Source organism: Streptococcus sp. LPB0220 (genome assembly GCF_008727815.1).
Lineage (GTDB): Bacteria > Bacillota > Bacilli > Lactobacillales > Streptococcaceae > Streptococcus.
The window spans coordinates 1,552,392-1,610,062 of sequence record NZ_CP044230.1 but is presented as its reverse complement, the minus strand read 5'-3'; the positions used below and the strand labels follow the sequence as shown (position 1 = coordinate 1,610,062).

56 protein-coding genes and 1 riboswitch (1 of these 57 only partly in view) are annotated in these 57,671 nt (G+C 42.5%); of the genes, 50 read left to right on the top strand and 6 right to left on the bottom strand.

Going from position 1 to position 57,671, the window contains the following annotated elements; translation table 11 throughout:
- From LPB220_RS08340 to LPB220_RS08315, 6 genes are all read left to right on the top strand, one after another.
- Window positions 1-409, top strand: partial view of an AI-2E family transporter gene (locus LPB220_RS08340; protein WP_118227906.1) — the final stretch only. It extends 719 nt beyond the left edge of the window; only the last 409 of its 1,128 coding nucleotides appear in the window; its start codon lies off the left edge, out of view; its stop codon occupies window positions 407-409.
- 135 nt (window positions 410-544) lie between these two features.
- Window positions 545-2,026, top strand: a complete 1,482-nt coding sequence (locus LPB220_RS08335; protein ID WP_049471761.1) for a M protein trans-acting positive regulator PRD domain-containing protein — start codon at window positions 545-547, stop codon at window positions 2,024-2,026.
- A 531-nt stretch (window positions 2,027-2,557) separates the two neighbouring features.
- Window positions 2,558-3,907 carry a hemolysin family protein gene (locus tag LPB220_RS08330; RefSeq protein WP_118227907.1) on the top strand — a complete coding sequence of 450 codons (1,350 nt, stop codon included), beginning with the start codon at window positions 2,558-2,560 and terminating at the stop codon, window positions 3,905-3,907.
- Window positions 3,908-4,313: 406 nt separating this feature from the next.
- Window positions 4,314-5,291, top strand: a complete 978-nt coding sequence (locus tag LPB220_RS08325) for an ABC transporter substrate-binding protein (protein WP_070588756.1) — start codon at window positions 4,314-4,316, stop codon at window positions 5,289-5,291.
- Between the two features lie 10 nt (window positions 5,292-5,301).
- Entirely contained in the window at window positions 5,302-6,195 is an 894-nt protein-coding gene (locus LPB220_RS08320) for an ABC transporter permease (protein WP_003005682.1), read from the top strand.
- 9 nt (window positions 6,196-6,204) lie between these two features.
- Window positions 6,205-7,008: an ABC transporter ATP-binding protein gene (locus tag LPB220_RS08315; protein ID WP_014713718.1), complete on the top strand. Its 804-nt coding sequence runs from the start codon at window positions 6,205-6,207 to the stop codon at window positions 7,006-7,008.
- 180 nt (window positions 7,009-7,188) lie between these two features.
- Here the strand turns inward: LPB220_RS08315 and treR are convergent, their stop codons facing one another.
- Complete coding sequence (gene treR / locus LPB220_RS08305; RefSeq protein WP_049514292.1) at window positions 7,189-7,899, bottom strand: trehalose operon repressor; 711 nt, start codon at window positions 7,897-7,899, stop codon at window positions 7,189-7,191.
- A gap of 111 nt (window positions 7,900-8,010) precedes the next feature.
- Between treR and LPB220_RS08300 the strand changes: the two genes are divergently transcribed.
- The 7 genes from LPB220_RS08300 to LPB220_RS08270 all read left to right on the top strand — a co-directional run bounded on the left by LPB220_RS08300 (window position 8,011) and on the right by LPB220_RS08270 (window position 15,359).
- Window positions 8,011-10,323, top strand: coding sequence for an endonuclease/exonuclease/phosphatase family protein (locus LPB220_RS08300; RefSeq protein ID WP_049514286.1), 2,313 nt, complete (start codon window positions 8,011-8,013; stop codon window positions 10,321-10,323).
- 214 nt (window positions 10,324-10,537) lie between these two features.
- Entirely contained in the window at window positions 10,538-11,332 is a 795-nt protein-coding gene (gene pflA, locus LPB220_RS08295; RefSeq protein ID WP_003005017.1) for a pyruvate formate-lyase-activating protein, read from the top strand.
- Window positions 11,333-11,456: 124 nt separating this feature from the next.
- Window positions 11,457-12,392, top strand: a complete 936-nt coding sequence (locus LPB220_RS08290) for a manganese-dependent inorganic pyrophosphatase (RefSeq protein WP_003005572.1) — start codon at window positions 11,457-11,459, stop codon at window positions 12,390-12,392.
- 63 nt (window positions 12,393-12,455) lie between these two features.
- The gene (locus LPB220_RS08285; protein ID WP_049472483.1) at window positions 12,456-12,968 is read left to right on the top strand and encodes a YiiX/YebB-like N1pC/P60 family cysteine hydrolase; all 513 of its coding nucleotides are present in this window, start codon (window positions 12,456-12,458) and stop codon (window positions 12,966-12,968) included.
- A 270-nt stretch (window positions 12,969-13,238) separates the two neighbouring features.
- On the top strand, window positions 13,239-13,940 hold the full coding sequence (locus LPB220_RS08280; RefSeq protein WP_049472484.1) for an MBL fold metallo-hydrolase: 702 nt from the start codon (window positions 13,239-13,241) through the stop codon (window positions 13,938-13,940).
- Window positions 13,940-14,518: a TetR/AcrR family transcriptional regulator gene (locus tag LPB220_RS08275; protein ID WP_049472485.1), complete on the top strand. Its 579-nt coding sequence runs from the start codon at window positions 13,940-13,942 to the stop codon at window positions 14,516-14,518. Before LPB220_RS08280 ends, LPB220_RS08275 begins: the two co-directional genes overlap by 1 nt.
- Before the next feature lie 190 nt (window positions 14,519-14,708).
- Window positions 14,709-15,359, top strand: a complete 651-nt coding sequence (locus LPB220_RS08270; RefSeq protein ID WP_150906419.1) for a DUF1803 domain-containing protein — start codon at window positions 14,709-14,711, stop codon at window positions 15,357-15,359.
- Window positions 15,360-15,397: 38 nt separating this feature from the next.
- Here the strand turns inward: LPB220_RS08270 and LPB220_RS08265 are convergent, their stop codons facing one another.
- A complete protein-coding gene (locus LPB220_RS08265; protein WP_150906418.1) occupies window positions 15,398-16,843 on the bottom strand; it encodes a UDP-N-acetylmuramoyl-L-alanyl-D-glutamate--L-lysine ligase in 1,446 nt (481 codons plus the stop codon).
- An 87-nt stretch (window positions 16,844-16,930) separates the two neighbouring features.
- Between LPB220_RS08265 and LPB220_RS08260 the strand changes: the two genes are divergently transcribed.
- From LPB220_RS08260 to LPB220_RS08190, 13 genes are all read left to right on the top strand, one after another.
- Window positions 16,931-18,559: a polysaccharide biosynthesis protein gene (locus LPB220_RS08260; protein ID WP_031574286.1), complete on the top strand. Its 1,629-nt coding sequence runs from the start codon at window positions 16,931-16,933 to the stop codon at window positions 18,557-18,559.
- 288 nt (window positions 18,560-18,847) lie between these two features.
- Complete coding sequence (locus LPB220_RS08250; protein WP_150906417.1) at window positions 18,848-19,945, top strand: cystathionine gamma-synthase; 1,098 nt, start codon at window positions 18,848-18,850, stop codon at window positions 19,943-19,945.
- A 1-nt stretch (window position 19,946) separates the two neighbouring features.
- Window positions 19,947-21,110: a MalY/PatB family protein gene (locus LPB220_RS08245; RefSeq protein WP_031576001.1), complete on the top strand. Its 1,164-nt coding sequence runs from the start codon at window positions 19,947-19,949 to the stop codon at window positions 21,108-21,110.
- A 35-nt stretch (window positions 21,111-21,145) separates the two neighbouring features.
- Window positions 21,146-21,303: riboswitch (M-box (ykoK) riboswitch) on the top strand.
- A 207-nt stretch (window positions 21,304-21,510) separates the two neighbouring features.
- Window positions 21,511-24,171, top strand: a complete 2,661-nt coding sequence (mgtA, locus tag LPB220_RS08240) for a magnesium-translocating P-type ATPase (RefSeq protein ID WP_150906416.1) — start codon at window positions 21,511-21,513, stop codon at window positions 24,169-24,171.
- Between the two features lie 219 nt (window positions 24,172-24,390).
- Entirely contained in the window at window positions 24,391-25,020 is a 630-nt protein-coding gene (gene upp, locus LPB220_RS08235; protein ID WP_003005574.1) for a uracil phosphoribosyltransferase, read from the top strand.
- 128 nt (window positions 25,021-25,148) lie between these two features.
- Complete coding sequence (locus tag LPB220_RS08230; RefSeq protein WP_003008286.1) at window positions 25,149-25,739, top strand: ATP-dependent Clp protease proteolytic subunit; 591 nt, start codon at window positions 25,149-25,151, stop codon at window positions 25,737-25,739.
- Window positions 25,740-26,017: 278 nt separating this feature from the next.
- The gene (locus tag LPB220_RS08220) at window positions 26,018-26,296 is read left to right on the top strand and encodes a DUF2129 domain-containing protein (protein WP_003013098.1); all 279 of its coding nucleotides are present in this window, start codon (window positions 26,018-26,020) and stop codon (window positions 26,294-26,296) included.
- A 108-nt stretch (window positions 26,297-26,404) separates the two neighbouring features.
- Complete coding sequence (locus LPB220_RS08215; protein ID WP_003008282.1) at window positions 26,405-27,562, top strand: ABC transporter substrate-binding protein; 1,158 nt, start codon at window positions 26,405-26,407, stop codon at window positions 27,560-27,562.
- Between the two features lie 81 nt (window positions 27,563-27,643).
- The gene (locus LPB220_RS08210) at window positions 27,644-28,513 is read left to right on the top strand and encodes a branched-chain amino acid ABC transporter permease (RefSeq protein ID WP_021153669.1); all 870 of its coding nucleotides are present in this window, start codon (window positions 27,644-27,646) and stop codon (window positions 28,511-28,513) included.
- 3 nt (window positions 28,514-28,516) lie between these two features.
- On the top strand, window positions 28,517-29,464 hold the full coding sequence (locus LPB220_RS08205; protein WP_003008278.1) for a branched-chain amino acid ABC transporter permease: 948 nt from the start codon (window positions 28,517-28,519) through the stop codon (window positions 29,462-29,464).
- Window positions 29,464-30,228 carry an ABC transporter ATP-binding protein gene (locus LPB220_RS08200; protein WP_003005595.1) on the top strand — a complete coding sequence of 255 codons (765 nt, stop codon included), beginning with the start codon at window positions 29,464-29,466 and terminating at the stop codon, window positions 30,226-30,228. The genes LPB220_RS08205 and LPB220_RS08200 overlap by 1 nt, the downstream gene beginning before the upstream one ends.
- Window positions 30,228-30,938, top strand: a complete 711-nt coding sequence (locus LPB220_RS08195; RefSeq protein WP_003005434.1) for an ABC transporter ATP-binding protein — start codon at window positions 30,228-30,230, stop codon at window positions 30,936-30,938. The genes LPB220_RS08200 and LPB220_RS08195 overlap by 1 nt, the downstream gene beginning before the upstream one ends.
- A 174-nt stretch (window positions 30,939-31,112) precedes the next feature.
- A complete protein-coding gene (locus LPB220_RS08190; RefSeq protein WP_003005183.1) occupies window positions 31,113-31,769 on the top strand; it encodes a CBS domain-containing protein in 657 nt (218 codons plus the stop codon).
- 42 nt (window positions 31,770-31,811) lie between these two features.
- Here the strand turns inward: LPB220_RS08190 and LPB220_RS08185 are convergent, their stop codons facing one another.
- Window positions 31,812-32,699 (bottom strand): YitT family protein, encoded by an 888-nt coding sequence (locus tag LPB220_RS08185; protein WP_150906415.1) that lies wholly within the window; start codon window positions 32,697-32,699, stop codon window positions 31,812-31,814.
- A gap of 149 nt (window positions 32,700-32,848) precedes the next feature.
- Between LPB220_RS08185 and tmk the strand changes: the two genes are divergently transcribed.
- The 8 genes from tmk to LPB220_RS08145 all read left to right on the top strand — a co-directional run bounded on the left by tmk (window position 32,849) and on the right by LPB220_RS08145 (window position 38,905).
- Window positions 32,849-33,487, top strand: a complete 639-nt coding sequence (gene tmk, locus LPB220_RS08180; protein WP_003008266.1) for a dTMP kinase — start codon at window positions 32,849-32,851, stop codon at window positions 33,485-33,487.
- A complete protein-coding gene (locus LPB220_RS08175; protein ID WP_150906414.1) occupies window positions 33,484-34,377 on the top strand; it encodes a DNA polymerase III subunit delta' in 894 nt (297 codons plus the stop codon). The genes tmk and LPB220_RS08175 overlap by 4 nt, the downstream gene beginning before the upstream one ends.
- A gap of 9 nt (window positions 34,378-34,386) precedes the next feature.
- The gene (yabA, locus tag LPB220_RS08170; protein ID WP_003005416.1) at window positions 34,387-34,707 is read left to right on the top strand and encodes a DNA replication initiation control protein YabA; all 321 of its coding nucleotides are present in this window, start codon (window positions 34,387-34,389) and stop codon (window positions 34,705-34,707) included.
- Between the two features lie 2 nt (window positions 34,708-34,709).
- The gene (rsmI, locus tag LPB220_RS08165; protein WP_003008262.1) at window positions 34,710-35,567 is read left to right on the top strand and encodes a 16S rRNA (cytidine(1402)-2'-O)-methyltransferase; all 858 of its coding nucleotides are present in this window, start codon (window positions 34,710-34,712) and stop codon (window positions 35,565-35,567) included.
- A 17-nt stretch (window positions 35,568-35,584) separates the two neighbouring features.
- On the top strand, window positions 35,585-36,166 hold the full coding sequence (locus LPB220_RS08160; protein WP_150906413.1) for a GNAT family N-acetyltransferase: 582 nt from the start codon (window positions 35,585-35,587) through the stop codon (window positions 36,164-36,166).
- Complete coding sequence (locus LPB220_RS08155; RefSeq protein WP_070466364.1) at window positions 36,150-36,641, top strand: methylated-DNA--[protein]-cysteine S-methyltransferase; 492 nt, start codon at window positions 36,150-36,152, stop codon at window positions 36,639-36,641. The genes LPB220_RS08160 and LPB220_RS08155 overlap by 17 nt, the downstream gene beginning before the upstream one ends.
- 5 nt (window positions 36,642-36,646) lie before the next feature.
- Entirely contained in the window at window positions 36,647-37,000 is a 354-nt protein-coding gene (locus tag LPB220_RS08150) for an arsenate reductase family protein (RefSeq protein ID WP_003013024.1), read from the top strand.
- A 363-nt stretch (window positions 37,001-37,363) separates the two neighbouring features.
- Window positions 37,364-38,905, top strand: coding sequence for an ABC-F family ATP-binding cassette domain-containing protein (locus tag LPB220_RS08145; protein ID WP_003005197.1), 1,542 nt, complete (start codon window positions 37,364-37,366; stop codon window positions 38,903-38,905).
- A 33-nt stretch (window positions 38,906-38,938) separates the two neighbouring features.
- On the opposite strand, the gene LPB220_RS08140 is transcribed toward LPB220_RS08145, so the two are convergent.
- Window positions 38,939-39,784: a peptidylprolyl isomerase gene (locus LPB220_RS08140; protein ID WP_024054832.1), complete on the bottom strand. Its 846-nt coding sequence runs from the start codon at window positions 39,782-39,784 to the stop codon at window positions 38,939-38,941.
- 174 nt (window positions 39,785-39,958) lie between these two features.
- Between LPB220_RS08140 and LPB220_RS08135 the strand changes: the two genes are divergently transcribed.
- The 9 genes from LPB220_RS08135 to LPB220_RS08095 all read left to right on the top strand — a co-directional run bounded on the left by LPB220_RS08135 (window position 39,959) and on the right by LPB220_RS08095 (window position 50,448).
- Window positions 39,959-40,879: a multidrug resistance efflux transporter family protein gene (locus tag LPB220_RS08135; protein ID WP_150906412.1), complete on the top strand. Its 921-nt coding sequence runs from the start codon at window positions 39,959-39,961 to the stop codon at window positions 40,877-40,879.
- 166 nt (window positions 40,880-41,045) lie between these two features.
- Window positions 41,046-42,308, top strand: coding sequence for a hypothetical protein (locus tag LPB220_RS08130; protein WP_150906411.1), 1,263 nt, complete (start codon window positions 41,046-41,048; stop codon window positions 42,306-42,308).
- Window positions 42,309-42,354: 46 nt separating this feature from the next.
- Window positions 42,355-43,287 (top strand): hypothetical protein, encoded by a 933-nt coding sequence (locus LPB220_RS08125; RefSeq protein ID WP_225305909.1) that lies wholly within the window; start codon window positions 42,355-42,357, stop codon window positions 43,285-43,287.
- Window positions 43,280-43,762 carry a hypothetical protein gene (locus tag LPB220_RS08120; protein ID WP_150906410.1) on the top strand — a complete coding sequence of 161 codons (483 nt, stop codon included), beginning with the start codon at window positions 43,280-43,282 and terminating at the stop codon, window positions 43,760-43,762. The genes LPB220_RS08125 and LPB220_RS08120 overlap by 8 nt, the downstream gene beginning before the upstream one ends.
- A 32-nt stretch (window positions 43,763-43,794) precedes the next feature.
- The gene (locus LPB220_RS08115; RefSeq protein ID WP_150906409.1) at window positions 43,795-44,544 is read left to right on the top strand and encodes a hypothetical protein; all 750 of its coding nucleotides are present in this window, start codon (window positions 43,795-43,797) and stop codon (window positions 44,542-44,544) included.
- 124 nt (window positions 44,545-44,668) lie between these two features.
- Complete coding sequence (locus LPB220_RS08110) at window positions 44,669-45,211, top strand: hypothetical protein (RefSeq protein WP_150906408.1); 543 nt, start codon at window positions 44,669-44,671, stop codon at window positions 45,209-45,211.
- A 98-nt stretch (window positions 45,212-45,309) separates the two neighbouring features.
- On the top strand, window positions 45,310-47,667 hold the full coding sequence (locus LPB220_RS08105) for a DNA translocase FtsK (protein ID WP_150906407.1): 2,358 nt from the start codon (window positions 45,310-45,312) through the stop codon (window positions 47,665-47,667).
- A 67-nt stretch (window positions 47,668-47,734) separates the two neighbouring features.
- A complete protein-coding gene (locus LPB220_RS08100; protein WP_150906406.1) occupies window positions 47,735-48,121 on the top strand; it encodes a VOC family protein in 387 nt (128 codons plus the stop codon).
- 8 nt (window positions 48,122-48,129) lie between these two features.
- Window positions 48,130-50,448, top strand: a complete 2,319-nt coding sequence (locus tag LPB220_RS08095) for an HAD-IC family P-type ATPase (protein WP_150906405.1) — start codon at window positions 48,130-48,132, stop codon at window positions 50,446-50,448.
- A 189-nt stretch (window positions 50,449-50,637) separates the two neighbouring features.
- Here the strand turns inward: LPB220_RS08095 and LPB220_RS08085 are convergent, their stop codons facing one another.
- Window positions 50,638-50,982, bottom strand: a complete 345-nt coding sequence (locus LPB220_RS08085) for a DUF3397 family protein (protein ID WP_049474322.1) — start codon at window positions 50,980-50,982, stop codon at window positions 50,638-50,640.
- Between the two features lie 160 nt (window positions 50,983-51,142).
- Here LPB220_RS08085 and rplK point away from each other — a divergent pair, with 160 nt between their 5' ends.
- From rplK to LPB220_RS08050, 7 genes are all read left to right on the top strand, one after another.
- Window positions 51,143-51,568, top strand: coding sequence for a 50S ribosomal protein L11 (rplK, locus tag LPB220_RS08080; protein WP_003005369.1), 426 nt, complete (start codon window positions 51,143-51,145; stop codon window positions 51,566-51,568).
- Between the two features lie 97 nt (window positions 51,569-51,665).
- Window positions 51,666-52,355 (top strand): 50S ribosomal protein L1, encoded by a 690-nt coding sequence (rplA, locus tag LPB220_RS08075; RefSeq protein WP_003005355.1) that lies wholly within the window; start codon window positions 51,666-51,668, stop codon window positions 52,353-52,355.
- A gap of 163 nt (window positions 52,356-52,518) precedes the next feature.
- Window positions 52,519-53,250: a UMP kinase gene (gene pyrH / locus LPB220_RS08070; RefSeq protein WP_003005706.1), complete on the top strand. Its 732-nt coding sequence runs from the start codon at window positions 52,519-52,521 to the stop codon at window positions 53,248-53,250.
- Window positions 53,251-53,269: 19 nt separating this feature from the next.
- Complete coding sequence (frr, locus tag LPB220_RS08065; protein ID WP_003005165.1) at window positions 53,270-53,827, top strand: ribosome recycling factor; 558 nt, start codon at window positions 53,270-53,272, stop codon at window positions 53,825-53,827.
- Window positions 53,828-53,926: 99 nt separating this feature from the next.
- A complete protein-coding gene (gene cvfB, locus LPB220_RS08060) occupies window positions 53,927-54,781 on the top strand; it encodes an RNA-binding virulence regulatory protein CvfB (RefSeq protein ID WP_003005366.1) in 855 nt (284 codons plus the stop codon).
- Window positions 54,782-54,791: 10 nt separating this feature from the next.
- Window positions 54,792-55,007, top strand: coding sequence for a YozE family protein (locus LPB220_RS08055; RefSeq protein ID WP_003005127.1), 216 nt, complete (start codon window positions 54,792-54,794; stop codon window positions 55,005-55,007).
- A 79-nt stretch (window positions 55,008-55,086) separates the two neighbouring features.
- Entirely contained in the window at window positions 55,087-56,082 is a 996-nt protein-coding gene (locus LPB220_RS08050; RefSeq protein ID WP_150906404.1) for a PhoH family protein, read from the top strand.
- A gap of 285 nt (window positions 56,083-56,367) precedes the next feature.
- Here the strand turns inward: LPB220_RS08050 and ald are convergent, their stop codons facing one another.
- Complete coding sequence (gene ald / locus LPB220_RS08045) at window positions 56,368-57,480, bottom strand: alanine dehydrogenase (protein ID WP_045759723.1); 1,113 nt, start codon at window positions 57,478-57,480, stop codon at window positions 56,368-56,370.
- Between the last annotated feature and the right edge of the window lie 191 nt (window positions 57,481-57,671).

Here is a 57,671-nt window from a genome sequence, read left to right as displayed (position 1 = left end):
TATTGGATTGAAGTACGCTTTGGTCTTTGCCATTTTTTCTGGATTAGCCAACCTCATTCCATATGTAGGACCAACCATCGGCTTGATTCCGATGATCATCACCTATGCCTTCACAGATATGGATATGATGATCAAAGCAGTCGTTTACATGTTGATTATCCAGCAGATCGATGGGAATATTCTTTATCCGCGTATCGTTGGAGGCGTGATGAAGGTTCACCCGATTACCATTATGGTTCTCTTATTGCTCTCAAGTAATATTTACGGCATTATCGGGATGGTCGTTGCGATTCCAGTCTATTCGATTGGAAAAGAAATTGTAAAATTCTTGGTGAATCTTTATGATAACCACCGTGCTGCTAAGGAACAGAAGAAAAAAGAAGAATTTGGTATCATTAATAAATCATAGACTCTAGCGCCTATATGGGCCTTAGAGTCTTTTTTGTACATTTTTTTGAAAAATGCTGGAAAAAAGTCAACAAGTGCTATGAAATGTGTTAAAATATAAGTGATTTTGAAAGAAAATATGAAAAGGTAGGAAAAGATGAGACTGCTCTTATCGAAAAAACAGAGACGCCAATTGCAATTGTTGGAAATCCTGATTAAGGAAAAAAGATGGTTCCACTTGAAAGAGTTGGCCAAGCGTTTGGATTGTACAGAACGTTCGTTAAAAGAAGATTTGTCTAATCTTCGTAGTACATTTGATGACTTTTTAATTGAATCCTCTACCAATGGGATCAAGATCAGTTATGAGGATTCGGTTGGGCTTGAGGTGATTTACCATCACTTTTTTAAAGAATCACAAGCCTTTGCTTTGATTGAATATCTCTTTTTCAACAAGGATGTTTCCAATGAATATATTTGCAGAAAGTTTGATTTGAGTTACCAATCTTTCTACCGCTTGATTCGGACGATTAATCAGAAGCTTCAAACCAAATACAATGTAAAGATTGATTTGAAACCCTTGAATCTTGTCGGGGATGAGATTGACGTTCGTTTCTTTTATGCCCAATATTTTGCGGAACGTTATTACTACATGGAGTGGCCTTTCCCAGAATTTAAGGAAGAGGCGGTGACCGATTTGATCACCTTCTTCTTCAAGCTCTATGGCTATCCATTGACCTTCTCTGTCCTCAGGTCTTATAAAGTTCTCTTGACAGTCTACTTGTCACGGATTAAGCAAGGTTACTTCATCGACATGCCAACGAACTATGATGTGTATAAGGACCAGTATCAAGGGGTGACCAATGTCGAGGAGATGTTGCGCTACTTTAGCTTGCAGTTGGGTGTCGAGTTGAATGAAAAAGTGCTGGAACAGTTCTTTATTATCTTTATTCAAGAGAATTTCTATTTCAGTCCAGAAAGCTTGATCGAAGCTGCAGAAACGGATCCTTATGCCAAAGAATCGACTAGACTCATCAAAGATATGTTCAAGGATCTATGCTATACCTATGATTTAGACATTGAAAATCTTGATGAGATGTTGATGCATGTCCATAACACGTCTCATCTCGATCGGAAGGAATTATTCTCTGAGTTTCTCTTGTTTGATACCAAGACCAATACCAACGAAGATTTCATGAGCATCTTCCCAGCCTTCTATGATGATTTGAAGGAGCATATCATCACTTATATGAAGACCATGAAGCATGATCTGAATGATGAGATCATCAAGCACATGATCTATACGGTCTATACTCACTGGGAACGTCTCTTACCGCAGTTATTGCGCCGTCGGAAGTCCATTAAGGTCTTGATTATCAGTCGTTTTGACGATCACCATGCCAAATCCATGATCGATTTCCTTGATTTCTACTGTACGGATAACTTTGAATTTACGCAGATGATCAAGTACAATCTGACAGTAGATGATATTGAAGCTTCGGATGCAGATGTGGTGGTGGCCAACTTTATGATGCCTGAATTAAAGAAAAAACCATTTATTTGTACAAGTAGTCTCTCATCGCTTGAGCTGGTTGAAAAACTCAATGCCTTCTTTTATGATTTTACCAGTGCAGAACACTAAAGACAAAGCCTTCTTAGAAACTTTCCTTAGGTGAGTACGGACGTCAGCGAACTTCGAAGAAGTTCCATGACTAATTAAGATACAAAGGGCGTTCGCGGATAAAGTCAAAATAGGAAGTTTGACGCAGAATCTTTAGATTCTAGGAAAACTTATCTTTTTGACACGATCCGTAGCCCGTGTTCAATTCATTTTGGACCCCTTCGCTTTTTAATTTTTTAGGCTCAGGCTAAAACAGTTTCCCAAACTGTTTTACTCCCAAAACTCCCGAGTGCTAGAAACAATCGTGTTTCTAGCACTTTTCTCACGGCGAAAAGTTTCAGTGTAGGTTTGAATGAAACTGATTATATAGATTGTTTTAAGTTTTCAGCGTCACTTAGGTTATTTTATGTGAAAAAAACAATATGTTTACATTCTAAAATCAGGACTTGTTCCTGATTTTTTGATGGTAAAAAAAGAAAATTTTATAGAAGAATGCAGGCTCTCCTATTTTGTGGTATAATATACAATATTATATACTGGAGGAAATTATCCATGGAAGACCCTGGCAGTCAGGAAATTTTACTGGAAGTTATTTTATTGATTGTTTTGACATTATTGAACGCCTTTTTCTCGGCGACTGAAATGTCAATGGTATCGTTGAATCGCTCTCGTGTAGTGCAAAAAGCTGAAGAAGGAGATAAAAAATACATTCGTCTTCTTAGCGTATTGGAACAACCGAACCATTTCTTATCCACTATTCAGGTGGGGATCACCTTGATTACCATCTTATCTGGGGCGAGTCTTGCAGAAAGTCTCGGTCATGTCATTGCTGGATGGATGGGCAATACTAAAACGGCTCTTGCAACTGGAAGCTTTTTATCTCTAGCATTTTTGACTTATATTTCGATCGTATTTGGTGAACTCTATCCGAAACGAATCGCTATGAACTTGAAAGATGAGTTGGCTGTTCGAACAGCTCCGATTGTGATTCTATTAGGAAAAATTGTCAGCCCCTTTGTTTGGTTGCTTTCAGCATCGACCAACCTTTTGAGCCGTATCACGCCAATGGAATTCGATGATCCGGATGAAAAGATGACGCGGGATGAAATCGAGTATATGCTGACCAATAGTGAAGCAACACTAGATGCGGACGAGATTGAGATGCTCCAAGGGATCTTTTCATTAGATGAAATGGTAGCGCGTGAAGTCATGGTGCCACGGACAGATGCCTTCATGGTTGATATCAATGATGATACCAAAGAAATTATTGAAAGTATCCTTAAGCAAAACTTTTCACGGATTCCTGTCTATGATGATGACAAGGACAATGTCATCGGCCTCATCCATACCAAACGTCTCTTGAACGAAGGATTTATCAATGGCTTTGATAATATTGTCTTAAGAAAGATTTTACAAGAACCTTTGTTTGTTCCAGAAACCATTTTTGTGGATGATCTTTTGAAGGAATTGCGTAATACGCAAAATCAAATGGCCATTCTACTCGATGAATATGGTGGGATGTCTGGATTGGTTACCCTCGAAGACTTGTTGGAAGAAATCGTCGGTGAAATTGACGATGAGACTGACAAAGCTGAAATTGATGTTTTTGAAATTGGGGATAATACTTATGTCGTGCAAGGAGCTATGTCACTAAACGACTTTAATGAATACTTTGGCGTTGAGTTGGAAAGTGATGATGTGGATACTATTGCAGGGTATTATTTGACTGAAGTTGGGCGGATTCCATCCTTGAAAGAACGCCTCAGCTGTGAAGTCGATAGTCAAAAGAAACACTTGATCTTGACGAATGACAAGGTGAAAAACGGTCGTGTGACCAAGGTGAAGGTTGAAATTTCTGAAATCGTCGAAGAAGATGAAGAAACCAAATCAAAAGAAGATTAGAAAATAGAGGCCTGGACGTGTTCTAGCCTCTGTTTTTTTCTTGTCAGGGCTAGTTGAATTTTCAAAAAATTTGAAAAATTTCTGAAATAATCTTGACAGCCAAAAAAAATTAAGGTAAGATAATACCCATAAATAAAGAAAGCAGAAAATAAACATGAAGCAACAAGCTATTTCAACTCAAAAATTTTACTTTGGCTACTTTAGATAGTGTTTGTAGACATGATCTCATGGATGCAAACAACCCAAGCAATTTGTTTGTATCTATGTGGCTAAGATTTTTGATGATGGTCCATAGAGCTAGTATCTAAATGGACCGAGGTTTTGTAACTTGTTGGAGAATTTCAGCATCCGTTTAGAGAATAATCTAAGCGGATTTTTTGTTTATTTTGCAGAAAAGGAGTTTTAAATGAAAGTAGTCAAAAAATTACTGGCACCAGTTTTGGTCGTAGGCCTTTTGTTAACATCATTGGTGACCTTACACCATCTGAAGGATGCAAAAAAAGACAATGTCTTTCGGATTGGGATTTCCCAGTACATCACCCATAAGTCACTCGATGCGACACGGAAAGGCTTTATCGATGAGTTGAAGAAAGAGGGATATGTGGATGGGAAAAATATCCAGATTGATTTCCAAAATGCTCAAGGAGAGCAACGAAATCTGAAAAACATTTCCAAACAATTGGCGGAGAAAAGTGATCTAGTCTTTGCGATTGCAACCCCTTCGGCTCAAAGTTTGGCTAATACGACGAAAACAACGCCGGTTGTCTTCTCAGCTGTGACCGATCCATTGGCAGCGAAATTGGTGAAAAACTTGAAAGAGCCTGGTGGCAATATCACAGGGACAAGTGACCAGTCAGAAGATGCGATCTCTACACAGGTAGACATGATTAAGCAAGTGCTTCCAACGGCGAAAACAGTTGGGATCCTCTATACGCAAAGTGAGCCTAACTCCGTCGTCCAAAAAGATAATGCGAAGAAGATCCTTGAAGCTAAAGGCTATCAAGTGGTTGAAAAAACAATTCTCGATAGTAACAATGTGAAAGCTGCAGCAGACAGTATCATGTCAGAAGCAGATATCGTCTTTGTTCCGACAGACAATATTATCTCTTCTACAATGGAAACTGTAAAACAGGTATCGATTAGTCATAAGGTGCCAGTTTTTGGAGGTTCTGCTGAAATGGTGGCTACTGGTGGCTTGTACAACTTTGGTACTGATTATGAGGAATTGGGAAGACAAGCTGCTCGGATGGCCATTCGCATCATGAAGGGTGAGAAACCCGGCAAAGTCGCAGTTGAAACACCTGAAAAATTAGAATTGCACACCAATAAAGAGATGGCTAAAGAGCTTGGAATTGATATTAGCTCGTTGAAGGTAGAAAAATAGGAGGTTTGAGATGAATTTTGTTTTATCAAGTTTATCAGAAGGTTTATTGTGGTCGATCATGGCGATCGGTGTTTACTTAACATTTCGAATTTTAGATATTGCTGATATGACGGCAGAAGGAGCCTTTCCACTTGGGGCAGCAGTTGTAGCATCCCAAATTCAAGCCGGAAGAAATCCTTGGCTTGCAACCTTGTTGGGCTTTCTGGCAGGAATGATCGCAGGATTGGTTTCTGGGATTCTCCATACAAAAATGAAAATTCCAGCCCTCTTGACAGGGATTGTCACTTTGACCGGTCTCTACTCTATCAATATTAAAATCATGGGGGGAGTACCCAACCTCTCTATTGGCGATGCCAGTACCATTTTCAAAAGTGTCATGAAATTGGGCTTGTCCAATGAAGAAGCAGTCTTTTTGATTAGTATTTCTTGCTTGATCATCGTCTGTATCTTATTGACCCTCTTAATGAAGACGCAACTTGGCTTGGTTTTGCGCTCGACTGGTGATAACATTCCAATGAGTGAGGCCAATGGGGTCAATGTAGATAACATGAAGATGTTGGGCTACATGATTTCCAATGGCTTGATTGCCCTTTGTGGAGCCATGTTTGCACAAAATGATGGTTTCTCAGATGTGACTTCTGGTACAGGGACGATCGTAGTCGGCTTGAGTGCTGTGATTATCGCTGAAGTTTTAATCCACGAATTGACCATTGGTTGGCGCTTGCTTTCCATCGGGGTTGGAGCCATTGTTTACCGTTTGATTATCTTAAATATTTATGAGATCCCAAATCTCGATCAAAATATGGTTCGTCTCTTCAATGCGATCTTGCTCGCGATTGTCTTGTTCGCTCCTGAGGCGCAAAAACGTCTTCGTGTTCGCGGATTGAAGTTAGGAAATAAGTAGGAGAAAAGTATGGCAACATTATTATCAATTGAAGGCATTCATAAGACATTTGAAGCAGGAACGGTTAATGAAAACCATGTCTTAAAAGGCTTGGATCTCCAAGTAGAAGAAGGGGATTTCATTTCGGTTATCGGTGGAAATGGAGCTGGGAAATCAACCTTGATGAACATCTTGGCAGGAAATCTAGTCGTGGATGAAGGGGATATCTTGCTAGAAGGTAACTCCATTAAAAATACGAGTGTTCGGAAGCGTGCGAAAGATATTGCGCGTGTCTTCCAAGATCCTAAGATGGGGACGGCTTCTCGTTTGACCATTGAAGAAAATATGGCCATTGCCCAACGTCGGGGGAAATCTCGTGGTTTGAGCTGGGGAGTTCGGGAGAAAGATCGCGAATTGTTCCGTGAAGCCTTGAAGGAACTGAATATCGGTTTAGAGAATCGTCTCAAGGTAGATACCCAATATTTGTCTGGTGGGCAACGTCAAGCTTTGACCTTGGTCATGGCAGCTTTGGTTAGACCAAAACTCTTGCTTCTGGATGAACATACCGCAGCGCTCGATCCAAAGACTAGTGAAATGGTCATGGAATTGACCCAAAAGATCGTGGAAAGCCATGATTTGACAACCTTGATGATTACGCATGATATGAACCATGCGATTGAATACGGCAACCGCTTGATCATGCTCTACCAAGGCAAGGTCGTGGTCGACGTCAAAGGAGAAGAAAAGAAAAACCTAACGGTTGAAGATTTGATGCGCCTCTTCCAACAAAACAGTGGTGAAACCCTGGTGAGTGATGAATTGGTATTAGGATAAAATGAGAGTGGGACAGAAATCGGTAATTCGTTAGAATTCGATTTCGTCGTCCCACCTCCGCACAGTTGAGTAGGGCTGTAAAAGCTGATGAAATCAGCGTAGTAGAGCCCACTCAACCACTGCGTCTTGCTCGACAATCCAAAAATAATTGAGAGGCTAGGACTTTTGTCCCAGCCTCCTTTATTTTCTCCGCTCTGCATAGTCGACAAAATGAAACTTGTCTAATTTGTGTCGGCTTTCGGTGAACTGGAATTGCCGACCGTCTGCTAGGTGAACTTGGGAGCGGACCGTCACCACGTGTTGGTCTTTTCCAAGATCCAGTAAGATTTTATCGCGATTATCGATTGGTGAAATCAAGATTTCTTTCTTAGCATAGCCAATCTGCAATTTCAAGTCTTCTTCTATATAGTGGTAGATAGAGTGCTGGGCAATTTCCTTAGTAAGGCCAGGGGTGAGCTCTCTATCTAGGTAATCAATATCTAAGACTGAAGCGACGCCATCCACCACCCGTTGCCGGGTTACTTTCCAAACCAAACGGTGAAGGGGAAAACCTGTCTTTTTAGCTCCTTTTTCATCGATACTGATTTTTTCCAAACGAATGACATTGGTTTCTGAGTGAAGACCAGAAGCTTTGACGATTTCTTGATAGCTGGTTAATTGGGAAACGGGGAAGTCAAAGTGAGCTTGTCTAGAAACTTGCGACCCCATTCCTTGAACAGTCTCGATAAAGCCTTCTTCCTGCAAGAGCTTGAGGGCTTTACGGATGGTATCGCGACTGACCTGGTAGTGCTCTTTTAAGTCGTTCTCACTAGGCAGAAAATCCCCGACTAGATATTTTTCTTCTAGTATTTGCTCTTTTAAAATTTGGTAGATTTGTTGGTATTTTTTCATGATTTGGACTCGCTTGTCTGTTTTTTTGAATAACATTTTTGAAAGCGCTTGAAAATGCAAAGTCATTCCCTTATAATAAAAGAGGAAAAATTTTTAGGGATGGAGAAACGCATGAGAAAAAACGGTAAAAAGATTCGCCTACTGGGAGTAGCCGCCTTATTGGCTAGTCAGTTGGGGGTCTTTAGCAGTGCCCTCACGGTAGTTGCAGACGAGACCACAGCTTCGACTTCAGAGTCAGCGCTTGTGACGAACACTAGCAGCGAGGAAAGCTCGACAAATCATTCGACTTCTGCTACAACAACAACTACAGAAGCTACGACGAGAGCTTCGAGTGATAAAGAAGAGACATCTAGCAGTTCCTCAGACGCTACTGAGGAGAAAACGGTTAAGGTCGGGGACATTCAAGGGGAATCGCAACGCTCTCCACTGGAAGGCCAAAAGGTAGCCATCAAAAATGCAGTGGTGACTAAGACAGACCGCTATGGTTTTTATGCCCAAGATATTGAGTCGGATGGGAATAGCCGTACTTCAGATGGGATTTATGTTGTTTCCAAATACAAGGTGAAAGTCGGTGACAAGGTGAAAATCACTGGTACCGTCAAGGAAGGCTATATGGAAGAGGTTACCTTGGGAGCTGGGAAAACCTTTAAGGAACCAACGAATAGTTTAACGGTGACCATGCTGGTCGATGCTTGGATCACAAAAGATGGGACAGCCCCTCTTCCAGAAGCTGTGAATATCACTGCAGGCATGCCAGCAGATGTGAAGCCTAATCCGACTGCTTATGCTCCAGAAACCGATGCCCTCGATTATTGGGAAAGCCTGGAAGGAATGCTCACAGTGGTGAAGAAACCGCATGTCCTTGGTCCCCAGTACAAAGGAGATATCTATGTATTGGGAGAAGATTTCACAGGCCTTCCTTTAAACAATATTGGGGGTCTGAATCTACGACCACATGCGCAAAATACAGCGACGATCCCGATTTATGTTGGGAATCAGTTTGTCGCAAAAGCCAAGGATTACTTTACAGAAGATGTGACAGGAGTGGTAACGTATCGAAATAGCTTCTATAAATTAGAGCCCACTCAACAGTTGACGGTCCAAGATGGTGGCTTGCAGCGTCAAGCAGCTCAAACGCAACCAAGTGAGGACAAGCTGACCATCGCTTCCTACAATATTGAAAATTTCTCGGCCAACAATGCCAAAAATGAAACCCCAGAGGATAAGGTGACGCTGATTGCCAATTCCTTTATCCATGAAATTCACAATCCAGACATCATCACTTTGATCGAAGTGCAGGACAATAATGGTAGTGTGGATGACGGAACGACCAGTGGTGTTGAAAGTGGACGCAAACTAGCCAATCGGATCAAGGAATTGGGTGGCAAGAGCTATGAGTATACGGAGGTTGCTCCAGTAGATGGCGCTGACGGAGGAAAGCCTGGTTCCAATATTCGTTTGGGAATCCTCTACAATCCAGAACGCGTAACCTTAGCCAAAAAAGAGGCAGCAACTAGCAACGAGGCAGCACAATTTGACAAGGGACACCTGGTTAAAAATCCAGCTCGGATTGCCCCTAATGACCCATCGTTTGATCATACTCGCAAGTCCCTAGCCGTTGAATTTGAATTCAAAGGTCAACCAGTTGTGGTGATTGCCAATCACTTGAAATCAAAAATCGGAGATGATGCTATTTATGGTGCAAGTCAACCAGCAGTGGAACATACCTTGCCAACTCGTGAAGCACAAGCCAGTGTCATCCATCAATTCGTTCAAGAAGGCTTGAAGCAAAATCCGAAGACCACCTTTGTTTTGACGGGTGATTTTAATGACTACGATTTCTCAACCACAGCACAGATCCTTGCGGGCAACGAACTGACCAACTTAATGGCCCAACATGATGCAGGGGATCGCTATTCTTATTTCTACCGTGGAAGCAATCAAGTTTTGGATAACATTTTTATCTCAAACAACATGGCAGCCAAAGCAAGGTTTGAACCAGTCCATATCAATGCTTCCTTTATGAAGGAACACGGTCGTGCATCAGACCATGATCCTGTCTTGGTCCAAATCGACTTTAGTGGAGCACAAACTCCAGGAACGCCGACGGATGATCAACAAGGGAATACAGGACAACCAACGGATCAAACCAGCCCTTCCTCATCGAATACAGGATCTCAACTAGTCCCTCATCAGGCTCAAGCCAATGAACAAAAGAGTTCACCATCTGAAAGCAAAGAGAAGGGCAAGAACGAAGATGAGAAACAAGACGACAAGGAAGAGGTCGCAACAGAAACGAAGACACCAGGCAAACGGAAAATCCTTCCATCTACTGGACAAGAAACAAGCTATCTAGCTCTTTCTGGAGTGGCAGTAGCTACGATGAGTCTTGTCTTGTATAAAAAGAGAAAGACTACTCACTAACGTGTTTTATAAGAAAGATCTAAAAAAGGAGTCGCTGGCTCCTTTTTTTATCCTAAAATACAGGACAGATAGTCCCATATTGGAAACTGTACTAGGACAATGAAAAACACTGAAAAGAACAGTTTCTTTTCAAAAAGAAGCTTAAACTCTTTAAAATAGATGGAATCGTGTTATAATAAAATCATAAAACGTTTTCAAGAGAAGAGGTTCCTCAATGGAAAATGAAACAGTTGACTATGGAAAAGTAACAGGAATGGTACACTCAACAGAAAGTTTTGGTGCAGTAGACGGGCCTGGGATCCGCTTTATTGTCTTCCTTCAAGGGTGTCAAATGCGGTGTCAATACTGCCACAATCCAGATACTTGGGCAATGGAAACCAACAAGTCCCGTGAACGGACAGTGGATGATGTTCTAGAAGAAGCCCTCCGTTATCGTGGATTTTGGGGCGAAAAAGGGGGAATCACTGTCAGTGGAGGAGAAGCCCTCTTGCAGATTGACTTTTTGATTGCCCTCTTCACCAAGGCTCAAGAGTTGGGCATTCATTGTACCTTGGATACCTGTGCCCTTCCTTTCCGGAATACACCTCGTTATTTGGAAAAATTCGACCGCTTGATGGCGGTGACAGACTTGGTGCTTCTGGATATCAAGGAAATCAATGATGAACGACACAAAATTGTGACCAGCCATACCAATAAAACGATTTTAGCTTGTGCCAAGTACTTATCTGATATTGGAAAACCAGTCTGGATTCGTCACGTTTTAGTCCCAGGTTTGACAGACCGAGATGATGATTTGATCGAGCTTGGAAAATTTGTTAAAACCCTTAAAAATGTTGATAAATTTGAGATCCTTCCTTACCATACTATGGGGGAATTCAAATGGCGTGAATTGGGCATTCCGTACAAATTGGAGGGTGTGAAACCACCGACAAAAGAACGGGTCCAAAATGCAAAAGATTTGATGGAAACAGAAAGTTACCAAGATTACCTGAAACGGGTCAAAGGATAAAAAGTATAGACAGTTGGGCCTTCCAGCTGTCTTTTCTATTGAAATGCACAACTATTCCCTTTCTTTAAATGGCAAAACGTGCTAAAATAGAGTGAATCTATAAATGAAATAAAGAGGTAGAAACATGTCAAAAATTCTCGTTTTTGGTCACCAAAATCCTGACTCAGATGCTATCGGCTCATCTGTAGCTTTTGCTTATCTTGCAAAAGAAGCTTATGGTTTGGATACAGAAGCAGTGGCTCTTGGAACTCCAAATGAAGAAACAGCTTTCGTATTGGACTATTTTGGTGTGGAAGCACCACGCGTCATCACATCAGCTAAAGCAGAAGGTGCAGAGCAAGTCATCTTGACAGACCACAACGAATTCCAACAATCTGTTTCAGATATCGCTGAAGTAGAAGTTTACGGTGTAGTGGATCACCACCGTGTGGCTAACTTTGAAACTGCCAGCCCACTTTACATGCGTTTGGAACCAGTAGGATCAGCATCTTCTATCGTTTACCGCATGTTCAAAGAACACGGTGTAGCAGTGCCAAAAGAATTGGCAGGTTTGATGCTTTCAGGTTTGATTTCAGATACCCTTCTTTTGAAATCTCCAACAACACACCCATCTGATAAAGTGATTGCGCCAGAATTGGCTGAATTGGCTGGTGTCAACTTGGAAGAATATGGTCTTGCAATGCTCAAGGCTGGTACTAACTTGGCAAGCAAATCAGCAGAAGAATTGATCGACATCGATGCTAAGACTTTTGAATTGAACGGAAATAACGTTCGTGTGGCTCAAGTGAACACAGTTGATATTGCGGAAGTTTTGGAACGCCAAGCTGAAATCGAAGCAGCTATCCAAGCTGCCAATGCAGCTAACGGCTACTCTGACTTTGTTTTGATGATTACAGACATCGTCAACTCAAACTCAGAAATCTTGGCTCTTGGTGCCAACATGGACAAGGTAGAAGCAGCCTTCAACTTCAAACTTGAAAACAATCATGCTTTCCTTCCAGGTGCCGTTTCACGTAAGAAACAAGTGGTTCCTCAATTGACTGAAAGCTTTAATGCATAATGATAAATGGGGAAACCCATTATTAAAAAGGAGTTTCGGCTCCTTTTTTTCTAGGAGAGAAATATGCTAGAAAATGGTGATTTAATCTTTGTGAAAGATGATTCGGATATAGGGCAGGCCATCCAGGCATCAACTGGCAACTATAGCCATGTGGCCATCTTTTTGGACGGATTCATTTATCATGCCACGGTAGAAGGTGGCGTCCTTTCCCAGTCCCCTGAAGATTTCTTTGAAGCTGAGAAAGTATATGACCTTTATCGCTGTGCGGAGATTGATTGTCCAGAGGTCAAAAAGCGAGCAGAGAGTCTTTTAGGGGCTCCCTACAATGCGTCCTTTTATCAGGATGGAGATGGTTATTACTGTTCCCAGTTCATTGCTGAACTACTTCCTATTTTTGAAACCATTCCCATGAAGTTTGGAGATGAGGAAGAGGAGATTAGTCCGTTCTGGCTGGATTACTACAAGGAGCTCGGTCTAGCCGTTCCTCTAGATCAGCCCGGGACCAACCCGAGTCAGTTAGCCCAATCTCCACTGCTACATTTTAAAGAAAGGTATTTGGATGATTTGGATTCATGAAATAACAATCTGAAACTTTGATACAGTTTATAAGAGTTACATCAAACTAAAGAAAAATAATTTTTTAATCCTTTCCTCACAGCGGAAAGTCTCGATATATTATTTCCTGATTTTAAAAATATGTTCTACCTTAGAATACAACTTGTAAAAGTTGTATTTTTTATTTTAATATCCTCTGGATGTTTCTTGTATAGACAGATAAAATATGATATACTGCAGCAAAAACTAACCACTGGTTAGTTTTTCTGGAAATTAAAGGAGGAAGTAAATATGTCTTTCTTGTATCGTTTATTAACACGTACAAAACAAATCAGTCCACATATAAATAAGTTTGAGTTCGAATTGGGCATTTTTGTTGTCAGCATATGGCTAGTTGAATCATCTGGTCGCTTTTATGTGATTGATACGGGAATGCGAGGAATGGAGAAGTACGCTGCCCAGTTTTTACTCCCACAAAAAATTGAAGCAATTTTTCTGACCCATGGACATCCAGATCATATCAAAGGTTTGCTCTATCTTAGACAGCACTTTGGGAACATCCCGACTTTAATCAGTGAGAAGGAATTCCCCTATATTTCAGGCAAAGAACCTTTTCCTAATAGAAAAGAGACGGAAAAAGTGATTTTTGATCCGGCTACTTTTATAACTGTTGAAAGTCAAGAAGGTCAAGACTTGATAAGTAGTGCAGGACTAAAACCCCTATTTTCTCCTGGGCATTCCCCTGGTCATGTTGTTTATTACCATGAAGAGGATCAAGTTTTAATCGCTGGAGATCTTTTCACAGCTACGAGAGGTGGAAAGTTGCGTCCACCAATGAAAGGATATACAGCAGATATGAGACAAGCTTTAGCTAGTGGTGAAAGAATTCTCAATAGTTATCCGCAGGCACTTGTTAGTGTTTGTCATGGTAGTGAGGTAAAAGATGCAGTACGAGATTTTGAGGCATTGAATGGGTTTAAAGGGAGTTTGTAATGGCAAAGGATACAAGGTCCAGAATTATCAGAGTAGCAGAGGAAATTTTCCGAAAAGAACCTTACCAGAAGGTGGGAATTAGGCAGATTGCTCAAGCTGCAGGATGTTCACATACAGCTATTTATCAGTATTTTAAAAAGAAAGAGGATATTTTATATGCAGTAGCGGAAAAACCGTTAACTCATCTCTATCATACTTGCTTAGAAATCAGCCATTCCAAGCAGACTGATAAAGAACGTCTGCTCCAAATCTGTCAAACATATGTGGATTTTGGGTTTAGAGAACGAAGTTTTTATGAATTATTGATTTTTTACCGTGGAGAGCATGAAGATCCAGGCGATTGTTCGCAACCGTTGATGCAATTGAGAATGAAAAGTTATCGTTTATTGGAAGAAGCTATTGATGTCTTTTTACCGAAAGACTTATCTGATGCAGAAGTGCTAAATATTCGTAGTGGAATCTTTATTTTTTTACATGGCCTAGTGAGTATCTACAGTAGGGACAATGAAGAATGTCCAGAACGCATTAAGCAACTACTGACTGATTTTATTTCTTTTAAAATAATAGAAATGAAATGAGTTGGAATAACTTATGGGGCTTCTACAGTAAACTTGGATTGAAAAAACTAAGTTCTTTTATTGCCTTATTTTCCCCTCTTGCCTGCCTATCTATAAATTGAAGATTTTGTCCTTTGGTATTGATTTCGCTTAAACTAATTTTTATGTTACAATAAGAACGAACCGATAAAACAGTAAACGAGACCTATTCATGATTACAATCATTAATCCCATACGTTTGACACGTCAGCCATTTTTCAAGGACTTGATCAACTATTTGGACCAGCACGACGATGTGATCCTGCGGCAAATTAAGGCCCAATTTCCGGATCAACCAGTGGATAAGCTGATGGAGGAGTATATCAAAGCGGGCTTCATCCTTCGAGAAAATAAACGCTACACTCTCAATTTGCCTTTCTTAGAGTCAACTGATCGAGTTGAACTGGATCAAGAGGTCTTTGTTCGAGAGGACAGTGCAGTTTATCAAGAATTAAAAGCCAAGGTCTTCCAAACAGAACTCCGCAACACGACTAATGCAGCAATTCTCATAGAGGAGACGGACTTTGCGCGACATGCACAGACCCTTTCCAATTACTTCTACAAGGTTGCTCACCAATATCCATTGACAGAGGATCAAGAAAAGCTCTATGCTATTTTGGGCGATGTCAATCCCGAGTATGCTCTCAAGTATATGACCAGCTTTTTGCTCAAGTTCCTCAAAAAAGAAGAAGTCCAGCAAAAGCGCAAGGACATTTTTGTCGATAGTTTAGAAGTCTTAGGTTATATCCACAAAAATGATGAAGGCAAATATGAATTAGCAGTGGACTTGGACAAGGAAAGACTGATGTTTATCAAACAATAAACAAGGCTAGGAAAACTTCCTAGCCTTGTTTTTTTTGATCATAGATAACGTTCAGCGATGGCGGCGTCACCTGGATACTCTTCTTTTACGCCATTGACGATTTGGTAGCAGTCTGCTCCTTTTCCAGCGATAATAACAGCATCTTCAGGCTTGCTGGTTGTCGCCATAGCCAGTTGAATGGCTTGCTCGCGATCTGCGATTTTCTCGACAGGGCGCGTGATAAAACTGCTAATCTCTTCTGCGATGGCCAAAGGATCTTCATAGTTAGGGTCATCCGCTGTGAGGAAGACTTGGATCTCAGGATGGTCTTCTAAGAGCAAGCCAAAGTCCTTGCGGCGGCTCTCTCCTTTATTACCGGTTGATCCAAGGACCAGCGAAATGGTTCCGGTTTGATGGGTTTCGACAACTGAGAGCAGTTTTTTCAAGCTATCTCCATTATGGGCATAGTCGATGAAGACCTTGGCCCCATTCTTTTGAGTCAAGACTTCCATTCGGCCAGGAACGCGCGTCTTGGAAATTCCTTTTTGGATGTCTTCGAGACTCGCCCCTAGACGAAGGCAGGCGAGACCTGCAGCCACAGCATTTTCTTGGTTGAAGCGACCAATGAGTTGGATATCATAGTCTCCAGCTAATTTACCAGTAGCTGAGAAGCTGAAAGCTTTGGAGTTTTCAATTTGATTCTCAGACTGGCTACCATAGAAGTCGTGCTCCTGGCCCTCGACTTGTTCTTTCAAGACAGAGAAATGATCCATATCGCTATTGATGACAACAGCTTGGCTATTCTTCATGAGGAGACGTTTGTGGTAGAAATAATCCTCAAAAGTTGGATGTTCAATCGGTCCAATATGGTCAGGGCTGATGTTGAGGAAAACACCAACATCAAAAGTAAGACCGTAAACCCGTTTCACCAGATAAGCTTGACTGGAAACTTCCATAATGAGGTGGGTCCGATCATTCGCTACTGCCTGAGCCATCATAGCAAAAAGATCCAAACTCTCTGGTGTTGTCAGGGCTGATTTAAAGAAGTTTTTACCATCCAGTGTCGTATTCATGGTAGACAGCATAGCTGGTCGGTAGCTTTGTTCCAAAATATGGTAAGCAAAGTAGGCCGCTGTTGTCTTTCCCTTGGTCCCTGTGAAAGCTAATAATTTTAATTGTTTCTCAGGGTGCCCATAAAACTCCATGGCAATTAAGCTCATGGCTTGCTTGATATCATTGACAAGAATGGCAGGGATACCAACTTCATAATCTTTTTCAGAGACATAAAAGCCGAGCCCATTAGAAATAGCCTGTTCCAGGTATTCTTTTTTGAAATTGGCCCCTTTGACAAAAAAGAGGGTGCTAGCAGACACCTTACGGCTATCATAGCTAATGGCATCAAAACTTGTTCCTTCTAGATGGTAATGGTATTCACCATTCATTAGAACTTCTCGGAAATTTTGGTCATGTTTTAAAATGTTGAGGGTTTGTTCAATTGTAATCATAAAACTATTGTAAACCGAAAGTCTGAATTTTACAAGTAACATGGAAAAGTTTATAATGAAGAGAAGAAGAAACGAAAGAGGACGTTTATGAGTCACGAACAAAATGACCAGCAAGCCCAGATGCTACGCGGGACTGCCTGGATGACAGCCAGCAATTTTATCAGCCGTTTGCTAGGAGCCGCTTATATTATTCCTTGGTATATTTGGATGGGAAAATATGGGCCACAAGCCAATGGTCTTTTTACAATGGGATACAATATCTATGCTTGGTTTCTCTTGATTTCGACAGCTGGAGTGCCCGTAGCTGTTGCCAAGCAAGTAGCCAAATACAATACCCGGGACCAAGCGGATCATAGCTTTGCTTTGATTCGGGGCTTCTTGAAATTTATGGGAATTCTAGGCCTTGGATTTGCCATTCTCATGTATCTTTTGTCTCCTGTCTTTGCAAGTCTTTCAGGTGGGGGAAAAGAGTTGATTCCGATCATGCAGAGCCTTTCTTGGGCTGTCTTGATCTTTCCTTCGATGAGTGTCATTCGGGGATTTTTCCAAGGTTTTAACAACATGAAGCCTTACGCCATTAGCCAGATCGCTGAACAAGTCATTCGGGTCATCTGGATGTTGCTCACGACCTTCTTCATTATGAAGATTGGCTCAGGTGATTACGTGCAGGCTGTGACGCAGTCGACCTTTGCAGCCTTTATTGGTATGGGAGCGAGCCTTCTAGTGCTCTTTTATTACCTTGCAAAGACAGGCTTGCTCTCTTCTATTTTTAGAAAGCAAGAGGGAAGTGAAGGGATTGACACTCGGGCTCTCTTGATCGATACGATTCGGGAAGCCATTCCTTTCATCATCACAGGTTCCGCGATTCAGCTCTTCCAAATTGTTGACCAGATGACCTTTATCAATGTCATGTCTTGGTTCACAGATTATAGTCAAAAGCAGCTCTTGGTCATGTTTAGTTATTTCTCTGCTAATCCAAACAAAATCACCATGATCTTGATTGCGGTAGCGACTTCGATTGGGGGAGTTGGGATTCCTCTGTTGACAGAGAATTATGTGAAGGGGGACCTAAAAGCAGCTGGGAAGCTCGTACAGGATAACTTGACCATGTTGCTCGCTTTCTTGCTTCCAGCCACCTTTGGTGCAGTAGCAGTCGCAAAACCACTTTATACGGTATTTTATGGGCAACCCGATGGCTTGGCCTTAGGACTCTTTATCGTAGCGATGTTGCAGACCGTAATTCTCGGTCTTTACACGGTCTTATCGCCAATGATTCAAGCCCTCTTTCAAAATCGCAAGGCCATTCGATACTTCCTCTATGGGGTAGTGGTGAAATTGGTCCTCCAAATTCCATTTATTTTGGTCTTTCGTTCTTATGGTCCGCTTTTGTCAACGACCATTGCGTTAATGGTGCCAATCGTCCTCATGTATCGGGAGATCCAAACCATTACTCAGTTTAATCGCACCATCGTCTTCAAGCGGACCTTACTTGGTTCTATCCTGACTGTGGTGATGCTACTTGGAGTCTTGATCGCCGGCTTGATTTTGGGCTGGATTTTCCCACCAAATGGCCGTGTATCGAGCATGATTTATATCATCGTCATTGGCGGATTAGGGGTTGTTATCTATGGAGCCTTAGGATTATGGCTACGGTATTTTGACCGCTTTATCGGAGGGCAAGCAGCACGTCTCAGACAAAAATTCCGGATTAAATAAATTAGAGGTTGGGACAAAAGTCCTAGCCTCTTCTTGTTTTTGGATTGTCGAGCAAGAAGCAGTGGTTGAGTGGGCTCTACTACGCTGATTTCATCAGCTTTTACAGCCCTACTCAACTGTGCAGAGGTGGGACGACGAAATCAAATTCTAACGAATTACCGATTTCTGTCCCACTCTCTTTTCTTATAGTTTGAAACTATAGCTGGGTCTTGAAAATGGGAAAACCACTCTCCTCATAATAGTGATAAAATAGTAAGCAGTTAGATTAATTGATTATCGGAGGGCAATATGAGTAAAAAACGCAATATCAATACGATTTTGGCACAGGCAGGAATCAAGTCAGATCAAGCGACGGGAGCTTTGACGACTCCGTTGCATTTTTCAACAACTTACCAACACCCAGAATTTGGTCAGTCTACAGGTTTTGACTATACCCGTACAAAAAATCCAACACGCGCAACAGCTGAGAAGACTTTGGCAGCTATCGAAAGTGCAGACTATGCTTTGGCGACAAGTTCTGGAATGTCAGCTATTGTGCTTGCTTTTAGCATTTTCCCAGTTGGTACAAAAGTCTTAGCCGTTCGTGACCTTTATGGAGGCTCTTTCCGCTGGTTTAACCAACAAGAGCAAGAAGGCCGCTTCTCTTTCACCTATGCCAATACGGAAGAAGAACTGATCCACCATCTAGATCATGATCCGGTGGATGTCCTCTATATTGAAACACCAACCAATCCATTGATGTTGGAATTTGATATTGCTCATTTAGCCAAATTGGCCCATGCAAAAGGTGCCAAAGTCGTGGTGGACAATACTTTCTATAGCCCAATCTATCAACGTCCGATTGAAGAGGGAGCAGATATTGTCCTACATTCAGCAACCAAGTACCTGGCTGGTCACAACGATGTCTTGGCTGGTGTTGTCGTGACAAATGATGCAGATCTGTATGACAAACTCTTTTACAATTTGAACACGACAGGTGCTGTTCTTTCCCCATTTGACAGCTATCTGTTGATCCGTGGTCTCAAGACACTCTCTATCCGGATGGAGCGCTCCACTGAGAATGCCCGCAAGGTAGTCGAGTTTTTGAAAACCTCCCCTCAGGTCAAAGAAGTCCTCTACACTGGAAAAGGTGGAATGGTCTCCTTTAAAATTCAAGATGAGAAAAAAATTCCTAACTTGTTGAATTCCCTTCAAGTCTTTACCTTTGCAGAAAGCCTTGGCGGAGTTGAAAGCTTGATCACTTATCCTACCACTCAGACTCATGCGGACATCCCTGCAGAAGTTCGCCATTCATACGGTTTGACAGATGATCTGCTTCGGTTGTCCATCGGAATTGAAGATGCGGATGATTTGATTGACGATTTGAAACAAGCATTGGAGGCTTAAGATGACCAAATATGATTTCACGACTTTACCGAATCGATTGACCCACCATACCTACAAGTGGAAAGAAACTGAGACAGATCCAGAAATCATTCCAGCTTGGATCGCGGACATGGATTTTAATGTCATTCCAGAAGTACGAGAAGCTGTTATCGGCTATGCAGACCAAATGGTCTATGGCTACACCTATGCATCGGATAGCCTCTACCAGTCTATCCTTGATTGGGAAAAAGAAGAGCATGGCTATTCCTTTGACAAGGAAGCTGTCGTCTTTATCGAAGGCGTTGTTCCAGCTATTTCAACAGCTATTCAAGCCTTCACCAAGGAAGGGGATGCGGTCTTAATCAATACACCGGTCTATCCTCCATTTGCCCGAAGTGTCAAACTCAATCGTCGAAAATTGATCGAAAATTCGTTAGTCGAAAAAGACGGTCTTTTCCAAATTGATTTTGATCAGCTAGAAAAAGACATTGTGGAGCAAGACGTTAAACTCTATGTTTTGTGCAATCCGCACAATCCTGGAGGCCGTGTATGGGATCGTGAAGTCTTGGAAAAAATCGGCCACCTCTGTCAAAAACATGGTGTCCTTCTCGTTTCAGATGAGATCCACCAAGATTTGGCCTTGTTTGGCCACCGTCATACCAGCTTTAACACAGTTGATCCAAGCTTTAAAGATTTCAGCTTGATCTTAACCAGTGCAACCAAGACTTTCAATATTGCAGGAACAAAAAATTCCTATGTGGTCATTGAAAATCCAAAGCTTCGTACGGCTTTTAAACAACGGCAATTGGCCAATAACCAACATGAAATCTCAGGATTGGGCTATATTGCAACAGAAGCGGCTTATCGCCATGGTAAACCTTGGTTGACAGAGCTCAAGCAAGTCTTTGAAAAACACATCGACTATGTGGTAGATGAATTGCATGCAAAGACCAAAATCCGTGTCATGAAACCCCAAGGAACCTATCTTCTTTGGTTGGACTTTTCAGCCTATCCTTATACCGATGATGAGCTGCATGCTAAAATTCATGACCAAGCCAAATTGATTTTGAACCGTGGAACAGATTTTGGAAAAGAAGGAAACTTGCATGCTCGCCTCAATGTAGCAGCCCCTTTCACCCTCATTGAAGAAATCACCAAACGCTTGGTGGAAACTTTTCTCAAATAAGTGTTGACTTTCTGTAAGTGAAGGAGTACAATAAACTCGAAATACGGTAGGTGAGGCTACCACAAGGATACGGATGACTACCGCAAAGCAGTGGAGACACTACTCGTTGGTTAACAGTCCTGATCGCAAAGGTCAAGACTAAGCTCATTTCATTGCCTTGCGGAGCTAAAGCTTGGACGGTCAGTTTTTTGAGAGTTTTGATTGAAAAATTAATGACGAGTTTCATGAGTCCTACCGATCGAGGGTAGGACTCTTTTTTATGCCTTACCAAGAAAAGAGAAAGGAGAGAGCTATGATACAAATTGACGATCATCCCGAACCGCACCGAACCAGCCAATCGCTGATTTGTGTCGTAGGGACTCCAAAAGTGATTGGCTCCTGATTGAAAAAGGAGATACCAATGCAAACAAATAAAGAAAGACTCATTGCTGCTCTTCAAGAACCACTTGAAAGCACCTTTGCCGACTACAAAACCAGTGCCCTTGGTTTAGTTGACGATCAAGTAGAAGAAAACCGCGATATTTATGGCGAAAATGTCATCACAAAAGGTCAAGAAGATTCCATGATCAAAAAGATCTATGAATCGATTATTAATCCTTTTACGGTGATTTTGTTGGTCATTGCGCTGGTTTCCTTCATCACCAATGTCTGGCTAGCAAAACCAGGTGAACAGGATCCAACGACCTCCATCATCATTGTGACCTTGGTCTTGATTTCTGGTGGGATCCGCTTCATTCAAGAATTGCGGAGCGACAAAGCTGCCAGCAACTTATCACGTATGATTGTCAATACAGCGACCGTTCTGCGTGATGGATCAGAACAAGAAATTCCGATCGATGAAATCGTTGTCGGAGATGTGATCAAACTGAGTGCCGGCGATATGATCCCAGCAGATGTGGTCTTGATTGATTCTCGTGACTTTTTTGTCCAACAATCTGGCCTCACAGGGGAAAGTGATGCTGTTGAAAAGGTTTGTCTCAGAAAAGCCGACAGTCAAAATTTAGATAGTCTCTTGGAGAGTGAAAGCTTGGCCTTTATGGGGACCAATGTCATCTCAGGGCGGGCGACAGCCTTGGTCTTGGTCGTGGGGGATGAAACCATGATGGGCGCTATTGAGCAAACCATCAACACCTATGACGAACCAACCTCATTTGAGAGAGAAATGAATACCATCTCTTGGCTCTTGATTCGGCTCATGTTAGTGATGGTGCCCGTCGTCTTTGTGATCAATGGCCTCACAGACGGTGACTGGTTAGAAGCGGGTGTCTTTGCCCTCAGCGTTGGGGTTGGTTTGACTCCTGAAATGCTGCCGATGATTATTACAGCGAGTCTTGCTAAGGGATCCATCATCATGGCCAAGGAAAAAGTCGTTATCAAAAAACTCAATGCCATTCAAGACCTCGGGGCTATTGATATTTTGTGTACAGATAAGACAGGAACCTTGACCCAAGATGAAATCGTTTTGGAGTATCCGCTTGATATCCATGGCGATTTGGATCTATCAGTCCTTCGCCGGGCTTACTTGAATTCCTATTTCCAAACCGGGCTAAAAAATTTGATGGACCGGGCGATTATCAATCGAACCCATAAAGAAGCCAAGAAACATGAAATCGTCCGCGATCTAGATCAAACCTTCCATAAGATAGATGAATTGCCCTTTGATTTTGAACGTCGTCGCATGAGTGTCATTGTCAAAGATGAAGATGGTGTGGTTAGCATGGTGACCAAGGGGGCCTTGGAAGAAATGCTCTCTGTATCGACTTATGTTGAATACAAGGGTGATATCAAACGATTAACAGACGAGGTCCGTCAAGAAGTCCTCGCTGAGGTCGCTCAATTAAATGAACAAGGTCTTCGTGTTTTGGGCGTCAGCTACAAAACCGACTTGGACGAAAATGAAATCTTTAGTGTTGAAGATGAAGGAGACATGATCCTAACCGGTTACCTGGCCTTTCTTGATCCACCAAAACCTTCTGCAGCTCCAGCGATCAAAGCTCTTGCAGAATATGGGGTTACCACTAAGATCTTAACTGGCGACAATGAAAAGGTCACCCAAGCTGTCTGTGAAAAAGTAGGACTAGATGTCGAGCGGATTCTTTTGGGAAGCGAAATCGATACGATGACAGACCAAGAGTTAGCGCAAGTTGTGGAAACAACAACAGTCTTTGCCAAATTATCGCCCGATCAAAAAGCGCGGATCATTCTTAGCCTTAAGAAAAATGGCCACAAGGTGGGGTACATGGGAGATGGGATCAACGATGCTCCATCCATGAAGGTCTCAGACGTTGGGATCTCCGTGGATACCGCTGTGGATATCGCCAAGGAAACGGCAGATGTCATCCTTCTGGATAAGGACTTGATGGTCCTTGAAAAAGGTTTGGTTGAAGGCCGCAAGGTCTATGCCAATATGACCAAGTACATCAAGATGACGGTCTCTTCTAACTTCGGGAACATCTTTTCTCTGCTCTTTGCCAGCATCTTTTTGCCTTTCCTTCCAATGGCTCCCGTTCATTTGATTGTGCTCAATCTTATCTATGATCTTTCTTGTATCGCCCTTCCTTTTGACAATGTCGACAAGGAATTCCTCAAGAAACCTCGTATCTGGGAAGCAAACTCCATCATGCGCTTTATGGCCTGGATTGGTCCAATTTCATCTGTCTTTGATATTATTACCTACATGCTTCTTTATTTCCTTGTTGTCCCAATGATTTTAGGTCATGGCTACAACCATGGAGCAGCAGATGCAGCAGCCTTTATCATGGTGTTCCAAACTGGATGGTTTATTGAATCTATGTGGTCTCAAACCATGGTTATTCATATGTTGCGTTCACCAAAACTTCCATTTATCCAAAGTCGTCCAGCCTTCTCAGTCGTGGTGACGACCCTAGCAGCAGCCTTCTTTGTAACCTCCCTTCCATATAGTCCTTTGGCTTCTATCTTGAAGTTGAGCCAACTAAATGGATTGTACTTTGTTCTATTGTTTGCTATTATCGTCCTCTATATGCTGAGTGTGACGGTTGTCAAACGTATCTATATTAAGAAATACAAAGAATGGTTGTAATTGATTGATAGAAAGAGTGAGTCCGAACTTAAAAAATTAAGTGTAAGGGCTCTCTTTTTTTGGTAAAATTTGGTATAATAAGAGGAATGTAAAGTTGGAAATGAAGATTTCCATGTGCTGTGAGTATCAAAGAGGGACTGAAAGAAAGAGTAGAGCTTGACTCCGCTTTTATCATAGCTCTTTTTTGAATAATAACAGCTTAGAAAGAAGGATCTCAAAATGGGAAAATTAGAAGTTATTACACATCCACTGATTCAACACAAATTGTCTATTCTCCGTCGCACGGATACCTCTACGAAGGCCTTTCGTGAATTGGTAGATGAAATTGCTATGTTGATGGGCTACGAAGTGTTGCGTGAATTGCCTCTTGAAGATGTTGAGATTGAAACTCCTATTACCAAAACCGTTCAAAAACAAATCGCAGGGAAGAAATTGGCTATTGTCCCAATTCTTCGTGCAGGGATTGGGATGGTTGATGGTCTCTTGAGTTTGGTACCAGCTGCTAAGGTTGGCCATATCGGGATGTACCGTGATGAAGAAACCTTGAAACCAGTTGAATACTTGGTGAAATTGCCAGAAGATATTGATCAACGTCGTATCTTTGTAGTAGACCCGATGCTTGCTACGGGTGGATCCGCTATTCTAGCGATTGATTCCTTGAAAAAACGTGGCGCTAGCCATATCAAGTTTGTCTGCCTAGTATCAGCGCCAGAAGGGGTGAAAGCTCTTCAAGAAGCTCACCCAGATGTTGATATCTTTACAGCAGCCCTCGATGATCATTTGAATGAACATGGCTACATTGTTCCTGGTCTTGGAGATGCAGGTGACCGTTTATTCGGTACCAAATAAGAAGCCATTCATGATTCGTACGAAAGGTGCTTAAGATTTGACCTTTTTTGACCATTGGTTTATAATAGCACATATACTTTGAACCTCACGAATCGTGAGAATGAATGGATACTAAAGGAGAAGAATAGATGATTCCAGTAGTTATTGAACAAACCAGTCGTGGAGAACGTTCTTACGATATTTATTCCCGTCTGTTGAAAGATCGAATTATCATGGTAACAGGACCAGTTGAGGACCAAATGGCTAACTCCATTATCGCTCAATTGCTCTTCTTGGATGCCCAAGATAATACAAAAGATATCTATATGTATATCAATACCCCAGGTGGCTCTGTCTCAGCAGGTCTTGCCATCGTAGATACTATGAACTTTATCAAGTCAGATGTCCAAACCATTGTTATGGGGATGGCAGCATCTATGGGAACAATTATCGCTTCAAGCGGTGCGAAGGGCAAACGCTTCATGTTGCCAAACGCCGAGTACATGATTCACCAACCAATGGGTGGTACTGGTGGTGGTACCCAACAAACCGATATGGCGATCGCAGCAGAACACTTGCTCAAAACACGGAACAACTTGGAAAAAATCCTTGCGGAAAATTCAGGTCAATCCATTGAAAAAGTGCATGCTGATGCGGAACGTGACAATTGGATGAGCGCGCAAGAAACACTTGAATATGGCTTTATTGATGAAATCATGGCCAATAATAAATTGGACTAAACCATCCTATGGGAAGGTCCGTCAAGAGGCTGGGACAAAAGTCCTAGCCTCTCAATTATTTTTGGATTGTCGAGCAAAACGCAGTGGTTGAGTGGGCTCTACTACGTTGATTTCATCAGCTTTTACAGCCATACTCAACTGTGCGGAGGTGGGACGACGAAATCGAATTCTAACGAATTACCGATTTCTGTCCCACTCTCTTTTTTTGCTCTCATAAAAGAGTAGTTCTTTTTCTTGAAATTTGATATACTAGTAACAGAACGAGAAAGGGATTGACCATGTTTGAAAAACAAGAAAGAACAGGCTTGATTGTAAAATTGTATTACAATCGAGATGGGAAAAAATTACAATCAGTCGGAGATGTCTTGTACCATTCTAAGAAATGTCGTTATGTCCAATTGTATGTGGACAGTGACAAGGCTGATCAAGTCATGGAAGACTTAAAGAAAGAACGTTATGTCAAAAAGGTCTTGCCTTGCCATCTCAAAGATTTAGATACAGATTTTGTAGGAAGTTTACAACGATTGGAGACCCCATCTGTGGTCACAGAAGGTTAGAAAACGCAATCATTTGATGGATTGCGTTTTTTTTATTGACAATTGTCAGATAATTCGGTATATTCTTAATGTATTTAATTTAAGATTCATTTAAGGAGATCATTACAAATGAAGAAAAAATTTGCTCTTTCATTTTTAACCATTGCAAGTGTCGCTCTTCTTGCTGCTTGTGGTGAAGTTTCTACTTCAGGTTCAAACACAACTGGTAACGAAATCGGCAAAGAATTAAAAGTCGGTTTTAACTTTGAAAAAACTGGTGAAGTAGCAGCCTACGGTAGCGCTGAACAAAAAGGTGCTCAATTGGCCGTTGATGAAATCAACGCTAAGGGTGGAGCTGACGGTAAGAAGATTGTTGTCACAGATAAAGATAACAAATCTGAAACAGCTGAAGCAGCTACAGTCACTACAAACCTTGTCACTCAATCAAAAGTGAACGCTCTTGTAGGACCTGCAACTTCAGGTGCTACTGCAGCAGCGGTTGCCAATGCTGGTAAAGCAGGTGTTCCATTGGTTACACCATCTGCAACTCAAGATGATTTGACAAAAGGTCAAGATTACCTCTTCCGTGCTACCTTCATCGATAGCTTCCAAGGACAAATCATTGCTAAATACACAACGGATAACTTGAAAGCGAAGAAAGTCGTTCTTTACTACGATAACTCATCTGACTATGCTAAAGGGATTGCTGAAGCCTTCAAGAAATCTTACAAAGGTGAAATCGTAGCAACAGAAACCTTCCAATCTAAGGATACAGACTTCCAAGCTGCCCTTACAAAAATCAAAGATAAAGACTTCGATGCGATTGTTCTTCCAGGTTACTACACAGAAACTGGTAAGATCGTAAACCAAGCGCGTGGTATGGGAATCAAACAACCAATCATTGGTGGTGATGGATTTAGCGATGCTAAGTTCGTTGAACAAGCAACACCTGCTGCAGCTACAGACATCTACTACGTAGCTGGATTCTCTACTGAAGGTGAAATGACTGATAAAGCCAAGAAATTCGTAGAAGCTTACAAAGCGAAATACAATGAAGAACCTTCAATGTTCGCAGCTTTGGCTTATGATTCAGTTTACATGGTTGCCGAAGCATCTAAAGGTGCTAAGAACTCTGTCGAATTGAAAGATAACCTTGCGAAGTTGAAAGACTTGGAAGGTGTGACTGGTACAATGTCAATTGACAAGAACCACAACCCGGTTAAATCAGCTCTTATGATTGGCTTGAAAGATGGTAAAGTCAAATCAGTTGAGTCTGTTAAACCATAATTATCATTTGTTGTTTGTACAAGAGGCTGGGAGAATGAAAATTCCTGGCCTCGCTCTTTATTGTTAGAAAGGATGGTTCAAATGCTCCAGCAATTAGTGAACGGTCTAATCTTGGGAAGTGTCTATGCACTCTTGGCCCTTGGTTATACCATGGTGTATGGAATTATCAAATTGATCAACTTTGCCCATGGGGATATCTACATGGTAGGTGCCTTTATGGGATATTTCTTATTGAACTCGTGGAAAGTAAACTTCTTTGTAGCTTTGCTCCTAGCCATGGTTGGGACAGCTATTTTAGGGGTTGTAATTGAATACCTGGCTTATCGTCCGCTTCGTCATTCGACTCGGATTGCAGCCTTGATCACAGCCATCGGGGTTTCCTTCTTGCTCGAATATGGGATGGTCTTCTTCGTCGGTGCCAATACCCGTTCCTTCCCGCAAGTGATTAAAACGGTTCGTTACAACTTCGGTCCTATTTCAATCTCCAATATTCAGTTGATGATCTTGGGAGTGTCTGTTTTCTTGATGGTCGCTCTTCAATTTATTATTCAAAAGACAAAGATGGGGAAAGCCATGCGGGCTGTATCTGTCGATAGTGATGCCGCTCAATTGATGGGGATTAACGTAAACCGTACGATCAGCTTTACCTTTGCTTTGGGATCAGCCTTGGCAGGTGCTGGTGGTGTCTTGATTGGTTTGTATTACAACTCGATCGAGCCTTTGATGGGTATGACACCAGGGATCAAAGCCTTTGTCGCAGCCGTTCTTGGAGGAATCGGAATCATTCCAGGTGCTGCCCTAGGTGGATTTGTGATCGGTTTGTTGGAAACCTTCGCTACAGCGATCGGTCTTTCAGACTTCCGTGATGCCATTGTGTATGCCATCTTGATTGTGATCTTGCTCATCCGTCCAGCAGGTATCCTCGGTAAAAATGTGAAAGAGAAGGTGTAAGCCATGAAACAAAATTTAAAAGTGAATTTAGTCTGGCTTGGTCTTTTGGTCGCAGGTTTTGCCTTGATCCAAGTCTTGGTTGCAGCGGGTGTGCTCAACCTCTTCTATATCCAAATTTTAGAACAAATCGGAATTAATATTATCCTTGCAGTTGGCTTGAACCTCATTGTTGGTTTCTCAGGTCAATTCTCACTTGGGCATGCCGGATTTATGGCGATTGGTGCCTACTCTGCAGCTATTCTCGGTTCTAAATCACCAACCTATGGGGCTTTCTTTGGTGCGATGGTTTTAGGTGCTTTGATTGCTGGTGTCGTTGCCTTGATCGTTGGGGTTCCAACCCTTCGTTTGAAAGGGGACTACCTCGCGATTGCGACACTTGGGGTTTCTGAAATCATTCGGATCTTGATCGTCAATGGTGGTACTCTAACAAATGGTGCTGCTGGGATCCTTGGTTTGCCAGCCTTTACAACTTGGCAATTGGTTTATCTCTTTGTTGTCATTACAACGATCTTTACGATTAACTTCTTACGCAGTCCAATTGGACGCTCTACCCTTTCTGTTCGTGAAGATGAAATCGCAGCAGAATCTGTTGGGATCAATACGACCAAAGTCAAAGTCATCGCCTTTGTATTTGGTGCGATCACAGCGGCGATTGCTGGATCTCTCCAAGCTGGCTTTATCGGCTCTGTTGTTCCTAAAGATTACTCTTTCACCAATACCATTAATGTCTTGATCATTGTCGTATTTGGTGGTTTGGGATCAATGTCAGGAACAGTTGTGGCAGCCATCGTCTTGGGTATCTTGAATATGGTGCTTCAAGACTTCTCAAGTGTACGTATGATCATTTACTCATTGGCTTTGATTCTCGTGATGATCTTCCGTCCAGGTGGTCTTCTTGGAACATGGGAATTCAGCTTGAAAAAACTACTCTCAAAAAAGGAGGCTAACTAATGGCACTTCTTGAAGTAAAAAATTTAACAAAAAACTTTGGTGGTTTGACAGCCGTTGGGGATGTGACCATGGAACTTAATGAAGGGGAATTGGTTGGTTTGATCGGACCCAACGGTGCCGGGAAAACAACCCTCTTCAACCTCCTAACAGGGGTATATGAACCAAGTGAAGGGACCATTACCTTAGATGGTCAGCTGCTAAATGGAAAAGCACCCTATAAAATCGCTGCTGGTGGTCTGGGACGAACTTTCCAAAATATTCGTCTCTTTAAAGATTTGAGCGTTTTGGACAATGTCTTGATTGCCTTTGCCAATCACCACAAACCACATGTCTTTGCGAGTCTTTTCCGCTTGCCAAGCTATTACAAGAATGAAGAAGCGTTGAAAGCAAAAGCTCTTGAATTGTTAGCGATTTTTGGTCTGGAAAAAGAAGCAGATACCTTGGCCAAAAACTTAGCTTACGGACAACAACGTCACTTGGAGATCGTTCGTGCCCTTGCTACAGAGCCAAAAATCCTCTTCTTGGATGAACCTGCTGCAGGGATGAACCCTCAAGAAACAGCAGAATTGACCCAATTGATCCGTCGCATTCAAAAAGAATTTAATATTACGATTATGCTGATCGAGCACGATATGAGCTTGGTCATGGAAGTAACAGAACGGATTTATGTATTGGAATATGGTCGCTTGATTGCCCATGGTACGCCAGATGAAATCAAGACCAACAAACGCGTAATCGAAGCCTATCTAGGAGGTGAAGCCTAATGTCTATGTTAAAAGTTGAAAATCTTTCTGTACACTATGGTATGATCCAGGCTGTCCGTGATGTCAGTTTCGAGGTAAACGAAGGGGAAGTTGTTTCTCTTATCGGTGCTAACGGTGCTGGAAAAACATCCATTCTTCGTACCATTTCAGGTTTGGTGCGTCCAAGTGCTGGGAAAATCGAGTTTTTGGGTCAGGAGATTCAAAAGGTTCCGGCTCAAAAGATTGTAGCAGCAGGACTCTCTCAAGTTCCAGAAGGCCGCCACGTCTTTCCAGGCTTAACTGTTATGGAAAACTTGGAGATGGGCGCTTTCTTGAAGAAAGATCGAGAAGAAAACCAAGCTAACTTGAAGAAAGTCTTCTCCCGTTTCCCACGTTTGGAAGAACGGAAGAACCAAGATGCAGCAACTCTATCTGGTGGGGAACAACAAATGCTAGCAATGGGTCGTGCACTTATGTCAACGCCAAAACTCTTGCTTCTGGATGAACCTTCTATGGGATTGGCTCCAATCTTTATCCAAGAAATCTTTGATATCATCCAAGATATCCAAAAACAAGGGACAACTGTTCTCTTGATCGAGCAAAATGCCAACAAGGCCCTTGCCATCGCAGACCGCGGTTATGTTTTGGAAACAGGGAAAGTCGTTCTTACCGGAACAGGAAAAGAACTCTTAGCTTCAGAAGAAGTCCGCAAGGCTTATTTGGGTGGGTAAGATTTCTAAAGTTCACTAGAATATTAAAAAGAAAGGTCTTGAAGACCTTTCTTTTTTCATCTCTCTTGTTTGATTTTTCTAAATTTTGAAAACAAGAGAAAACTGCTGAAAGCGTTTGAAATCATTCTTAAAATCAAGTATAATAAAACTAATAAAAGCATAGGAGAACTTGTTATGGCTGTTAAAGATTTTATGACACGTAAAGTGGTTTACATTAGTCCAGATACGACAATTGCCCACGCGGCAGATTTGATGCGCGAACAAGGTTTGCACCGTTTGCCAGTCATTGAAAACGATAAATTGGTTGGTTTGGTGACAGAAGGTACGATTGCAGAAGCAAGTCCATCTAAAGCAACAAGCTTGTCTATTTTCGAGATGAACTATCTGTTGAACAAGACTAAGGTTAAAGATGTCATGCTTCGCGATGTCATTACCGTCTCTAAATTTGCCAGCTTAGAAGATGCGACCTACCTCATGTATAAGAACAAGGTGGGAATTCTTCCAGTCGTGGACAATGACCAAGTATCCGGTGTCATCACAGACCGTGATATTTTCCGTGCTTTCCTTGAAGTATCCGGTTATGGAGAAGAAGGAGTTCGTGTTCGCTTTGTGACAGAAGATAAGGTTGGCGTTCTAGAACAAATCATTCACTTGATTGTAGAAGAAGGATATAACATCGCCAATACAGTCAATATCCCAACAAAAGACGATCGTGTGGTTATCGAAGTCCAAATTGATGGGGTGACAGATCTAGAAGGAATCCGTAGTAAATTTGAAGCTAACGGTTTGAAAGTCGATGAAATCACTCGAACAACTGCAAAAGCTATTTAATAAAAAATCAGGCTAGATGAGAATCCAGTCTGATTTTTTCTATTAACGGGTAATGGGTTGTTTTTCTTTATCTAAAGTAAAGCCTTCGCCGAGAATTTCATGGGCTTCAGAAATGGTGATGAAGGCGAATGGATCGATCTGATTGATGATGTCTTTCATTTGTTTCATCTCATTCCGTGAAACGACACAGTAGACAATATCCAGGTCCTTACGGCTGTAATAGCCCATCCCGCGGATAAAGGTAATCCCGCGACCCAGATCGTCGGATACTTTTTTGGCAATTTCTTCTGGTTTAGATGTGACGATAAGGAAACCTTTTCCAGCAAAACCACCTTCTCCAATCAAGTCGATCACAAGGGTGTCAATCAGGATAAAGAAGAGGGTATACATAGCTGTACGGACATCTTGGAAGACAACGACAACAGTTATCAGAACAATGGCATCTACAATCAACATGAGTTTTCCCATACTGAGGGAAGTGTATTTGTTAAAGATGCGAGCGAGAATATCTGTTCCTCCCGTGGTTCCTCCAGCATTGAAAATGATCCCTAGCCCCAAACCAAGGACAACCCCTGAGGCGATACAGGCAAGCAGAATATCTCCTTTAAAGGCGTCAAAGATGAAGTGATGGTAGCGGTGACTGAGGGGCATGGCCTCAAAAAGCGCCATCCAAGCGGAAACCGAAAAGGTCCCCAGTAAGCTCAGATAAAGAGATTTTTTGCCCAGCAGTTTCCAAGCCAGAACGAAGAGAGGAATATTGATCAGCAAGTTCATCAGGGATACGGGGACTTTTAAGAGGTAATAGGTGATCAAGGTAATCCCTGTCGCTCCTCCTTCATAGAAGTGAAAGGGAATGACCAAAAAATAGATCCCAAATGAAAAAATGCCGGCCCCCAAGATGATAGCCAGAATATCTTTAAATTTAAACATGATAGGTTGTCTCCTAAAACTTTATAAGAACATTGTAACAAAAAAGTGAAAAAATGAAAATGACTTTGAAAAATTTTCTCTCCTAAAATACAAGATTTTTACCCTTATTTTTGGTAAAATAAAAAGAAGAAAACTAGAAAGAGGATACTATGGTAAACGGTACATTAATTTCATTTGAAGGTCCAGAAGGAGCGGGGAAATCATCGGTCCTAGAAGCCGTTTTGCCTCTACTTGAAGAAAAAGGAATTCCTTTTATTACAACCCGTGAACCAGGCGGTGTAGACATTGCAGAAAAGATCCGCCAAGTCATTTTAGATCCAGACCATACTAGTATGGATGCCAAGACAGAGTTGTTGCTTTATATTGCTAGTCGCCGGCAGCATTTGGTGGAACGTGTCTTGCCGGCCCTTGCAGCTGGGAAAATCGTCTTGATGGACCGCTTTATTGATAGCTCGGTCGCTTATCAAGGGTATGGTCGCGGTCTGAGTGTGGAAGATATCGAGTGGCTCAATCAATTTGCGACAGATGGTCTTAAACCAGATCTCACCCTTTACTTTGATGTGGATGTCGAAGAAGGGCTCGCTCGAATTGCCAAAAACCAAGAGCGGGAAGTCAATCGTTTGGATTTGGAAGGATTGGAGCTTCACCAAAAAGTAAGACAGGGTTATTTGGCCTTGTATGAAAAGGAACCAGAGCGCATTGTGAAAATCGATGCTAGTCAATCCTTTGAAGCAGTCTTTGCGGATGTCTTGGCTGTTTTAGAAAATCGCTTGGGGATATTGAAATGAAGCTAGAAGAGATCCAACAGCTCCAGCCAGAATTGGTGGAGCGCTTCACCCAGATCTTAGAACACAAACAGCTCAGTCATGCTTATCTCTTTACAGGCTCTTTTGCCAGTTTTGAGATGGCCCTCTTGCTAGCTCAAAGTCAATTTTGCCAAGATTTGCAGGGAGTCTGGCCTTGTGGCAAATGCCGTTCCTGCCGCTTGATTGAAAAAGAAGAATTCTCAGACGTAAAGATCGTGCGTCCAGTCAACCAGATCATTAAGACCGACCGCATTCGTTCGCTCGTTCAAGACTTTTCTCAATCAGGATTTGAAGGCAGTCGGCAGGTCTTTATCGTCCAAGATGCGGATAAGATGCATACCAATGCGGCCAATTCTCTCTTAAAAGTCATGGAGGAGCCCCAGAGTGAGATCTATCTCTTCTTGTTGACATCCGATGAAAACTTGATCTTACCGACCATCAAGAGTCGGGCCCAGCAGGTCCATTTTCCTAAAAAGCAAGCCTACCTAACCGAACTGCTAGAAAAAGAAGGCTTGATCAAATCACAGGCAAATTTAGTAGCTCGTTTTAGTTTTAGTCTCGAAGAAGCAGAGCAGCAAAAAAGGAATGCCACTTTTTTTGAACTGGCCAAAATTTGTGATCAATTCATCGAACGTTGTCAATCCAATTTAAATCGTGCTTATTTGGAAGTGACCCGCTTAGTGAGCCTAGCAGATGATAAGGAAAAACAAAGCCAGGCCTTTCGTTTGATGGAGTTGGCTTTAGAAGAGCAGTTGTGCTTGAGTCGCTCCCAGCAGTTGCTTGAGAAATTGAGTCTTGCTCGCAGGATGTGGAAGGCCAATGTTTCTTTTCAAAATGCTCTAGAATATATGGTTTTGAGCTTAGAAAGTTAAGGAGTCAGAATGAATAAAAAAGAATTATTTGATGCTTTAGACGGCTTTTCTCAGAATTTGTTGGTCACCTTGGCTGAAGTCGAAGCCATCAAGAAAAATTTGAAACAAGTCATCGAAGAAAATACAGCTCTTCGCTTAGAAAATGATAAATTGAGAGAGCGTTTGGGGGAAGTTGAGAAGACTTCATCCGCAAAGTCCCAACACCATGGTCGTGAAAATTTGCAACGTATTTACAATGATGGTTTTCATATTTGCACTTATTCCTACGGTCAACGCCGTGAGAACGATGAAGAGTGTATGTTTTGTGACGAGTTGTTATTTAGGGAGTAAGCATGCAGATCCAACGAAGTTTTAAAGGGGAAAAGAAAACTGGGGTGCTTTACCTGGTCCCAACACCGATCGGTAACCGTGAGGATATGAGTTACCGCATGGTCCAGACCTTAAAGGATGTGGACTTGATTGCAGCTGAGGATACTAGAAATACAGGCCTCTTGCTCAAGCATTTTGAGATTGCGACACCCCAGACTAGCTTTCATGAGCATAATGCCATGGAGAAAATTCCAGATTTGATCGCCCATTTAGAATCCGGAAAGGATGTGGCGCAAGTCTCAGATGCAGGACTCCCTAGTATCTCTGACCCTGGTCATGATTTGGTCAAGGCAGCGATTGAACGCGAGATTCCTGTCGTAGCTGTGCCTGGTCCTAGTGCAGGTATAACGGGTTTGATTGCCAGTGGCCTAGCCCCTCAACCTCATATTTTTTATGGATTTCTGCCTCGCAAAGAGGGGCAACAGAAGGCTTTTTTCCAAGAAAAAGTGGCCTATCCTGAGACTCAGATCTTTTATGAGTCGCCCCATCGGGTGAAGGCGACCTTAGAGAATATGTTGGCTGTCTATGGGGATCGTTCGGTCGTCCTGGTTCGTGAATTGACCAAGATCTACGAGGAATATACTCGTGGCAGTATTTCTGAGTTAGTCGCATTTCTTGAAGAAAATCCCCTCAAAGGGGAGTGTCTCTTGATCGTCGAAGGAGCCAAGGAAGAAGAGCTAGACCTAGAAGAGGTCGACTTGATTCAAGAGATCGACACCTTGGTCCAAGAGGGCATGAAGAAAAATCAAGCAATTAAACAGGTCGCCAAACAATATGGCCTGCAAAAGAGTGAGCTCTATGCTCGTTACCATCAAGACTAGGAAAGGTTGGAAGCAGGATGGAAATTAGAATGGCTTATCCCAACGAGATTAAGCGAATTATGGAAATTATCCAAGATGCCAAGGAAAGCCTGGCTCAAAGACAGGTCGACCAGTGGCAGGATGGCTATCCAGATGAAGAGATCATTTTTGAGGATATTCTAGAAAGTCGTGGCTATGTCGCCGTTGAAGATCAGGAAGTCGTGACCTATGCAGCTGTCTACAAGGGCAACGAAGCGGCTTACAATGAGATTTATGATGGTAAGTGGGAGCATGACAACTATATGTATGTCACTTTTCACCGGGTCGCTGTAGCCAAAGAAGCTGCTGGCAAAGGGGTAGCGCAGACCTTCCTTCAAGGTTTAATCGAAGGGGAAAAAGGGCCAGATTTCCGTTGCGATACGCACCCGGATAATCTGGTGATGCAGCATTTGCTTGAAAAATTGGGCTACCATTATTGTGGAAAGGTCCCTATTGATGGAGTCCGTCTGGCTTATCAAAAGATCAAACGAAAAGCAGAAACTAGTCTATTCCAAGTGGTCTCAGAAGAGGACCGCTGGGACCAAAGAGCAGAAGCGGCCTACAATGACTCTCTATCTTAAACAATTTTATGAAAGCCCTATGGGGCTTCTTTCGATCATTGTCAGTGAAGAAGGCCTTGTTGAGCTTGATTTTTATGATCCGAAAGAGGAGGCGACTGATCCCTATGGGGCGCTGGAGCAGGTCCATCCCTTCCATGAGAAGGTGAAGGAGTGGTTGGACCACTATTTTGCGGGGGATCCAATCGCTATCAGCTTTCCACTAGCACCGCAAGGGACAGCTTTTCAAGAGCGGGTGTGGCAGTTATTGCGAGAGATCCCATATGGTGAGACCAAGACCTATGGCCAGCTGGCCCAGGATCTTTCTTGTGGTTCAGCCCAAGCCGTGGGACAGGCTGTTGGACGCAATCCCTTGACGATCTTAGTCCCTTGCCACCGCGTGATGGGAAAAGATGGACAACTGACGGGCTATGCATCTGGACTCGATCGCAAACGCTGGCTCTTACACCATGAAGGAATTACCTGGAAGGAGAAATAAAATCGATGTATACATTTATTGAATACCCAAAATGTTCGACTTGTCGAAAGGCTAAATCAGAATTGGACGGTCTCCAATGTGAGTTTCAAAGCCAAAACATCGTCACAGAAACACCGACTAGCCAAGAATTGCAAGACTGGATGGCAGCTTCTGGCCTACCAATCAAGTCTTTCTTCAATACTAGCGGAATGAAATACCGGGAACTCGGTTTGAAAGATAAGGTGGATCAACTGACAGTGAAAGAAGCGGCGGATCTCCTTGCTTCAGACGGTATGCTGATCAAGCGGCCTTTGCTTGTCAAAGACGGAAAAGTTGTTCAAGTGGGCTACCGAAAACCATACGCAGACTTAGGTTTGTAAAAGAAAAGGGAGTTGGATTTTCTTCAGATCTATAATAAAGGTATGCCAGAAGCTTTCCTTGGGTGAGTACGGACGTCAGCGAACTTCAAAGAAGTTCCATGACTTAGTTTTGAGCCTAAGGTCTCAAAACTCCCGAGTGCTAGAAACAATAATGTTTCTAGCACTTTTCTCACGGCGGAAAGTTTCGGTATATTCTTTATGAGATTCATAAGTTAGAACTTATTTTGATTTCTTGACAAAATCGCGTAACCTATCTTACTTATAATTTATTTATATATATTCTAAAGGGAGTTGGGCTCCCTTTTCATTTTGCAGTGAAGATGATATAATCATACGAGTGAAATCAATGAAAGAGAGTCAAGCATGAGTATTTTAGAAGTGAAAAATTTGAGTCACGGTTTTGGGGATCGTGCGATTTTTGAGGATGTGTCCTTCCGTTTGCTAAAGGGAGAGCATATCGGTCTTGTCGGGGCCAATGGTGAGGGAAAATCGACCTTCATGAGCATCGTGACTGGTAAGATGCAACCTGACGAAGGCAAGGTGGAGTGGTCTAAGTATGTGACGGCAGGTTACCTGGATCAGCATTCGGTCTTAGAAGAAGGACAAACGGTTCGCGATGTTTTACGGACCGCTTTTGATGAGTTGTTCACAGCTGAAGCTCGCATCAATGACCTCTATATGGCCATGGCGGAAGAGGGAGCCGATGTCGATGCTCTGATGGAAGAGGTTGGAGAACTCCAAGAGCGTCTAGAAAGTCGTGATTTTTATACCTTGGATGCCAAGATTGATGAAGTGGCGCGTGCTCTTGGCGTCATGGACTTTGGCATGGATACGGATGTGACCTCCTTGTCAGGTGGGCAACGGACCAAGGTCCTCTTGGCCAAATTGCTCCTTGAAAAACCAGATATCCTTCTCTTGGACGAGCCGACCAACTACTTAGATGCAGAGCACATCGATTGGCTCAAACGCTATTTGCAGAATTATGAAAATGCCTTTGTCCTCATTTCCCATGATATTCCTTTCTTGAATGATGTGATCAACATCGTCTACCATGTGGAAAATCAGCAGTTAACCCGCTATTCAGGAGACTACTACCAATTCCTTGAAGTTTATGAAATGAAAAAATCGCAATTGGAAGCGGCTTATGAGCGTCAGCAAAAAGAGATTGCTGATTTGAAAGATTTCGTAGCCCGCAATAAGGCGCGTGTGGCGACACGGAATATGGCCATGTCTCGTCAGAAGAAGCTTGACAAGATGGAACTCATTGAGTTGCAAAGTGAGAAACCAAAGCCATCCTTTGAATTTAAAAATGCCCGGACTCCTGGTCGCTTTATCTTCCAAGCCAAGGATCTTCAGATTGGCTATGACCGTCCGTTGACCAAGCCTTTGAACCTAACCTTTGAACGCAATCAAAAGGTAGCCATTATCGGGGCCAACGGGATCGGGAAAACCACTCTCTTGAAGAGTTTGCTGGGAATCATCCCACCGATTGCTGGAGAAGTAGAGCGGGGAGATTACTTAGAACTTGGTTACTTCGAGCAAGAGGTCGAAGGTGGCAATCGCCAGACACCGCTTGAAGCAGTCTGGAATGCCTTTCCGGCTCTCAACCAAGCAGAAGTTCGTGCCGCCCTTGCCCGCTGTGGCTTGACCACCAAACATATCGAGAGCCAAATCCAGGTGCTATCCGGTGGAGAGCAAGCCAAGGTACGCTTCTGTCTCTTGATGAACCGTGAAAACAATGTCTTGGTACTAGATGAACCTACCAACCACTTGGATGTGGATGCCAAAGAAGAATTGAAACGGGCTCTGAAAGAGTACAAGGGATCGATTCTCATGGTTTGCCACGAGCCAGACTTCTATGAAGGCTGGATGGACCAAATCTGGGACTTTAATGAATTGACGTAAAGACAAAAAGAGAACCTCGTGGTTCTCTTTTCATTATTTCTTGAAATTGTAGTCTTTTAATATCTCGATTTTTTCAATCTTGATATCTGTTTTTGGTTTGTCCTTATCATCGGTTTCGGCAGAGGCGATTTTATCCACCACATCCATGCCATCGATCACTTGGCCAAATACAGTGTAGTTACCACCATCGAGGGTTGGATTTCCACCATTTTTATAAGCATCGATGATCTTAGCCGGGAAACGATCAGTTGGAAGTTTACTTGAAATATCATCCTTATTTTGGTTGATATAGAATTGACTACCATTGGTATTTGGACCAGAATTGGCCATGGCAAGGGCTCCACGAAGGTTGTAAAGGTATGGAGAATACTCATTCTCAAAACCAGTACCTGAATCTTTGGATTTGTCTTTGCCCTTCCAGATAGATTCGCCACCCGTACCGTCTCCTTTAGGATCCCCAGTTTGGATCATAAAGTTGTTAATAACACGGTGGAAAAGCAAGCCATTGTAGTAGCCTTCTTTTGCATGGGTCAAGAAGTTTTCAACTGCAAGGGGCGCATATTTAGGGAAGAGCTTCACAGTGATATCGCCTTCAGTCGTAGTGATTTTAACCTCCGCTTCATCTTCAGCCACGTCAGTTGATAGTTGTGGGAAGACGGCATTTTCATTGGTCATGGCGTCGTTAAAATCTTTGCGCAGTTGTTCTAATTTCTTTTGTTCTTCTTCAATTTTCTTTTGATCTTTTTCACTAGAGCTAGAAGTTGCTGTCTGCTCTGTCTTTTCTTTGCTTGAGCTTGAAGAGTTAGCGTCTGTCTTATTGGACGAACAAGCTGTCAAAGCCAAGCCGGAAAATAATAGTAGTGCGATTAATTTTTTCATATTCTTCCTTTCCAACATAGTTGTCTTTCTCTATTGTACCTTAATTTTACGATACTTTCAAATCTGGATAGAATTTAAGGCGAAAACACTATTTTGAAAATTTACAGAAAATGGATGCGGCTATTTTAAAATTTTTGTATAATAGGATGACTACAGGAGAACGATCATCAAAAAATGAAATCATCACATTTTGCGAGAGCCCTTTGGTTTGGTATCCTAGGTGCTCTCTTTTTTGCATTTACCTTTATTTTTAATCGAAGCATGAACCTGGCAGGTGGTTCCTGGATGTGGAGTGCTAGTTTGCGTTACCTTTTTAGTTTGCCCATGATGGCTGTATTAGTCTGGCAGAAAGGCGAGTTGAAGGGTGTCTTGTCAGCAATTGCGCGAGCCCCGTGGACTTGGTTACTCTGGAGTACGGTCGGCTTTGGTCTCTTTTATGCGCCCTTATCGATGGCTTCTATCTATGGAGAATCATGGTTTGTGGCTGCGACCTGGCAGATTACGATTTTAGCAGGTCTCCTCTTGACCCCACTTTTTGGCCAAAAGATTCCAGGAAAACAGTTAGGAATGACTTTGCTGATTTTGTTAGGAATCGTATTGATTCAAATTCCATATTTTGGACGAGGTCTCGGAGAAGGTGTTGTGCGAGCTAGTATCTTAATTTTGATCGCGGCTTTTTCCTATCCATTGGGAAATCGCAAGATGCTGGCTCATTGTAAAGAAGAACAATTATCAACGACCCAACGGGTCTTTGGGATGACCTTAATGAGTGTTCCCTTTTGGTTGCTCTTAGCCGTCTTTGCAGGAATAGATGCAGGCTTGCCATCAGGTGGGCAAATGCTCCAATCCTTGATCGTAGCTGTATTTTCAGGAGTTATCGCAACCATGCTCTTTTTCGAAGCAACCAACTTGGTGAAACATAATCATCAGCAGTTAGCTGTTGTTGAAGCTACCCAGGCCGGCGAGGTCCTCTTCACCCTATTTGGAGGCTGTCTCTTTCTGGGAGATCAGATCCCAACCCCACTAGGATTTTTAGGGGTCTTCATTGTGATCGTCGGTATAGTGGGAAATAGTCTGATGACTTCTTCAGAATAGATAGTGGTAGAAAAGTAGAACATAAAAGATGATATCGCGGTTCAGTCTGTCAATGCTAACACCCACGAGGGTGTTTTTTTGGTCTAAATCACTAATTAAGAAGGAAGTTGCGTAGAGATGGAAAATTCGGTATGATGGGAGATAACACTAAAAGAGGTATCATTAAATGAGTTATAGCAAATTAAGAAAAAAATATGTCATAATACTCTGGATTGGGATTATCAGTTTATTTGTAGGCCATTTCTATTTATCTAGTCTGTATCCGGATCATCAAGACTTTTATTCGAATACCTTGCTAGTAGTGCTTGGTCTTATATTCCTTCTTTATGTTTTGATGAATAGATGGTTTGGAAAAGAATGTCTTAAGATTTTAAATGTTTCCTCGGGGATAGATTTTTGGCATGAATGTGCACAATCTGGAAGTCGTGCTAGATTTAGTATAAGCAAAAAAGCTGCCCATCTTGCTAGTGTAATATATTGCTACATGATTGGAGATTTCTCATCTGCAATCGATCGAATAGAGTTTTTACAAAATCAAAACATAGCTAGGACTGATCGTTCATCCCTCTTGGGAATTTTCGTAAAATCTTCCCTACTTTCAGGAAAAGCCATCAGCAAGGAAGATATTCAGAAGAAGTTTACCTATGTTCCCTTCAAGAATGAAGCAGAAAAAGAAGAAGTTATTCAGAAGCAACTGGCCATCTATGACATCCTTGTGGACCAGCAACCCAATGATTATTTTGATCATGTGACCGGTTCACAGGCTTTTCAACGCTTAGAAAATCGTTATTTTAAAGGATTAAATACCTATTTAAAGGGAGATATGGAGCTGGCTGTTTCTTTATTTGAAGAGATAGCGCAAGAAGATGAGCGTCTGTATTTTGTCCAGATGGCCAAGCAATGGTTAGCGAGTGAAGATCACTCTTTATCTGCTCTTATGCTAGATCCAAAGCTGGAGTCTGAGAGACTTGCGACTCTAACAGCTGATCTGCCTCTTCCTGAGACGGAACTTCCAAAAAAGAAGGGGAGGAAGAAATGGAAATGGCTATTGTTGATTATTCCGATTCTTTTTGTTGGAGCGATCATTATGAACTTAGTGGAGAGCAATCTGCCAATTAATGGGGTCTATTATTTGTCGGTTGCCAATATGGAGACCAAAACTGCTTCGCTCAATAAAGAATCCTGGATCAAGATTGATGGAGATCATGTGATAGTGAGGGAGAGTGGTGAGGAAAAGACGTATTCTTTCGATAGGGAAGATATCGAGCTGACTGTTGATGGAAAACAGTATCATGGAATGTTGCAATGGGGTTCTCTATCGCTTTTTGAGCAGTCTGACTCCTCACATGATATTCGCACTTATGTGAGCAAGAATAGCCCGATGTATGACGGCTACGAAAAAGGAACGGTCAGAGTTGAGAAACATTGAAAAATGACAAACAATGTGATCTAGAAAGTGAATTGAGAAGATTGAGATGAAAAATCAAAAATTGGATTCAAGAAAATTGAAAAAACAATCGATCTTTAAAGCCAGTTTTGAAGAGAGTTTGAATTTATTAGATGATGGCATTTCGGGAAAATTTGCTCAGGAAAATTATCAGGATGCTCTAAAAAAAGAAAAATATAGAGGGGCTTTGAAATCATATGTCTGGCTAGTATTTTTGACGATCTTATTTATAATCGGTCCCAATTGGTTAATTGTTGCTTTAAATGATTATTTATTTTACCATGCTAATCCTAGAGATTTAACAGTACGCTTGCCCGAAATTAATTTTCTTCCATACTGGGTATTTTGGATGGGGCTGGCAATATGGATTTTGCTGATTATATTAGGAAAGCGATTCAACCAACAGTTCATTTTGATCTATAGAGGTCAGTTTCATGTTATGGTTTCCTTTATAATATGGCTTCTAGTTGAGTTAAATCTTCTATTGTTGAATTTACTTTATGGTTTAGTTGAATATTTAGGGTTATTTGCCATGGAAGGTTTGATTCTATTTACGATAATTTACCTGATACATGCTAAGTCTATATCATTACTTAAATTATTATATGGTGGTACTGGAATAGAGAGTCCGACCGATAGAGTGTTTAATAGTGTATTTAGATTTATTGTCAAGTATGGTGGAATAGTTGTAGCACTCTGGATAATTTTTCGTAGGATATATTCGGATTCAATAAGAAATGCAGATAATTTGGTTGGAAGATTGTGGATTTTATTTTTATTTCTAATTTTCGATATACTGGTTTCTGCTTTTGAAATATATTTCATGTTTCCCTATATGTTGCAAGGCTACTACAAATTAAAATATCCTGAAGAATATCGTGAGTGGGAAGGTAAAACTGTAGAAGAGTGGTATGGCAAGAAATACCTGAAGAAATATAAGGAGTTGTTAAAGAATGAATAAGAATTTTAACGAGATGTCATTTGATGAATTGAAATGCTACCGTAGGGAAGGTCTATGGGGATCTTTGGGCTTATTACTGGTCATTATTTTGGTGATTACGGGCATGGTCCTGATGGAAGTGAACCATGTTTCTCCATCTAATCAGAATCGTTTTCGGGTTATTGGTTTGACAACGGTCATTGCGCTCTTTGGCTACCTGATGCCTCTGATGGCAGCTAATCGTGTCATGCGAGATCATCCGGATTGGGTCAAGAAATCAGGTATTCGAGCGAAAATTCCCTTGCCGATGGCTTGGCATGTCAAGAGACTTTGCGTCCTTGGAGCGAGTCTATTGGTGATTGGCGTATGCTTTTTCTCACTATACAAACCACAAACCTCACAGACAAATCTGAAGGATCAACAAGATAATATCCAAGTCAATAATGTAATCGATGTGCCTGATATTGAAGTGCCTACGAGTGATAGTCAGGACTAGTGAGTGACAGATTGAATCTAAAAGGGAGAAATATGAAACTTTTTACTTACTCATTTGAAGAAAGTCAATCCTTCGTAAATGAGACCATTATTAGTCGCTTTAACGATAAGGGAAATTGGAAAAGATTTATTGGTATGCCTTTATTTTCTGCAATAGTCTATCTACTTTATATCCTTCTTCCAGCAGTCTTTAAGGGAATAAGATTAGATGGAGATGGGGATGTTGCCTATCAATGGTTAAATTTACCTCTTTTGTTTGTTCTACTTTTATTTTATTTGGTCTACATTTTCTATTCGTTTAAATATCGAAAGAAAAAAATGATCTTGAAATATCTAACTTATTGTTATATGTACCTTCTATTACTATTTATGGAATTAGGATTTGTATTAATTGGGATTTTTTGCAGAAAACTTCTCGGTTTTTTATCAGCTGGATTAACGATAGTTGTTGTGATATATCTCTTTAGGAAGGTCCCTAAAAAGATAAAGACTGCAGTTGAAGAAAGAAAACCCTATGCTTCCTTGGCTGCCCTAGCAACAGAAAAAATGACAGATCAATTATTGATCTTGGGAGGAAGTGGAGTTACAGCGGGTTTTGTATTGTTTGATCGTTCAAACAATACAAATGTAAGAGGGAGCATTGATGCTATCTTAACGCCATTCTGCCCCGCTATTATGGCTGTTGCTCTTTATGTCTTCTTTTTAGAAATAGTAGGGGGTTACTACCTATTTTTGTACTACGAACAATACAAAGAAAAATATGACAGTTTAAAATCTATTTAACAAAATAGGAAAAAGTCTGAGTGAAATCCATTTTACATTAGGCACCTGTCATCAGGAAGCTTTCTTGATCGACAGGTTCTTTTTATTTTGTTATGATACAGTCAATGATAGATAGGAGAGACTTATGACGACTATTGCAGATGTAATGGAAAAATTTCACGCTGATCATGAGATGAAACCCTTTATTTCTCCTGAGAGGTATTTAGAAGCTTGGTTGTTAGATCCAAAACCTGTTTCCAAACGAAATATGGAGCTCCTTCGAGATGGCTTGCTTGCAGGGGATATCATTCTCTTGTGGCGGATCCATTTTGGAACGTTTACGACAGAGACTTGGTTTCCCAAGTATTTTGAATACAGCTATGGGATTCATGCTTCGGAACACTTGAAGGCTTTGGTGGAGAAGGGCTATACTTTTATTGAATCCGCTTTTGATTCGCTGGACCACATCAATGCGACCATGAAAAAAGCCATTCTCAAAAAGAAGGGAGTCGCGGGTTTGTCTAAGATGAAAGCAGCTGATTTGAACCAAGCTTTGGCTGCCCATTTTACGGAGGAAGAACTGGCGGAGCAGTTCACAATTCGGGGTTATCAGTTGACGGACAAAGGAAAGCAAGCGCTGAAAGACTATCAAGCCATCATTGACCGCCACCCCAAGAAAAACATCTAAAACAGTGCCTACTCGGTGCTGTTTTGTGCTTTATGTTTCAAATGTTTGGAAATGGTTTTACTAGGGAGCTGGCTTGGAAATGTGATATAATAAAGGTTATGGCAAACAATAATCAATCAAAAAAAACACGGTCGACGAGACGACTGTCCAAAGCAGAATTAGAAAGAAAAAAAGCAATTCACCGCATGATTGTGACCATTCTGATTAGTCTGGTTTTAGTCTTTGCGGCCTTGAAATTGGGAGCAGTAGGGGTCTTGGCCTACAACTTGATCCGACTGTTTGTTGGGAGTTTGGCTTACTTGGCCATTTTAGCGACCTTTTTCTACCTCTATGCCTTTAAATGGCTGGACAAACACGAAGGGGTGATTTCAGGATTCCTAAGCTTCTTTGCTGGGCTTCTCTTGATGTTTCAGGCCTTCTTTGTATCCTCACTTCATTTAGACAATAATGGGATCAAGGTCACCTTTTCAAGAATCATGGCAGACCTGATTCATCTGCGAGTGGAGAGCTTTGCCGGTGGTGGTATGATCGGTGCCCTTCTTTATGCTCCGATTTCCTTCCTCTTTTCAAATATTGGCTCTTATTTTATTGGCCTTCTCTTTATTGGATTGGGGATTCTCTTGATGAGTCCTTACTCCATCTATGATTTGTTTGAAAAGGGATCGGAAGCCTTCCACGCTTCTATGGAGAAACGCAAAGAGCGTCGCGAGCAGAAATTCCTTGAAAAAGAAGCGAGAGCTGCCGAGGAAGCTGCTGCAGCTGAAAGAGAGCAAGAAGAAGCAAGAGCTGTTCTTCCAACTTCCCTTTCTATGGAAGGGCATCCTGTAGACCCTGAAACGGGAGAGGTGTTGGCGGAAGAGCCGTTCACAGAGCCCTTCCCAGAAGCCGAAATTGTCGCACCAGCAACACCAGAGATTTACCTGCCAGATCAAGAATGGCCTGAAGAGCCTGAAGCATACGAAGAGTTTCCGGAAGCCGAAGAATTCGAGGGCGATGGGGAAGAAGTTCAAGTGGATTTCACACCTAAGGAACTCCTCCAGTACAAGCTTCCAACAATTGATCTCTTCGCACCTGATAAGCCGAAAAATCAATCCAAAGAGAAAAACATCGTTCGCCAGAACATCCGCATTTTGGAAGAGACCTTTGCAAGCTTCAATATCAAGGCGACTGTGGAGCGGGCAGAGATCGGTCCTTCTGTCACTAAGTATGAGGTCAAGCCGGCTGTCGGTGTGCGGGTCAACCGCATTTCGAACCTAGCAGATGATTTGGCCTTGGCCCTAGCAGCCAAGGATGTGCGAATTGAAGCACCGATTCCAGGGAAGTCTCTGGTCGGGATTGAAGTGCCTAACTCAGAGATTGCGACCGTTTCCTTCCGTGAATTGTGGGAGCAGTCCAAAACAGATCCGGCTAAACTCCTTGAGATTCCTCTTGGGAAGGCTGTAGATGGCTCGGCTCGGACCTTTGATTTGGCTCGGATGCCCCACCTCTTGGTAGCGGGTTCTACTGGATCTGGTAAGTCAGTAGCGGTCAATGGAATTATTTCGAGTATTTTGATGAAGGCTCGTCCGGACGAAGTCAAGTTTATGATGGTCGATCCAAAGATGGTGGAGCTTTCTGTCTACAATGATATTCCTCACCTCTTGATTCCAGTGGTGACCAACCCACGCAAGGCCAGTCGAGCTCTGCAGAAGGTCGTTGATGAGATGGAAAATCGCTACGAGCTCTTCTCAAAAGTAGGCGCTAGGAATATTGCTGGCTTTAATGCCAAGGTAGCTGAGTACAATGCCCAGTCTGAGATGAAGCAAGTACCACTTCCATTGATTGTGGTCATTGTCGATGAGTTGGCAGACTTGATGATGGTCGCAAGTAAAGAAGTGGAAGATGCTATTATTCGCCTTGGACAAAAGGCACGTGCAGCAGGAATTCACATGATTCTTGCGACCCAACGGCCATCGGTTGACGTTATATCAGGTTTGATCAAGGCCAATGTGCCTTCCCGTGTCGCTTTTGCGGTATCATCTGGGACCGACTCACGGACCATCTTGGATGAAAATGGGGCAGAAAAATTGCTCGGTCGTGGAGACATGCTTTTTAAACCGATCGATGAAAATCATCCGATCCGTCTACAAGGATCCTTTATCTCAGATGACGATGTGGAGCGGATTGTCAACTTTGTCAAAGAGCAGGCAGAAGCTGATTATGATGATGCCTTTGATCCAGGAGAAGTATCGGAGTCGGACTTTGACGGAGGCATGGGTGGCTTAGACGAAGGTGATCCTCTCTTTGAAGAGGCCAAAACGCTCGTCATCGAGACCCAAAAAGCCAGTGCTTCAATGATCCAGCGCCGCTTATCGGTTGGTTTTAACCGGGCGACTCGCCTCATGGAAGAGTTGGAAGCAGCGGGTGTGATTGGACCAGCTGAAGGGACCAAACCTCGAAAAGTATTGCAACAATAAGTCTAGGGGGAAGAGGGCACTTGCCCCACTCCCTTTTCTTTTTATAGAAAATAGAAAGTAGGACCAGATGAAGTTAGACACGATTCATCATATTGCCATCATTGGACGGGATCGCGATGCTATGCTGCACTTTTATGTGGACCAGTTGGGCTTTGCGATTGTCAGTGAGTATGACCGTCCCGAACGCGGAGATATCTTGATCAATCTCCGTCAGGGGAAGCTGACTTTAGAACTCTTTATCAAACCGTCGGCCCCAGAACGTCCTAAGCTCCCCTTGCCCGAGCATGCGGGACTGCGTCATCTGGCCTTTCAAGTGGACGCTGTAGAGACGTATCTAGCTAGATTGGATCAGCTAGGTATTGAGAATACAGGCCTTCGCTATGATGATTTTGATGGCAAGAAGATGGCATTTTTCTTCGATCCAGAAGGATTGCCTTTGGAAATACATGAGTGAGGAAAGCAATGGTTAGATTAGAAGGACTCAGTCAGGAAGAAGTAGCAAAAAAGATCCAAGAGGGCAAGCAAAATAAGGTCACGATTAAGACAGAAAAAAGTATTGGGCAGATCATTCGAGACAATGTCTTTACCTACTTTAATCTGATTTTCCTGGTCTTAGCGGTCTTGCTGGTAGCAGTGAAGTCTTGGAACAATCTCTTGTTTGTCCCGGTCGTCGTGGTCAACTCCCTGGTAGGAATTGTGCAGGAAGTCCGCTCTAGACGGATCTTGCGTCAGATGCAATTTCTACATATGAGTGAGGCGATCGTTCTTCGCGAAGGAAAAGAATTTGCTCTACCTATCGATCAGCTGGTGGAGGTCGATCTAGTTCGCTTTCAAGCTGGAGACCAGATCTATGCGGATGGGTTTTTGCTGGAGGGCGAGCTAAAAGTCGATGAATCGCAATTGACCGGTGAAGCCGATGAGGTCAAAAAAGGAGCGCAAGACGCGCTCATGTCAGGTAGTTTTGTGATCGCTGGTCAAGGACTGGCGCGATTGGAAAAAGTTGGGAATGACTCCTACATTAACCAATTGAGCCTGGAAGCCAAGCAGGTCAAGTCTCATGAGGAGTCCGATATGGTCCATGCGGTCAACCGAATCGTGGGGATCATTGGTCTTCTTATCATTCCGCTAGGCTCGCTCCTTTTTCTTCGCAGCTATATCAGCCTAGGCGATAGCCTCAAGCTCAGTGTGACTTCAACAGTCGGTGCCTTGATCGGGATGATTCCAGAAGGCTTGTATCTCTTGATGACCTTGGCGCTGGCTCTGGGTGCTGTCAGATTGGCTAAGGAAAAGGTCCTGCTCAATAGTATGAAGGGGATTGAGACCTTATCGCGCGTGGATATCCTTTGTGTCGATAAGACAGGGACCATTACAGAGCCGGGTATGGAAGTAACAGAGATTCGTCCAGTTAAAGACGCTCAAGACTTGGAAGCTCTAGCTCAGTATGTAGGAGCTAATATGGATCAAAACGATACCATGGATGCCATCCGAAAATTTCACAAGACTCCAGTCAGCCAGCCTTGTAAGGCCCTTGAAATACAGCCCTTTACGTCTAAGAAAAAGTATGGGGCGATTGCCTTTGAATCTGGGATCTATGTATTGGGGGCACCAGAGTTTGTTTTACGAGAGGGCTTCTCTGAGGTTGAAGGGGAGATTGCTCCTGCTACTCAGGCAGGCAATCGGGTCTTGGCCTTTGGGAAATATAAGGGAGAATACCTGGGAGAGACTTTAGAGGCTCCAGTAGACTTGGTAGCCTGGATCATTCTCTCCAATCCTTTGAGAAAAAATGCCAAAGAAACCTTCGCCTACTTTAAAGAACAAGGAGTGACCATTAAGGTCATTTCAGGGGACAACCCTGCTACTGTCTCTGCTATTGCACAAAAAGCAGGCATTGAAGGAGCAGAGGATCTAATCGATGCCAGAACCTTACTGACGGAAGAAGATTTGCACCAAGCGGCGAGCCAATATACGGTCTTTGGTCGGGTGACACCAGAGCAAAAGAAAAGCCTTGTAGAAGGCTTGCAGGCAAAGGGGCATAAAGTCACCATGACCGGAGATGGCGTCAACGATATTCTGGCCCTCAAAACAGCGGATTGTAGTATTGCGATGGAATCTGGAAATGATGCGACCAAAAAGATGGCGCAAGTGGTCTTGCTAGATTCTGACTTTGGGAAGATGCCGTCCATCGTGGCAGAAGGGCGGCGGGTGGTCAATAATATTCAACGATCAGCCAGTCTCTTTTTGATCAAGAATATCTTTTCCATTTTGTTGGCCATCTCTGTGACGCTCTTAGCCTTTACCTATCCCATCATGCCGTCGCAGATGTCTTTGATCAGTGGTTTTACGATTGGGATTCCAGGATTCTTCCTAGCGCTTGAGCCCAATAGCGAGCGCATCAAAGGGCGCTTTATCGAAACGGTCTTTAAAAATGCGCTACCTGCTGCCTTGACGGATTTTATATTGATCTTTAGTTTGGTGTTGCTCTCTTCAACATTTGGCATGAGATCGGAAGAACTCTCAAGTGCAGCCATCTGCTTGATGGCCTTCGTTGGATTTACCATCATCTACCAAGAATCCCAGCCTCTCAATCACTACAAGAGACTGGTTCTTCTAGGAAATATCCTAGCCTTCCTGGTTTCAAGTAGTATCTTAGGTAGATTCTTCAACATGAGCCCCTTGAGGATCCAAACGCTGCTTATCTGCGCCATCATGGCCGTTCTTGCTCTCATCTTGATTCAAGTCTTCAAGAAACTAGTGGGCTGGTTCTTTCATCGGAAAAAATAAAAAAAGAGAGTGGGACAGAAATCGGTAATTCGTTAGAATTCGATTTCGTCGTCCCACCTCCGCACAGTTGAGTAGGGCTGTAAAAGCTGATGAAATCAGCGTAGTAGAGCCCACTCAACCACTGCGTCTTGCTCGACAATCTAAAAATAATTGAGAGGCTAGGACTTTTGTCCCAGCCTCCTTTTGGTATTAGATAAACAAACTAGCGGTTAGAATTAGATAGAGCAAGAAGGTAACTAGAAATCCAGCACGCCAGAAGTATTTGATAAATCTAGGGTAATAAAAACACTTTTTCTTTTTTAAGAAATAAATCGTTAGCCCCAAGGCTAAAAGCGAAAGGCTTAAAGCTAGCAGCGGTAAGAGGCTGTGATAAAAGGCGCTGTCTGAGATCAGGTAGTACTCCAAGGCAAATAAAGGAAAGGCAATATCGGTGGATCGCCATCCTCTTTTTTGGAGTTTAAAGAGGTGAACAATGATGCCGCTCAGAATCAGCGTTAAAAAAATAAATAATACAGAAGCAACTTTGATTAACATAGCTTCATTCTATCATAAAACGAAAAAAAAGTTTACTATATTTTAATTTTTTCTTGCAAAAAATGAGAAATCGTGTATAATAGAAAGGTATGCACAAAGCATACTTGTGGGAGGTAAAAATCTGTAATTACCGCCAAAACCACAAAGGAGGATTTAAGAAATGGCTAAAAAAGTCGAAAAACTTGTAAAATTGCAAATCCCTGCTGGTAAAGCTACTCCAGCTCCACCGGTTGGTCCAGCGCTTGGTCAAGCAGGTATCAACATCATGGGATTCACCAAAGAGTTTAACGCTCGTACAGCTGATCAAGCTGGTATGATCATCCCAGTTGTTATCACTGTTTATGAAGACAAATCATTCGATTTCGTTACAAAAACACCACCAGCTGCTGTTCTTTTGAAAAAAGCTGCAGGTGTTGAAAAAGGTTCAGGTACACCGAACAAAACGAAAGTTGCAACTGTAACTCGTGCACAAGTACAACAAATCGCTGAAACTAAGATGCCAGATTTGAACGCTGCAAACATTGAGTCTGCAATGCGTATGATCGAAGGTACTGCTCGTTCTATGGGATTCACTGTTACTGACTAATTGTAACAATCCTATTTGCCCGCAATACACTTGATCAAATGACGAGTGACGTGGGAGATGAAAATCGATATGACCACATTACAAGGAGAAAGATAAAATGGCTAAAAAAAGCAAACAACTTCGTGCTGCTCTTGAAAAAATCGACAGCACAAAAGTCTACAGCGTAGAAGAAGCTGTAGCTCTTGCAAAAGAAACTAACTTTGCAAAATTTGACGCAACTGTAGAAGTTGCTTACAACTTGAACATCGACGTGAAAAAAGCTGACCAACAAATCCGTGGTGCAATGGTATTGCCAAACGGAACTGGTAAAACAGCTCGCGTACTTGTATTTGCACGTGGTGCAAAAGCTGAAGAAGCAAAAGCTGCTGGTGCAGACTTCGTAGGTGAAGATGACCTTGTTGCGAAAATCAACGATGGTTGGTTGGACTTCGACGTAGTTATCGCTACACCTGACATGATGGCTCTTGTTGGACGTCTTGGACGTGTCCTTGGACCTCGTAACTTGATGCCAAACCCTAAAACTGGTACAGTAACAATGGATGTTGCGAAAGCAGTTGAAGAGTCTAAAGGTGGTAAAATCACTTACCGTGCTGATAAAGCAGGTATCGTTCAAGCGATCATCGGTAAAGTTTCATTCGATGATACTAAATTGGTTGAAAACTTTAAAGCTTTCAACGACACAATCCAAAAAGCAAAACCAGCTACAGCTAAAGGTACTTACGTAACTAGCTTGACTTTGACTACAACTCAAGGTCCTGGTATCAAAGTGGATGTTAACTCACTTTAATTGAAATGAAAAGCTGCCTTCGGGTAGCTTTTTTTGTACTCAATTTTTATTTGCTACAGTTGGTAAAACTAATCGGATGGGAAAAAGAAAATTTTGATGGATATGACTATATAAAAAGCGTAATTTATGGTAAAATAATACAGATCAAAAAAGGAGAGAGAAAATGGTAGAACCTAAGTATAAACGTATCTTAATCAAGCTATCTGGTGAGGCTCTTGCCGGCGAACGTGGTGTCGGAATCGATATCAAAACTGTCCAAAATATGGCCCAAGAAATCAAGGAAGTTCATGAACTTGGAATTGAAATTGCCTTGGTGATTGGAGGGGGAAACCTTTGGCGTGGAGAACCTGCTGCTGAAGCAGGGATGGATCGTGTCCAAGCAGACTACACAGGTATGCTCGGTACTGTCATGAACGCTCTTGTGATGGCTGATTCGCTTCAACAAGTTGGCGTGGATACCCGTGTTCAAACTGCGATTGCCATGCAACAAGTCGCAGAACCATATATCCGTGGTCGTGCCCTTCGTCATCTTGAAAAAGATCGGATCGTGATCTTTGGTGCAGGGATCGGTTCTCCTTACTTCTCAACAGATACGACCGCAGCCCTTCGTGCAGCTGAGATTGAAGCAGATGCCATTCTCATGGCCAAAAATGGGGTCGATGGTGTTTACAATGCCGATCCGAAAAAAGATGCTTCAGCTGTGAAATTTGAGGAATTGACTCACCGCGATGTGATCAATAAAGGTCTTCGCATCATGGACTCAACAGCCTCTACTCTCTCCATGGACAACGACATTGACTTGGTTGTCTTTAATATGAATGAACCAGGCAATATCAAACGCGTTGTCTTTGGTGAAAATATCGGTACAACCGTATCGAATAACGTAGAAAAATAATAGAAAATAGAGGAAGATTATGGCAAACCCAATCGTAGAAAAAGCAAAAGAAAGAATGACCCAGTCTCACCAAAGTTTGGGACGTGAATTTGGTAGCATCCGTGCTGGACGTGCAAACGCAAGTCTTTTGGATCGTATTTTCGTAGAATACTACGGAGTAGAGACTCCTTTGAACCAATTGGCATCTATCACCATTCCAGAAGCGCGTGTCTTGTTGATCACACCATTTGATAAATCATCTTTGAAAGACATCGAGCACAGCATCAATGCTTCTGACCTTGGTATCACTCCAGCCAACGATGGATCTGTTATCCGCTTGGTTATCCCAGCTTTGACAGAAGAAACTCGTCGCGACTTGGCAAAAGAAGTGAAAAAAGTGGGTGAAAATGCTAAAGTAGCGATCCGTAACATCCGTCGTGATGCTATGGATGAAGCGAAGAAACAAGAAAAAGCAAAAGAAATCACAGAAGATGAATTGAAAGGTCTTGAAAAAGAGATTCAAAAAGTTACGGATGACGCTGTTAAGCATGTAGATGAAATGACAGCGCACAAAGAAAAAGAATTGATGGAAGTTTAATCCATCCCAACCATTACAGGAAAGATAGACTCAGTTGGCACTGCTGGCTGGGTTTTATTTCCATTATTCTTGTGAAGAGGCAAGAGGAAAGAAGGAAACATGAATACGAATCTAGCAAGCTACATCATGGGAATGGTCATTGATGAAAATGATCACTTCTATTTTGTTCAAAAAGATGGCCAGACATACGCACTTGATAAAGCAGAAGGCCCACACCAAGTCGGAGAAAGTGTCAAGGGCTTTGCTTATACAGATATGAAGCAAAAACTACGACTTACGACACTTGAAGTCACAGCAACTCAAGAAAGCTTTGGCTGGGGAACGGTCACGGAAGTGCGCAAGGATTTGGGAGTCTTCGTGGATACAGGGCTTCCAGATAAGCAGATTGTTGTCTCACTAGATATCCTACCGGAGATCAAAGATCTATGGCCTAAAAAGGGCGATCGTCTCTATATTCGCTTAGAAGTTGATAAGAAAGATCGGATTTGGGGGATCTTAGCCTACCAGGAAGATTTTCAGCGTTTGGCTCGTCCAGCCTATAACAATATGCAAAACCAAAACTGGCCAGCCATTGTCTACCGCTTGAAATTGTCTGGAACCTTTGTTTACCTTCCAGAGAACAATATGCTGGGCTTTATCCACCCAAGTGAGCGCTATGCAGAACCTCGTTTGGGAGAGGTCTTAAATGCTCGCGTTATTGGTTTTCGTGAGGTGGATCGGACCTTGAACCTATCTTTGAAGCCACGCTCCTTTGAGATGTTGGAAAACGATGCCCAAATGATTTTGACCTATTTGGAAGCCAATGGAGGCTTTATGACCCTGAATGATAAGTCATCTCCAGAAGAGATCAAGGCAACTTTTGGGATTTCAAAAGGTCAGTTCAAAAAGGCTTTGGGTGGTTTGATGAAGGCCAAAAAAATCAAGCAAGACCAGTTTGGAACAGAGTTGATCTAAGAGGAGGCTTATGCGAAAATCATTTTATACTTGGTTGATGACGGAGCGCAATCCTAAAAGCAATGCTCCTAAAGCCATTCTAGCAGATCTTGCATTTCACGAGTCTGCTTTTCCCAAGCATACAGATGACTTCGATGAGGTCAGTCGCTATCTAGAAGAGCATGCCAGCTTTTCCTTTAATCTTGGCGATTTTGATGCGATTTGGGAAGAATACCAAGCCCACTAGAGAAGGATAGGTCGAGGATGGTTTTTTCTCGGCCTCTTTGTTATAATAATAGAAAAATACAGGTAGAGAGGTTCTTTATTTGCAAGAACATTCAGTTGAAATTACATTAACGCATCCAGACGATCTCTTTCATTTGTTTGGATCTAACGAACGCCATCTTCGTTTGATGGAGCAAGAATTTGGGGTAACTATTCATGCCCGGACAGAAATCGTCCAAATCATTGGGGAAGAAGAAACCTGCGAGCAGGTTCGTCAAGTCATCCAGGCTCTTTTGGTCCTCGTTAACCGTGGCATGACCATTGGAACGCCGGATGTGGTGACCGCCATTACCATGGTGAGAAATGGGGAATTGGATAAGTTCATCGCTCTCTATGAAGAAGAGATTATCAAGGATAGTTACGGCAAGCCCATTCGAGTTAAAACGCTTGGTCAAAAGATCTATGTTGATAGTGTCAAGAACCATGATGTCACTTTTGGGATTGGACCAGCGGGGACTGGGAAAACCTTCCTAGCAGTGACCTTGGCCGTGACCGCCCTCAAGCGTGGTCAGGTCAAGCGGATTATTTTGACGCGTCCAGCTGTGGAAGCCGGAGAAAGCCTTGGTTTCCTTCCAGGAGATCTCAAAGAAAAAGTGGACCCTTATCTACGACCGGTCTATGATGCTCTATACCAGATTTTAGGGAAAGACCAAACCACTCGGATGATGGAGCGGGAGATTATCGAGATTGCGCCTTTGGCTTATATGCGGGGGCGGACCTTGGACGATGCCTTTGTCATCCTCGATGAAGCGCAAAACACCACCATCATGCAGATGAAGATGTTTTTGACCCGTCTTGGTTTTAACTCTAAGATGATTGTCAATGGAGATACTAGCCAGATTGACCTTCCTCGAAATGTCAAATCAGGCTTAATTGATGCTCAGGAGAAATTGAAGAACATTTCTCAAATTGACTTTGTGCATTTCTCTGCCAAGGATGTCGTTCGCCATCCAGTAGTAGCAGAAATTATCCGGGCCTACGAGCCCATTCCGAATCCAGTCCTCAAAGAAGAATCGGATGTGGAAGAAGAAAAATAAAAGAAAAGGCAAAGATCTTATGATCTTTGCCTTAAATTGACGATAAAATCATCTCCTAGCCTTTCCTTAGGTGAGAACGGAGGTTAGGTGAAATTATCCAGTGGATGATTTCAGCAATCCAAGAAGTTCCATGACTAATAATTGAGCCTAAGGTCTCAATTATTCCGAGTGCTCGAAACTAAATTGTTTCAAGCACTTTTCTCACGGCGGAAAGTCTCTAAAGATGATTTAAAAAACTCAAAATAACTTGTTTTTTCGATGGTAATTCTTTAAATATATGATAGTTTAAACCAATTCATCAATTGGTGTGAAGTCACGCTCTAAACCAGTAGCAACTGGTTGGCTTGTGATATGGCCTTGGTAAGTAGTGACCCCTTGGCGTAGGCCTTCGTCGAGGTCAATTGCCTTGTGAAAACCATTGTTAGCTAGGGATTCAACATAAGGAAGGGTCACATTGGTAAGGGCGATAGTAGAGGTACGAGCGACAGCCCCTGGGATATTGGCAACGGCATAGTGGAGCACGCCATGTTTTTCGTAAACTGGCTCCGTATGCGTTGTGACACGGTCTGCTGTTTCAATAACCCCACCTTGGTCCACAGCTACGTCCACGATGACTGAACCGGGACGCATTTGTTTAACCATATCGTCTGTCACTAATTTAGGAGCTTTAGCACCAGGAATCAAGACAGCTCCGATGACAACATCGGCATCACGGACGCTGGCTTCAATGTTAAATGGATTGGACATAAGGGTTTGGATTTGATGACCAAAGACATCTTCCAGAACAGCCAAACGTTTGGCGCTGATATCTAAGATGGTCACTTGGGCACCAAGTCCAAGAGCGATACGAGCTGCGTGGGTTCCAACGACCCCACCTCCGATGATGGTAACTTTTCCTTTGGGAACACCTGGCACCCCACCTAGGAGGACGCCTGATCCACCTTCTTGTTTGGTCAGGAAGTGAGCACCGATTTGCACGGCCATCCGTCCAGCAACCTCACTCATTGGCACCAAGAGAGGCAATTGTCCATCAAGGTCACGCACCGTTTCGTAGGCCACCCCAGTTGTTTTAGCTGCGACCATAGCATCTGCTAATTCAGGTGCGGCAGCCATATGCAAGTAGGTGAAGAGCAAGAGATCTTCGCGAAGGAAGCCATATTCTTCAGCGAGGGGTTCTTTGACTTTGACCACCATCTCAGCTGCCCAAGCTTCTGCAGCAGTTGCAACGATGGTTGCCCCTTGCTTCGTGTAATCTTCATCCGCAAAGCCAGAACCAAGTCCAGCATTTGTTTCTACCAAAACGTGATGACCTTTCTTCACCAAGCTTTGTACACCTGCAGGTGTCAAACCGACCCGATTTTCGTTGTTTTTAATTTCTTTAGGAATTCCAATGAGCATTTTTGCCTCCTTGCTCAGATTTAGGTGTAAAAAGGCCATTGGTGTGAGATGGCTCTCTTGACTCAATGACCTTTTCACTCCTTATCTGATTGTTTTGATTGATTTTATTGTATAGAAAAGTGGGTTAAAAAGCAAGAAAAATTTGAGCTTGCCTTCCTTTAGGTTATTTGCTAAACTAATCCCTAAAGAAG

Bases quoted from the DNA above. Each gene is read 5' to 3' on its own strand.
- LPB220_RS08140 (WP_024054832.1), bottom strand. From the start codon at position 39,784: ATGAAAAAATTAATCGCACTACTATTATTTTCCGGCTTGGCTTTGACA.
- LPB220_RS08335 (WP_049471761.1), top strand. From the start codon at position 545: ATGAGACTGCTCTTATCGAAAAAACAGAGACGCCAATTGCAATTGTTG.
- LPB220_RS08120 (WP_150906410.1), top strand. From the start codon at position 43,280: ATGAATAAGAATTTTAACGAGATGTCATTTGATGAATTGAAATGCTAC.
- LPB220_RS08275 (WP_049472485.1), top strand. From the start codon at position 13,940: ATGGCAAAGGATACAAGGTCCAGAATTATCAGAGTAGCAGAGGAAATT.
- rplK (WP_003005369.1), top strand. From the start codon at position 51,143: ATGGCTAAAAAAGTCGAAAAACTTGTAAAATTGCAAATCCCTGCTGGT.
- LPB220_RS08105 (WP_150906407.1), top strand. From the start codon at position 45,310: ATGGCAAACAATAATCAATCAAAAAAAACACGGTCGACGAGACGACTG.
- tmk (WP_003008266.1), top strand. From the start codon at position 32,849: ATGGTAAACGGTACATTAATTTCATTTGAAGGTCCAGAAGGAGCGGGG.
- LPB220_RS08205 (WP_003008278.1), top strand. From the start codon at position 28,517: ATGAAACAAAATTTAAAAGTGAATTTAGTCTGGCTTGGTCTTTTGGTC.
- LPB220_RS08130 (WP_150906411.1), top strand. From the start codon at position 41,046: ATGAGTTATAGCAAATTAAGAAAAAAATATGTCATAATACTCTGGATT.
- LPB220_RS08085 (WP_049474322.1), bottom strand. From the start codon at position 50,982: ATGTTAATCAAAGTTGCTTCTGTATTATTTATTTTTTTAACGCTGATT.
- LPB220_RS08185 (WP_150906415.1), bottom strand. From the start codon at position 32,699: ATGTTTAAATTTAAAGATATTCTGGCTATCATCTTGGGGGCCGGCATT.
- rplA (WP_003005355.1), top strand. From the start codon at position 51,666: ATGGCTAAAAAAAGCAAACAACTTCGTGCTGCTCTTGAAAAAATCGAC.
- LPB220_RS08260 (WP_031574286.1), top strand. From the start codon at position 16,931: ATGAGTCACGAACAAAATGACCAGCAAGCCCAGATGCTACGCGGGACT.
- LPB220_RS08215 (WP_003008282.1), top strand. From the start codon at position 26,405: ATGAAGAAAAAATTTGCTCTTTCATTTTTAACCATTGCAAGTGTCGCT.
- LPB220_RS08285 (WP_049472483.1), top strand. From the start codon at position 12,456: ATGCTAGAAAATGGTGATTTAATCTTTGTGAAAGATGATTCGGATATA.
- LPB220_RS08145 (WP_003005197.1), top strand. From the start codon at position 37,364: ATGAGTATTTTAGAAGTGAAAAATTTGAGTCACGGTTTTGGGGATCGT.
- yabA (WP_003005416.1), top strand. From the start codon at position 34,387: ATGAATAAAAAAGAATTATTTGATGCTTTAGACGGCTTTTCTCAGAAT.
- LPB220_RS08290 (WP_003005572.1), top strand. From the start codon at position 11,457: ATGTCAAAAATTCTCGTTTTTGGTCACCAAAATCCTGACTCAGATGCT.
- rsmI (WP_003008262.1), top strand. From the start codon at position 34,710: ATGCAGATCCAACGAAGTTTTAAAGGGGAAAAGAAAACTGGGGTGCTT.
- LPB220_RS08210 (WP_021153669.1), top strand. From the start codon at position 27,644: ATGCTCCAGCAATTAGTGAACGGTCTAATCTTGGGAAGTGTCTATGCA.
- LPB220_RS08280 (WP_049472484.1), top strand. From the start codon at position 13,239: ATGTCTTTCTTGTATCGTTTATTAACACGTACAAAACAAATCAGTCCA.
- LPB220_RS08055 (WP_003005127.1), top strand. From the start codon at position 54,792: ATGCGAAAATCATTTTATACTTGGTTGATGACGGAGCGCAATCCTAAA.
- pyrH (WP_003005706.1), top strand. From the start codon at position 52,519: ATGGTAGAACCTAAGTATAAACGTATCTTAATCAAGCTATCTGGTGAG.
- LPB220_RS08320 (WP_003005682.1), top strand. From the start codon at position 5,302: ATGAATTTTGTTTTATCAAGTTTATCAGAAGGTTTATTGTGGTCGATC.
- mgtA (WP_150906416.1), top strand. From the start codon at position 21,511: ATGCAAACAAATAAAGAAAGACTCATTGCTGCTCTTCAAGAACCACTT.
- LPB220_RS08270 (WP_150906419.1), top strand. From the start codon at position 14,709: ATGATTACAATCATTAATCCCATACGTTTGACACGTCAGCCATTTTTC.
- LPB220_RS08330 (WP_118227907.1), top strand. From the start codon at position 2,558: ATGGAAGACCCTGGCAGTCAGGAAATTTTACTGGAAGTTATTTTATTG.
- LPB220_RS08190 (WP_003005183.1), top strand. From the start codon at position 31,113: ATGGCTGTTAAAGATTTTATGACACGTAAAGTGGTTTACATTAGTCCA.
- LPB220_RS08245 (WP_031576001.1), top strand. From the start codon at position 19,947: ATGACCAAATATGATTTCACGACTTTACCGAATCGATTGACCCACCAT.
- LPB220_RS08200 (WP_003005595.1), top strand. From the start codon at position 29,464: ATGGCACTTCTTGAAGTAAAAAATTTAACAAAAAACTTTGGTGGTTTG.
- LPB220_RS08220 (WP_003013098.1), top strand. From the start codon at position 26,018: ATGTTTGAAAAACAAGAAAGAACAGGCTTGATTGTAAAATTGTATTAC.
- pflA (WP_003005017.1), top strand. From the start codon at position 10,538: ATGGAAAATGAAACAGTTGACTATGGAAAAGTAACAGGAATGGTACAC.
- LPB220_RS08100 (WP_150906406.1), top strand. From the start codon at position 47,735: ATGAAGTTAGACACGATTCATCATATTGCCATCATTGGACGGGATCGC.
- LPB220_RS08115 (WP_150906409.1), top strand. From the start codon at position 43,795: ATGAAACTTTTTACTTACTCATTTGAAGAAAGTCAATCCTTCGTAAAT.
- LPB220_RS08325 (WP_070588756.1), top strand. From the start codon at position 4,314: ATGAAAGTAGTCAAAAAATTACTGGCACCAGTTTTGGTCGTAGGCCTT.
- LPB220_RS08265 (WP_150906418.1), bottom strand. From the start codon at position 16,843: ATGATTACAATTGAACAAACCCTCAACATTTTAAAACATGACCAAAAT.
- LPB220_RS08155 (WP_070466364.1), top strand. From the start codon at position 36,150: ATGACTCTCTATCTTAAACAATTTTATGAAAGCCCTATGGGGCTTCTT.
- LPB220_RS08195 (WP_003005434.1), top strand. From the start codon at position 30,228: ATGTCTATGTTAAAAGTTGAAAATCTTTCTGTACACTATGGTATGATC.
- LPB220_RS08300 (WP_049514286.1), top strand. From the start codon at position 8,011: ATGAGAAAAAACGGTAAAAAGATTCGCCTACTGGGAGTAGCCGCCTTA.
- LPB220_RS08150 (WP_003013024.1), top strand. From the start codon at position 36,647: ATGTATACATTTATTGAATACCCAAAATGTTCGACTTGTCGAAAGGCT.
- frr (WP_003005165.1), top strand. From the start codon at position 53,270: ATGGCAAACCCAATCGTAGAAAAAGCAAAAGAAAGAATGACCCAGTCT.
- LPB220_RS08125 (WP_225305909.1), top strand. From the start codon at position 42,355: ATGAAAAATCAAAAATTGGATTCAAGAAAATTGAAAAAACAATCGATC.
- cvfB (WP_003005366.1), top strand. From the start codon at position 53,927: ATGAATACGAATCTAGCAAGCTACATCATGGGAATGGTCATTGATGAA.
- LPB220_RS08230 (WP_003008286.1), top strand. From the start codon at position 25,149: ATGATTCCAGTAGTTATTGAACAAACCAGTCGTGGAGAACGTTCTTAC.
- ald (WP_045759723.1), bottom strand. From the start codon at position 57,480: ATGCTCATTGGAATTCCTAAAGAAATTAAAAACAACGAAAATCGGGTC.
- LPB220_RS08110 (WP_150906408.1), top strand. From the start codon at position 44,669: ATGACGACTATTGCAGATGTAATGGAAAAATTTCACGCTGATCATGAG.
- upp (WP_003005574.1), top strand. From the start codon at position 24,391: ATGGGAAAATTAGAAGTTATTACACATCCACTGATTCAACACAAATTG.
- treR (WP_049514292.1), bottom strand. From the start codon at position 7,899: ATGAAAAAATACCAACAAATCTACCAAATTTTAAAAGAGCAAATACTA.
- LPB220_RS08315 (WP_014713718.1), top strand. From the start codon at position 6,205: ATGGCAACATTATTATCAATTGAAGGCATTCATAAGACATTTGAAGCA.
- LPB220_RS08175 (WP_150906414.1), top strand. From the start codon at position 33,484: ATGAAGCTAGAAGAGATCCAACAGCTCCAGCCAGAATTGGTGGAGCGC.
- LPB220_RS08250 (WP_150906417.1), top strand. From the start codon at position 18,848: ATGAGTAAAAAACGCAATATCAATACGATTTTGGCACAGGCAGGAATC.
- LPB220_RS08160 (WP_150906413.1), top strand. From the start codon at position 35,585: ATGGAAATTAGAATGGCTTATCCCAACGAGATTAAGCGAATTATGGAA.
- LPB220_RS08095 (WP_150906405.1), top strand. From the start codon at position 48,130: ATGGTTAGATTAGAAGGACTCAGTCAGGAAGAAGTAGCAAAAAAGATC.
- LPB220_RS08135 (WP_150906412.1), top strand. From the start codon at position 39,959: ATGAAATCATCACATTTTGCGAGAGCCCTTTGGTTTGGTATCCTAGGT.